The sequence below is a fragment of the Paenibacillus taihuensis genome (assembly GCF_003386535.1).
Taxonomy (GTDB): domain Bacteria; phylum Bacillota; class Bacilli; order Paenibacillales; family Paenibacillaceae; genus Paenibacillus_Z; species Paenibacillus_Z taihuensis.
The window spans coordinates 1-57,671 of sequence record NZ_QTTN01000040.1; the positions used below are offsets into that span (position 1 = coordinate 1).

Here is a 57,671-nt window from a genome sequence, read left to right on the forward strand (position 1 = left end):
TACTCTTTTTCACGCAAAAAAGGAGCAGGCTATCTTTCGATAACCTGCTCCTTTGCATAGATATTTGGTTCAACACCTTAACTTAATGACATTGAGGCAAAGCCCCGCCTTTTCCTCACCTGTGCCCGCCGCCGCATTATCACACAACCCCGCTCCGGTAATCCGCCAGCACCTCATCAATGATCCGCTTCGCCACGCCTGCGAACAATGGATTGCTCTCCTTGTAGTACGGGTAGGCGATGAGCCCCATCGACAGCGCGAAGCCTTTGCCCCGCTCCCATTCCTGTTCATCCGGCTGCAGCTCTGCCCGGAAAGTCTCCCGCGTGTCCGAAGTAAGCATGCTCCATGCGAACAGCGTGTCATAGGCCGGGTCGCCAACGCCCATACAGCCAAAATCAATTACAGCCGAGAGCCGTCCCTGATCAAGCAGCAGGTTGCCCGCGTGAAGATCACCGTGAATCCATACCGGCTCCCCCTGCCACTCGGGCAGCTTCATCGCTGCATCCCAAGCGCCAGCAGCTGCTTCTTGGTCGATCCCCCCAGGCAGCTCTGCAATGATCTTGCGAACAAGCTCATCCCGCTTCGCGAGCGTATCCCGCCGCGATCCCACCGGAAGCGGCCCGCCCGCCGGATCGATTCGCCGCAGCGCTGCGACGAACTGCGCCATCGCCTTCGCCGCTTCATCTAAGTCGCCAATTCGGCCGACGATCCCATCTACACCTTCGAACCACCGATACACAGCCCACCGCCACGGGTACTCTTCGGCAGGCTCGCCAATCGCAATCGGAGCCGGAATCGCCAGCGGCAAATGCGAAGCTAGCTTCGGCAGCCAGTAGAGCTCCTTCTCCGCCTGACCTGTTGCCCAGTCGATTCGAGGCAGCCGCACGGCCAGCTCATCGCCAAGCCGGTAGATCGCATTATCCGTTCCGGTGGACTCGACCCGCTTCAGCGGCAGCTCCGCCCACTGCGGAAACTGCCCCATGAGCAAACGCCGCACCAGCGCATCGTCTACGAAAACCTCATTCTCGTGCATCCCGTTGCCCTCCTGCATGTATTTGGTTCATCTGCTATATACTTCGGCTTTGCCAGCCAGACACACGCGATTTCGTCCTGCACGCTTCGCATCATACAGCGCATGGTCCGCCTGCTTGAGCAGCTGCTTCACTTCGAACGCCGCATGGCTTTCTCCCGCGGCAGCACCGAAGCTGGCTGTGATCGTAATCGCTTGCTGCGAAGCACCAGCCGAACCAGAACCCGATCCTGATGTCGCCACCGGCATCGGATGCGCCTCGATCTCTGTGCGGATGCGTTCCGCGAACCGCCCCGCTTCCTTCAGCGTCATGCCGGGCAGCGCGATAACAAATTCCTCGCCGCCATAACGAGCGAAAACATCCACGTCTCGCAGCAAGCGGCGGCATAGGGATACGACGTGCTGAAGCGCTTGGTCGCCGACATCATGACCGTACGAATCGTTAATCTTTTTGAAATAATCAATATCAAACAGTACAACCGAGAAGTTTCCTCCGCTCGCAACGTGCTGCGCAATCAGCTCTTCGCTCAAGTGCAGGAAGTGATTCCGATTGTAAATCCCCGTCAGCCCATCGTAGAACGCAAGCGCATGAAGCTTCTTCTGCAGCTCCACCTGCTCCGAAATATCAATGAGAATGAGCAGCTTGCCGACTTCCTGTCCCCCGTTCTTGCGGACGACCGAGGAACGAACGCTGTAATGATAGGACTGATCGCCAATCGTCCAGATCACTTCCCGTTCAGCTTGAGGGTCGTTCACCAGATTCGTGAGCGGTTCATCGGTGTATTGCTGCCACAGCTCGTCAATGCGTCGACCGACATTTTGCGTGGACAGCTCCGGCATCATTTGCGCCGCAGCCGGATTGAAATCGACGAGCCGATTCTCCAGATCGAGCACAAGGACGCTGTCGCTCATGCTCTCGAACAGATTTTCGCGGGCAATCGGCACGACGTTCAGCATCCCTCGGCCAGCCAGCGCCCACATATACAGCGAGGAAGTGACGGCCATTATCGCTGGAATCGGGTCGATCCCCTCTGGCGTCAGGTTGCCGAGATATAAGAAATCGCCAGCGAGCGGCATCACGAGTGCCACCAGCATGACGATATGCTGAAGCCGGTACGACGACTTCATCCGATTCCAATAGAGCAATAGGAGCACGACACCGCCGATCATACACCCGAATGTATAACCGCCTGCAAAAATGTACCACGGCCCGGCAACCAGATCTGTTTTGAGGAAAGAAGCCCCTTGCTTCAGCTCTATCGCACGGTAATACAGCTTATGCTTATCATTGGTCAGGACAAGCAAAGTCGTGATCGCAGGAACGATGAACATGATGATACGCAAAGGACGCTTCAAGACTCGATCCATCCCGAGGAAGTACATCACAAGCAGCAGATTGAGCGGCGGCAAATAAGGCATGCCGAGATACTCGAGCTTAATCCACAGCTTGATCTCTGTTAGTGAATTGGCTGAAAGCTCCAGCGTAGAACCGAATACGTACACCGCAGATAAGAGCGTGAAAGCAATGAAGGTTTTGGACATCGACTGCTTGGATCGGTAGAAGAAAACGTAAATGCCCATGATGACGTTAATGACGCCGGCCGTCACCATAAGCGTTAATATCGCCGAATAAGGCGTTCCCACAATAGATACAACTCCACTTATCGGTTGAGACCAGGCTGCCCGTTCACAAACGATTCAAATTGTGCGATCGACTCAAACTGATTCAGATGGACGCCTTCTTGTTGTAAATGCCGTTCAATTTGGTCAATCAGATTCAGGACCGCTATTCGAAGCGGCTAGAAGTCGGCCGGATTCAAGAGCGCGATCAGCTCGGGGATTGCCATACCGATTATAATATTCATGGTATTCGCCCCCATCGAAATCGCTGGGCCAGCGGCCTTTCTCCGCAGTATAAATCATTTTGGCCAAACTGTCCTGTACATTTGCCGTGGCAAAATAAGCCGTTTCATAATGTCCGCGCCATCATACGTCAGTCACCTTCCTCGCTTGGCACAACCGCGTCGCGGATTTGCTCGAACGTAATCGGCGTGTAATCCCAGTGCTCCACGCTGACGTTGATGTAGTTGATGCCCGCATATTTTTGCGAGTGGATATGTCCATGCACGTTCACGTACGGCATGTGTTTGTTCATGTACATCGGCTCGTGCGAGAGGAAGAAGAAATCCTTGTAGATAATCGGATGCTCGCTCACTTCGTCGAAGCCGACGTCCAGCCACCACTTGCGGGAGCGTCCCCGGTCGTGATTTCCCAGGATCAGCACCTTGTAACCATTCAATCTCGACACGATCTCCTTCGTCTTCTCCTGGTTCAGAAACGAGAAATCGCCCAGATGGAACACTTTATCCTGCTTGCCGACGACCGCATTCCAGCACTCGATCATCCGCTCGTTCATTTCATCGACGTTCTCGAAAGGTCTCGATTCGAAATCAATAATTTGCTTATGTCCAAAATGATGATCGGAGATGAAAAATACGTTTTGCATGGTCGGCAGCTCCTTTGGTGGATGGTGATGGTGATCGTAATAGTGGTGATGGTGTGTCGATTCGTAACTATTTTACCGATTTTTGGAATGGAAAAGAAGCTCCATCTTCCGGGAGCCGGCGATGAAGCTTCTATATATTGTTCTTGATATCGTTCTTGATATTGTTCTTGCATGCTTATATGTCACCGTTAATGATTTTATCAAAATCAGGATGGATCCAAATCGATATGAGATCGTTCTCGTTCATATCGGCCGTATCAGGATCATAGGGAACGATTCGATTGAGAAAATCCGTGAAGGAGTCCGTGATATACTGCAATTCGTGCAGCTCCGCCCTATGCTCAGGAGCACGTTCGTGATTCCAAAGGTAAATCTCGCAATAATTCTCAATCGAGAGCGACATGAGGATGACATTGCCGTCTGAATCGCAGCAGATCGGAATCGACTCCTTCGGGATAAACTTCCTGTAGAAGCCGTAATTCTCCGCAAGCTCGTCGCCATTCTCGAGACCAAAGCCGAAGAAGGACCTGATGCACGACGATTCAACCTCCCTGCGGCTCGTTACTTTCATGTGGATGATGCAGGGCTCGGGGTAGCCGCCGTTATAGCGCTCCAGAAACGCGATATAGTCGTTTGGCAGCTTCAGCCTGACTTTATTTTGAAATTGCGTTATCGTTTCTTTATCGGTCGGAATTGAATTCTCTATTTTAATCATGTGAATCCTCGATTCTGATTTGAAATCTTTTCTATTACTAATATAATCGCAAAAACCGGGCTCATTCTTTAGTGGAAAATATAGCCCTCAAGTTTGGCCGCCGCCGACCGAGCTCCTCCTAACGAATCCTATGATGGCGATTCGTCCGAAATCACCCTTTTTCAAATTCTAACGAATCCAATAGACGATCTTGTGGGGAAAATGGTTGCAGGTTGCAGAGACACTCGAATGTGGAAAATAGTGCCGGTGGAGTTTGTCAGCAGATTTGTCAGCCTCCCCGTTGCGCGCTGCCGCTTGCTGCAAACAAAAAAAGCAGTGACCGATGACGGTCACTGCTAGTGTGTATGCGTGGCGGTGGCGGTGTTCGCCGAGCGGGGTCTGCCTGCGGGGCTGCCGGTGGGGGCTGCCGGTGGGGTCCGCCGAACGGGGCCGCTGGCCTGCTTCTCTATAATGGATTTATCCAACATAGAAGGGCTCATCTAGCCGAATTTGCATTCTATAGTGGAAAAATCCATTCATTTCTGCCCGAAATCGGCCATTTCAACCTTTCCGGCCGAAAATGAGTGGAAAAATCCATTATAGCTTCCGAAAAGTCCCCTTTTTGATCAAAATGAGTGGATTAATCCAACATAGCGTTCGTTGTTGTATACGTGCTCAGCCAAACTCAACATGCCCCACTATACCTTTCTCCACAATCCACCTTGGCAAGGTTGAAATCCACTCTCCGTATAAAACGACGTATGTTCGGGTGCGAAAGTGACCGTTACGATCTCTAATCCGAAGCGTTCTGCCTCGAGTAACAGCTCCCTGACCAGGGCTTGCCCGACTCCTCTCCGCTGGAACTTCGGGTGCACGATTACATCTTCCATGTATCCATGCTGCAATCCCGTCCCTGCCACATAACCGAAGGCGATCAGCTCATTGCTTGCTGCATCTCGAACCCCCGCCCAAAAGTTACAACGTTCAAACAGAGCAGGGTAGTCGGCATGCCTGCCTTCCCAGCCGACCAGCTCTCTTAAAGCCGGAACCTCATAGGGTTCAATCGAACAATTAATCTCGATATTCCAACTCATTACAGTAACCTACTTCTTCCCTGACCCGAACCCAATCACATATCCATCCAGGTCACGCACGGAAAAATCCTTCCACGCGCCCCAGTCATGCTCCGTCACAACCGGCTCGGACGCGATAATAGCGCCGTTGGCCTTGAACTCCCCATACAGCGCGTCAAGCTCCTCGTGCGTTTGCACGTAGGCGTAGGTATTCCACGTTCCTTTGTTCGGCCGTACGTCTTCAGGATTCTGTGCTTGAATGAGCTTGAATCCGAGCCCGAAGTTATCTCGAATGGCCCAGTGCTCGTTCGCCTCGCAACCGAGCGCCTCTTCATAGTACTTCATGGATTTCTGGAGATCCGAGACCAGCAATACAGTAAGCGAATTTTCGACTCTTGCTTTCAGCTTCTCAGTCATGCCTACACCCTCCTCTTATTCAAACCGAATCCGATATGTCCGAATCGCCCACGCCGGCACCTCAACCTTGAGCATGCTGCTTCCATCCGTCGGCAACGCGCACACATCTTCCTCGTTCAAATTCACTTCGGAAGCGGAAGCGATCGCCCGCTCGAAGCGCAGTGCTGCCGCGTCCCCCGCGTCAGAGAAGTTCGACAGCCGCACAATGACCGTGTTCGGCTCTTCCGATTCCGGACGCTTCATAATGCTCAAGCAGCAATGCGCGCTGTCCAGCTCGAGGAAGCTCCCCTGCATTTCAGCCACATACTCCGCCGCGACCGGCACGGACGAAGCTTGGAAGCCCGCCTGCAGCCGATCCTGCAGCCGCACGAGGTCCGCGTTCGTGACCGCATCATCAAGCAGCGCCAAGCGGTAAGCAAACTGGTGCTCGCCGAGAATTTGGCCGCCCGCCTCGCCGTTCGTCATGACCGTCTTGGCGAAGCTGCGGAAGAGCGTCACCGCAAGCGTGCCTTCCTCGTCGTCATGCGCGGCGCACTCGTGCAGGCCGTACGCGGACACGAACGCGAGACCGCTGCCATCGGCGCGGCGCTTGCCCGCGATGCCGCCCATCTGCTTCTCGGGCACGTCGCATTCCTTCCAATCCTGCGTATCCACACGCAAGCCGACTGGACGCTCCACGAACGCAAACGGCTGATTCACGAAATACGAATCCGCCGCAACGCCTGTCGGCACTAACACCCTCAGACGGTGATCGCGCGCCGAATTGTCCACCGTCGTCTCCACATCGACATACGCGTTGCCCGTGGACAAGCCCACCAAACTGACCACCCGCAGCGCCCGATACCGATCCGAGCGGCGAATGTTGCGCTTCGTCTCGTCGAGGGATTCCGGCACGCTCAGCGTATGCGTAATCCGGAACACGGTACGCGACGGTCCGTCTTCCACCTTCTCGATCGTGCAAGGCGCACCCGTACTCGAGACGACGCGATCCTCCGCCGGATTCACATGGAACCAGCCGTCGCCGATCTCGCCGTCGTCCAGATAGCTGAGCAGCCGATCATACGAAGCGCCGGTCTTCTTATCATAAATACTCACCGTACCATCGCCATTCACAACGAGGCGCAGCCGTTCATTCTCCGCGCGGCGATCTCCCGTGGACAGCTTCGCCAAGTACCGCGAAGGCGTCGCGCTCGGCACCACCCGATACACGGCCGCCCCCATCGGAGGCATCTCCACAGCGAGCGTAATCGTATGGCGATCCACCCGCTCCGTCACTTGATTGAAGATGCGGACGACCTTATGCTTTTGCATCGAGACGAGCCCAAAAGGAACTTCACGCCCATCTCCATCGTAGACGCGGAAGCTGTTCTTCTCCTCATACCCGAACGGCTCCTGATAGCGTGCAGGGTACGCCGTAGGGAAATCGATATCGACCGTAATGACCTCCGCCCGTGCAAAAGGCAGCGGGTTCCACACCGTAAGCAGCCGATCCGCACCGTCCTTCGCCGTCTCGAACCGCGAGCGCTCGTGGTTCATAATATCCGCGATCAGCTGGCCGCCGATCATCTCGGTCTGGCTGAACCGGTACTCCATGTCCTTATGCACCTGATCGATCGAGCAGCCGCAGATCGAATCATGCGGATGGTTCTGGATCAAATACTGATAAGCCAGATCGACATACGACTTCTGCAGCGAGTAGCCGCGCACCGCTGCGACCGCAACGAGCGGATCGACCCATTTCTCCAGCAGCGTCTGGTTCTGATCGTTTGCCTTCTTCAGCGGATATCGGCTCGATAACGTATGCGTGATAACGTAGACGTACGGTCCGTTCTCCTTGGCAGGCTCGTAGATTTCGCCTGTCCGAACAGGCAGTTCTGCTCTGTGACCTTCAAGCTGCTTCGCCATCTCCAGCAGGTCGACATGCTTCACATCCGCCTCCGGATACAGCTCCTTCAGCAGCCCCACCAGCTCCGGCGTACTCTTTCGAATCGGCTCATGATCGACGCCGTCCATCACGACCGCAACGGGAAGCTCCGTGCGAGCAAACTCGGAATCGACAAAGGCTTTCAGCCGCTCCGCCTTCTCCTCCCTGCTCCACTCCCGCTCATAATATTGGTTGTCAAAAATATGCGGCAGCGCGCCATAACCGCCGTAATCCGGCAGCTTATACGTGATGCACTGCGTGCCGTCCGGCGACTGCCAGAGCAGATGCGCCGGCGTCGTATGCTCGTTCGTTCCTCTGCCGAGCACGGCATGACGAATATCGAAGCCGGCGAAGATTTGCGGCATCTGCGCGATATGCCCGAAGATGTCGCAGATGTAGCCGTTCTTCCAAACCGGCACATTCCACTTCGCGACCGTCTTATGGCCGATCATCAAGTTGCGGATTAGGCTTTCGCCAGAGAGCAGAAATTCATCCGGCATAACGTACCACGGACCGATCAGAATGCGCCCGTCCGCGATCAGCTTCGCGAGCCGCTCTCTCTTGCCAGGCTCAATCTCCAAGAAATCGTCCAGCACAATCGTCTGTCCGTCGAGATGGAACACGCTGAATTCTGGATTTTGCTCCAGCACCTCGATCATTTCGTTCATCATCGCCACGAGGCGATAGCGGAAGCCTTGAAAGGTCTGGTACCATTCGCGGTCCCAATGCGTCGCGGAGAAATAGTAAATCGTCTGCTTGGACTGATCCAACGTCTGCTTCTTCGTATCCATGTGCTTCGTAACCCCTTCGCGGAAAAGTTTATGGCATTGCCAGCGGAACGATCAGCTGCACAACCGTCCCTTTTAACCTCTTGCTACGAATCGTCATGCTTGCTTCGCCCCGGTAATAGGTTTGGAGGCGATGATACACATTGTGAAGCCCTGATCCACCGCTGCTAAATTCTTCTTTCCCTCCCCGTTTCGCATTCTCAATGACCGGCTGCAAAATAAACTTCAGCACCTGCGCGTCCATCACTTCCGGCTGCACCTTCCACTCCACCTCGAACGTGAAGCCGAACCGGATCTCCTGAATGACGATATAGTTCTGCAAATGTTTGATTTCCGTAGCCATGCAGGCGTCCTTGGAGGCGTATATTTTACAGTTGAAAATGCGCCTTAATCTGACCTGCGACTTCCTCCGGCGTGAGAAACGTGTTGTTAATCTTCAAGTAGCGCTCATGCACGAGCTCGCCATCATTGGAGTTCAACCGATGCTGCTGCACAGCTGTGAGCATTCTCGCCTCCGATTGCTCGACATCCCGCTTCGAAGGCTTATTCGCCAGCCGATTCTCGCCCCGGTTCCGCTCGATCCTCGTATCCAGCTCCGCTTCAAGCTCGACCCAGTACACCTCGCCGCCATGCTTCTCGAAGATGTCCCCGACCTGCTTCACATAATCCCAGTCCGCCTGCACATCAAACGCCCAGACGAAGGTGAAAATCATCCCGTAACCCTCGCCTTTCGCATACGTCTCGAATATGCTCATGCGGAACTGATGGGCGAGCTCCCACATCTCCGGGCTGAACCCGAAATACGGGCACAGCAGCTCGATCGTCATATGATTATGGAACAGCTTCAGCTCCGTCATCTTCGCAAGCTCCTGCCCTACTGTCATTTTGCCGACCGCCATCGGGCCGAATAAGAGTACCAGCTTCATCCGCGATCACCATCCAATTATTGGTATCCGACTCTTATTCGTTGCTCCGGCTTCTCTCTCCTGCCAAGCGGGAAACAAAAAAACCGCCCTCCACGTAGAGGGCGGCATTGTAGGATAGGAACACAGCAGCAATTGCAGCGTTAACGAGTTAGCATGCACAAGTCTGCACAAGCCGATAGGCCTAGCAAAAGCGTCCAGATCGAACTAGGCCTGGCCGACTCCTATGCACTCAGCGAAGTAAGCAGCGTCTGCAAGCTTTGCTGCAAGGACAGAATCTGCTGCTTCGCTTGAATGATCTGCTCCTTCAGCGAAATGATCTGCGTAAGCTCCGCAACGCCTGAAGCGGTGTCATCGCTCTTCTTCGCACTCTTCACTTGCGCCCACAGCGCTTGCTTCTGCGTACGAATCGCTTTGATGGAAGCTTGCTGAGCAGCGATCTGCTCCCTCACGTTCTTCAAGCTCGCTTTAAGCGATGCTTTCTGCTCCTTCGTGAGCGACTTCGCCGTTGCCTTGTTCGTTTCACGCAGCGACTTGATTTGCGCCGCCAAGCCCTTCTGCTGCGCGCGCAGCGTGACGAGCTGGCTCTTCAGCGCGGCCGTTTGCGCCTTCCATTCTTCGTGATGCGACTTCGTGGTGGAAGTCGTGCTTGCGTCCGCGCTCGATGCGAATGCGGCCTGCGCCGAACCTGCCACCAAAGCCAGTCCAAGCACCGCGACTGTCAAACTTTTCTTCAACATGATCATTATCCCTCCGCTTCAATATGTCCTGCATCCCCTACTCTATCGAAAAAATGTATCAAAAGTTTGTCATCGGCAGCTCCACTTGAAACGCCGTTCCCTTCCCTTGCTCGGAACGGACGGCAATCGTTCCCCCATGGGCTTGCACAATGTATCGTACAATCGTTAGCCCAAGTCCCGAGCCGCGGGAGGTACGGCTGGACTCCGCTTTATACAGGCGTTCGAACAGATGCGGCAGATGCTCGGCGGCGATGCCCTGCCCGTTATCGCTCACGGTAATGACCGCTTTTCGCTCCTTCCGCTCTACACGAACGCACACTTCCGTACCCGACGCATTATGTTCCAGCGCGTTGCCGATTAAATTCAGCAGCACCTGCCGAAGCCTCATCGGATCGCCGCGCAGCACGATCCTCTCGTCCGCTTGCGCATGAAGCCGCATGCCTGCCGATTCCGCCTTCGTCCGAAGCTGCTGCGCCGACTGCTCGGTCAGCTCCGTCAAATCGACCTGCTCCCAATCAAACTTGATTTGATGCTCTTCGAAAGCCGACAGTTCATGAATCGAATCGATAAGCCGTCCCAGTCTAACCGACTCCCCAAGCGATAACTCCACGAACTCCTCCTGCTCCTTCCCGGACAGAAGGCCGTCCCTCAGCGCTTGCAGTGTCCCGCGAATGCTTGTAAGCGGGGTTCGCAATTCATGCGAAATCTCCATTATGAGCCGTCTTCGCTGATCCTCAATTCGCTCCATCCTCCCCGCCATCGCGTTGAAGGAGTCGCCAAGTCTAGCGAGCTCATCTTGCCCGGTTACATGAACCCTGCTGGAGAAATCGCCGCCCGCAATCGATGCGGCCGCCTCGCTAATCTGCCGAATCGGCCTAACGAACCGGCGAGTGGCCAGCCAAAGCAGCAGAATGAGCGGTCCAGCGCAAGCAAGCGCAATAAGCCAGATACTCCGCCGAATCGGCTCAGCGAGCGCACGCACATCAGCCGATGGGGAATAAATGAATGCAGCTGCGGTAACTTGATCGTTCTTCATAAGCGGGAAGCCGACAACGAGCATCGTCCCGTTATCCTCTTTGCGGAACTTGGAGATATGCTCGATGCGCTCGCCTCCCGATACCGTATCAATCCAGCTTTTTACATCGGGACGCACGCCGACCTCATATAGATCCTGTTTCAGAAACTTCACTTTCTTGCCGACCAGGCTGATGTTCACTTTGTTCTCCCGCTCAAGCTGCTTCAGCTCCTTGCGGAAATCCGCTGCCGTCAGCTCGCCGGAGAGATGCTGCTGGTACGCTTCCTCCACATATACGGACTGCTCGTTCAATCGCTCCATGCCCTGTTTATAATAATTGCGCTGGACCAACCAGCTGACGGCAGCGGTCATCAGGAGCAGCACGACGAGAGTGATGCATGCTGAGGCCCAAAGCCATTTGCGAAAAATCGAATTCAGCACGATGCGCTCACCTCGAATTTGTAGCCGACGCCCCAAACCGTAGTCAGGCTCCAGCCCCTTCCTCGCCCAAGCTTCCGGCGGATGCGCTGGATGTACAAGTCGACCACCCTATCCTCGCCATCGAAGTCCCAGCCCCACACCTGCGCAATCAAATCCTCGCGCGAAAATACTTTCTCCGGACGCCCCGCAAGCCATGCCAGCAGATCAAATTCACGCCTCGTCAGCGCGACAGACTTCCCATCCACGCTTACCGTGCAAGCATCCAGCTGCAGCTGCAAATTCCCCACCGCTAGCTCGGCCCGTTCTGAGACAGGTTGGCTGGAAACAGGACGGCTCGTCCGCCGAAGCACCGCATCAATACGCACCAAGAGCTCGTTCGGGTCAAAAGGCTTCACCAAATAATCGTCGGCTCCCATACGAATGCCTTCGATTCGTTCATGCACTTCGCCCCGCGCCGTCAGCATGATGATGGGCGTGTTATCCCCGCTTTGTCGCAGCTCTCTGCAGACCGCCCAACCGTCAACTCGAGGCAGCATCAGATCGAGCACGATTAGCGCGTAGTTCCCACCACTGCCGCCGCTTCGGATTTTGTCCAGCGCCGACTGCCCGTCGAACGCCTCGTCGACCTCGTAACCGTTCTTTGATAGATATAGATTCGTAATTTTGACGATTGAAGGATCGTCATCCACGACCAATATACGTCCCGGCATAATCTCCACCCGCTTTCCGGAGCTTCCAAACAGAAACTTTCGAATACACGACTACTATACAACAAAGCCGCCTTCCTTGTGGAGAACGGTTTTTGCAGGATCGGAACGCAGCATGTGCTGACAATTTTCCACAAAAAAACGTTGACTTTCCTATTAGGGGAAGGTTTATCGTAGGGTTAAGTAATTCCGGCCGGAGTGCTTGCCGAGGAGGTCACTGCGCTTGAAAATTAGCGAATTCGCTGCACTGAATAACGTCACTGCCAAAATGCTTCGCCATTACGACGAAATCGGTCTGCTGAAACCGACCGCAATTGATGCGGAGACCGGCTACCGTTCCTACGAACAGGACCAAGCCCACGTGCTCAACTGGATTGTCATACTTAAAAGTCTTGATTTTACGTTAGCCGAAATCAGAGAACTGTTAAGCGGTCCTATCGACAGCCCAGAGATCGTTCACCAGCTAATCCGCAAACGCATCGAGATTAGCTCGGCGTTAAATGTGCAAATTCAGAAGAAAATCGCAATTGACCGCCTCATCCATCTAATTGAGAAGGAAGGGTTCAAAATGGATAAAAAAGTCGATTTGATGCTCCTTGAGCAGACAGACGTCCATGAGATCAAGAAGAATATTCCGAATTTCGAAGCCTTTCTGGATGCGGCCGCAGACATAGTCGGCTCATGCTCCTTGCAGGATCGGATCAGCGTGTTCCGCTTGGATATCAGCCACTTTAAATCGGTTAACGATGATTATGGCTTTGAGGCAGGGGATAGAGTCATAGTCGCTTGCTATCAAATCATTGAATCCAGCGTCCGGCGCCACTTGCCTGAAGCAGCCATCGGGCGTGCGGCGGGAGACGAGTTCGTCGTCATTGCCAAAGCCGAGAAGGAATTATGCGCTCAAGCCGCGCAGTCGATTATCGAGGAGATGAGGAGCTTTGACTTCTCCAGCATCGGGTGCAACAAGCAGATGGGCTGTTATATCGGGGGACTCGTCGGGCAAATTCAGAAGCCCGCTATCCGCCAGATGGTCGAGTATTCGATCGAGCTGCTTGACCGCGCTCGAAGCAACGGAACGAATTCGATCGCGATTGAACAATATCGCTCTTAACAAAGACAAGGCTTTCACGGTTGTGAAGGCCTTGTTTTAACTGGCTCTATTGATTTGTTGGGCTTTGGGCTTTTGGGCTGAGAGACCCGTATTGGGTCTCTCCGTTTCTCTTTCGCGCGGTTTCGGCGCTGAGAGTCGGATTATCCTACTCTCAGCACACAATCTCCGCCTTTTCACTCTTGAGAGTCGGCTTTTCCGTCTCTCAGAGCCCAAATCGGCGGGAATTCCCTCTCCCTTCATGCTGAGAGTCGGTTTTTCCGTCTCTCAGCTCCGCAACCTACCACTTTTGCGCTCGAGAGTCGCTTTTTCCGACTCTCGTTAAAATTACTGAGAGAACGTATGTGTTCTCTCGCCCCCGCTTTTCCCACCGTTGAAAGCGAGCAAAGAAAGAACTGCCCCACCCGGGCAGTTCCCTCTCTTCTCATCCTCATCCACACCCGGCAGCATCATGGTGGAGAGCACAATCTGAACAGCGCGCCTGGTGCTTGGATGCGGGCGAAGGCGTATCCGTTGGGCTTTTGGTCTTTGGACTGTACTGGAGAAATCCGCTATAGCCCGCTTGTTCTGATCCACACCGTCATTTCCCCGGTCTTCCGATTGCCCCAAAGATAATACGGAACCGCCCTCAGCGTTACAGAACTCGCCTCCTGCACTTGCTGCTGTGCAAGTGGACGATAAGGGAGATCCGGCTGCCATGACGCCATATTATCGACGCAGCCTTCGGCTTCGATGACGACTGCTCCGCCCATCAGTCCAGGATCGTAGGAGGAATGCAGCTTCGTATCCGCTTGGATAGTCAGCGAAGATAACAGGTCGCCATTATCCGCTTCCTCCAAGCAATACACGAGCGGACCGCGTTCGATAGCCGCTTTGCCCGCATTTGCCCGGATCGCCGGATTAGCCGCAATGAGCTGCGCCTCCAGACGCGGCTTCCATTCCGCCACGTCTCCTTCGGACCATGCTCGGGTGACTATCGCATATCCGTCTACCACTTCGTACTTCGCCGCCTGGCCGCCAATGATCATCTCCGCTTCGCCATAGCTCCAAGATGGAATGCGGAACGCGAGCGCAAGCTCAGCCTTTGGCGACTCCGTGACTTCCATCCGAACATAGCCTTCCCAAGGCAGATGCGATTCCTGCTTTAACCCCACTCGTCCTGCCGCAAGCTCGAAGCTCGCCTCGCTGCCGATAAATAAATTTGTATATATCGTATTGCGCTCGGCCGACGCCGTATAGATGTACTCGTTCAAGGAGCTGAGCAGTCGTGCCACGTTTGGCGGACAGCAGGAGCAGCCGAACCACTTCTGGCGCACTGCCTTCACATGATGGCGGGCCGGATTCAGCTTCGAAGCCTTCGGCCACACTTCCAGCGGATTGACGTAGAAGTAATGCTTCCCGTCCTGCGACATGCTGCCAATGACATTGTTATACAGCGCCCGCTCCATCACATCCGCATAGTCGCTCTTCGCCTCCAGCTGAAGCATGCGCTGCGCAAAGAAGATGAGCCCGATCGAAGCGCATGTCTCCGCATAGACCGTATCGTTCGGCAGATCATAATCGAACGTGAACGCTTCTCCGTGATGCGTCGAACCGATGCCTCCCGTAATGTACATCTGCTTCTTCGTCGTATTCGCCCATAGCCGGCGGCAAGCTTCAAGCAAGCTCGCATCGCCTGTTAACCTTGCGAGATCGGCCATCGCCGTATACATATAAACGGCCCGAACCGAATGACCGGTTGCCGTATCCTGCTCCCGCACCGGCTTATCCGCCTGATTGTACGCCATTTGCGCGACTGTCGGGATCGCAATTTTCTTGTTCGCCCAATGGCTGAAGCCGTCTCTCTGCTTGCATTCTTCCACGAGGAAGTTCGGCTCAGCTCCCCGCTCGTCAATGAAGAACTGTGCCAGCGCGAGGTAGCGCTCCTCTCCGGTTGCTTTGTACAGCTTGACCAGCGCAAGCTCAATCTCCTGGTGACCGTCGTACCCCCGCAGCTTTCCGGGTTCCGTGCCAAACACCTGGTCGATATAGTCCGCGAACTTGCATACGACATCGAGCAGCCTCCGCTTGCCCGTCGCTTCATAATAAGCGACCGCCGCCTCCATCATATGGCCTGCGCAGTACAGCTCATGCGCTTCGTGCAGGTTCGTCCAGCGATTGCCCGGCTCCTTGATCGAAAAATACGTATTCAGGTAGCCGTCTTCCTTTTGAGCAGCAGCAATCAGTTCAATCACTTCGTCCGCCGTCCGCTCCAGCTCGGAGTCGGGATGCTGAGCAAGCGAGTAGCCTACCGCTTCCAGCCATTTGGCAACGTCGCTGTCCTGGAACACCATGCCGCCATATTCCCCTTGCTCCATCCCCGCCGTAATCCGGAAATTCCGAATCGCGTAGCTAGGCTCCGCATCCGGAATCCGATCGTTCAGCGCCTCCCACTGATAAGGAATAACCGTCTTCCGCACCAATTCACGATACGAATCCCAAAATCTATCGCTGATCCGAACCTGCGGATCCTGCTTCCCCGTCATACCGCTTGCAGCTGCTCCCATGTGCTTTTCCTCCTGGAATCGAAATGACTTTTATATGACTTTTGACTATTTACGAATTCCAGTTTATCGTTATGAATTATAGGAAACTACGAATAACTCCAACACATTTTTTATAAAATATAACACTTAGCAGAGAGGATCGCATACGTATGAACGAGCAGCAGAAATTCGTATTAATGGAGATCCCTCCGGTTCCTTATTACATCACAACCGGATTAACGACACTGCAGCCGGGGGAGCAGCATCCGAATCGGCGGAACATCGGACTATTCGACCTGCTATGGGTCATACAAGGAACGCTCTATATTGGCGAGGACGATCAGGAATGGACGCTGACCAAAGGACAGACGCTGCTGCTGCTGCCGGACCGTTATCATTATGCGGTGAAGCCGTGCGATACGGAGACGGTATTCTATTGGACGCATTTTGATTTCAAAGGCACCTATCATTTGTCGGATACGTCGCTAGGCTCGGTTCATCCCGTTCGAAGCGCGTGGAACAATCCTTATATGATACGGATTCGGCAGTACGCCTCGCCTCCGCAATTCGAGATGGCCGAGCGGCATCTGCATAAGCTGCTTGCATCCGCGGGGGCTTATCGCTCCGAAGCATTCTGGAATGAGCAGCAGCTGTTCATGGAACTGCTGCATGTGCTGGAGGAGAGCTACAGCGGGAAGAGCGACTCTCCTGCTTTGAAGCTCGCGGAGCGGACCGAGGCGTTTCTGCGGCAGCATTATCAGAGCGATTTGACGAACGAGGCCATTGCGGATGCGCTGCATTTTCACCCGAACTATATTGTGCGGTGCATGAAAGAGGTCTACCGCTGCACGCCGATGGAATACTTGCACGAGTACCGGCTGGAGCAAGCCAAGCTGCTGCTCATCAAGACGGAGTGGAAGGTCGCGCAAATCGCGGAGCATGTCGGTTTCCAGTACGCGCCTTACTTCTCCAGCTGCTTCAAGCAGTACACCGGCATCTCGCCGCTGCGGTTTCGGAAGCAGTTCTAGGGCGTAGCGGCGCTTACCAGCGGTATGGAAAGAACATGAAGAAGGAGCCCTCTCGCAAAGGCTCCTTGCTCGAGAGTCTACATAGTAGGCTCCCTTAAGCTATAATGGATAAATCCACTCATTTTCTCCAAATTCGGCGATTTTGCTCGGCTATATTGGATTTATCCATTCATTTCCGGCAAAACAGGCCGATTTCAGCTGTTTTCGGTAGAAATGAGTGGATTTTTCCAACATAGACCTTAATTCTCCTCTCAAGAGTCCTTCCATAATGGATATTTCCATTTTAGGGTTTGAGAGGCACTTTATGCCGGCAGAAACTGCTGGAATAGCTGCTCTGCCCAGCGCTCGTTCGACTGAATGGTGCGGCCCGCATTATGAGGCGTATGCACGACATTGTGCCTGCCGAGCAGCTCGTCGGCGAGCGGCAAAGGCTCGATATCGAACACATCGGCAGCGAGGCTGATCTCGTCTTTCAGTACGCGCTCGCGAATCGCTTTCATATCGCAGACGTCTGCGCGCGTCACCAGCACGACCAAGCAGCCCTTAGGCAGCGCATAAATAAGCTCCGCTGTAATGAGGCCTTGCGTCTGCGGTGTCAACGGCACCATCGGCGCGAAGATCTCCGCATCTTGAACGAGCCGATCCAGATGCCATTCCTTGCGCGCACCCGTGCGGTGGAACGATGGCTCCGCAGCGAACGGATCCCATGCCGCAACGTCGGCGCCGAGCATATGAACGAAGCTCGCATACCGGGAAGCGATATTGCCTGCGCCAACGATTCGAATACGCTTGCCTTCGACTGTTCCGCTTGTGAAGTCGGGATTATCCCCGAACTGATGCCCTCTTCGCTTCGGATTATCGCCCGCCGGCTCATAATCCCACTCTTGCAAGCTTGTAATAATCTCGTGATGAGTTTGCGGAATACGCCGCAAGCCGCAAAGCGTCAAGGCAAGACCGAATTCGGACACGGACTGTCCCCAATAGCCCTCGCTCTTATGGCGGTACAGCTTCACGCCCGCTTCCGTGAGCACCTGCTGCAGATCTTCCGGAATTGTATGGTCATACGGCTGCGTGATAATGACCGCTTCCTTCAGGCTGCTGAACTCGCGCATCCCATCGGCAGTAACCGGCGCCATTAAGGACACCAATCTCGTCACGCTGCCCGGCTCCTCGATGAGCTGTTCCAGCGTGCGCGATTCCCCTCGTTCCAGACGCGTAAACTCCACCGCACCTTGCGCCGCAAACAAGCTATGGAAGCGGTCCGCTGTCCATGGCCACACGATTTCGAACGCAGGATTTACGACAATTACAGTTCTCATCTTCTCGATTTCCCTCCTTATAGGCTGGCGAACGATTGCCAGCTCGCATTCACAACATCGGAATCCGTGCTTCCGCAGAAGACGAGAACCCGGTACTTGGACGTGCTCACTTCTCCTTCAGCCAGCTGCCAAGCTCCGGCGATGCAGCGGCTTGGCGAGATGCCGAGCTGGCCGTCGACGCGCCAAGGGACGGGATGCTCCGCATTGCCAGGGTGATCCAGGAAGGCGATGCCGGCTTGATCTGCCCTGCCTTCAATCGGCATGCAGCAAGCGACCCAACGGGCACGCTGCCCTTCCGCTTCGCCGCCGATCCGGCCCTCGCTATTGATCGCCTGACCGCCGAACTCATCGCGGTATGGCATTCTTAGGAACAGGCCGCCATAGGCGTATTGTCCGAACGCGAGTGCTGTTACCGCCCGCAAAGACCAGACAAGATCCAGCTCGTAACGATCTCCATGATCATGGAGGCCCCAAGCCTGCGTTTCAACCAGCATCGGCTGTCCGTTCGGATCGAGCCATTCCGTCTCTACTTCCCAAGCGGCATAATGCGGTCCGACAATAATCGCTTGCAGACGCAGCGGATTGAAGCTGCCGTCCGTCGGCTTATTCCGAAGCCCTTCTTCCCAAAATCCGACCCCGTTCACATCGTTCAGCCCCACGTAAATGCCGTGCTGCCAAGGATGATGGGGAGGCGCATTCTCTGTCAGTACGCCGCCGCCATCCGGTGCAACGACCGGGTGAATGTACGGTCTCTCGCCAGGTTCCGCGCGCTGCTCGACGATCGGCTCAGACGTGCCGCCGCGAAAGATTCGGATGCATGTCTCCGTACTTTCCACGCTTAAAAAGGTTGGCTGCATCTTGGACTCCCCCTTACCTATTTGCGTTCTCCTTGCGGAATTCCGGCAGCTTCACAAGCTCGCCGCCCTTCATGGCGGACTCATGCGCGCAGATGCCCGCGCACGTCCAGTTCGCCGAAGCGTACACATCCGGGAACGCAGGACGCGCTTCCACGATGCTCATAATAAATTCATGCGCCATATGCGGATGGGAGCCGCCGTGGCCGCTGCCTTGCTTAAAGGATAAGTGCACATTCTCCGTCGCGTCGTAAACGCCCTCTGTCGTATACTTGCGAATGCCTTCCGGGAGCAGATGCGCGTAATCCGGCACATTCACACGCTCCGGCTGCTCGCCCTTGAATACGATCGGGGATTCTCCCTCCAGCTGCTGCCATTCAAAGCTCATTTTCTCCGCATAAACATCGAAGCTTTCCACATATTCACGCGACGTTTCGAACAAGGAACGGCTCACTTCCATCGCCAGCTCCGAATCGCGCAGACGGAACAGCGCCGACTCAACGGCGAACGGGGAACCGTACTTCTCAGTTAGATTATCGGCAATCCGGCCCGATCCTTGACAGGACACGTAGTCGGCATCCTTGCCAGCGAGCGCCAGAAGCGGACTTACAGCATGCGTTGCATAATGCATCGGCGGCAGCCCTTCCCAGTAGCCCGGCCATCCCGCCATCTCCTGATGATGCGCCCCGCGCAGAAACTGAATGCGGCCCAGCTTGCCCGAATCGCGCAGCTCCTTCACATAGAGGAATTCACGTGTGTACACGCAAGTTTCCATCATCATGTAGTTCTTCCCGGACGCCTCTTGCGCTTCTACAATCCGGCGGCATTCCTCCACCGTCGTCGCCATCGGGACCGTGCAAGCGACATGTTTGCCCGCTTTCAGTGCGGCAATGCTCAGCTCAGCATGGTTCGGAATCGGCGTGTTGATATGCACTGCGTCGATATTATCATCCTTTAGCAGTTCTTCAAAGCTTGTATATCTGACGTTAATGCCGAAGTGATCGCCGATCTGGTTCAAGCTGTCTTCCGATCGTTGGCAGATGGCATACATCTCAGCATGCGGATGATTGAGATAAATGGGGATAAATTCTGCTCCAAACCCTAGTCCGATAATAGCTACACGTACCTTCTGCTGCATGTGAGCATCCTCCTAATAGATACTTGCTTGCTAAATCGCTAACAAAACTAATTTTAAACCGGGCGGCAGAGGAAGTCGATGCAATTATTTCTTATAAAAATGAGATTTTTCACCACTACATAGTATAATAGATACTAATAAATATGATTTATTAGGGATTTCGTTAAAAATGGAGGGTTGCGAATGAGTTTATTTACATCTCCTAAACGCAAGCAGGTCGCACTGCTAATCGAAACCTCTAACGAGTATGCGCGCGGGCTGCTTGGCGGCATTAAGAACTACCTTCGGGAGCATGCTTCCTCGTGGTCAGTCACTTTAGGGGAGTACAGCAGGGGCAGCAACAATTTCGCGTGGCTGGATCATTGGAACGGGGACGGCATTATTGCGCGGATCGAAAATGAACAGACGGCGAGGTTCATCCGTGAGAAAGGGCTCCCTGCTATCGACGTGAGTGCTTCCAGAAGAATTCCTTCTCTGCCCTGCGTAGAGACGAACGACCAGTCCATTGCGGCAATGGCGGCGGAACATTTTCTGGAGCGCGGCTTCAAGCACTTTGCCTTTTACGGGGATTCACGGTTCAAATGGTCGGACCTGCGGGGAGAGGCTTATCAAGCGTATTTGCAGGCCCAAGGCTACGAGTGCCTCTGCTTCGAGATGCCTGCAGATGCGGCGCATGAAGAGTCTTGGCATTCCAGCAGTGAAGAGCTGATCCGCTGGCTGAAGGAGCTGCCGAAGCCAGTTGGGATTATGGCCTGCTACGACATCCGTGGACAACAGCTACTGGAAGCATGCCGTTATGCCGGTGTTGCCGTGCCGGATGAAGCAGCCGTTATTGGGGTCGATAATGACGAGCTGCTGTGCGAGCTGTCTACTCCTCCGCTGTCGAGTATTCAGACGAACGCCTTGAAGACCGGCTATCTTGCCGCGCAGCTGCTCGAACGGATGATGGCGGGCGAGACGATCGAAGAGCCGATTAACTTGATCGAGCCGATCAACATTCAAGTCCGGCTATCCTCCCACGTGCTTGCCGTCGAGGACAAAATGGTGTCCGACGTCATCCGCTTCATCCGCGATCACGCGCATGAAGAGATTCAAGTGCAGCATATCCTCGACCAATTCTCCGTATCCCGCCGCGTGCTGGACAGCCGATTTCAGAAGGCGCTCGGGCGTACGCCGCATGATGAGATTTTGGCGGTGAAGCTGAATCACGTGAAGAAGCTGCTCGTCGATACGAAGCTCAACCTGGCGACGATTGCCGAGCGTACGGGCTTTAAGCATACCGAGTATATGAGCGTCGCGTTCATGCGCGCTACCGGAATCCGGCCAGGGGAATACCGGAAGAACAAAGGCGTCGTGCGGTAGTCGATGGCGCTTGCTCTGCGAGTGTGATTGCGAATGCGACTGCGCTTGAGTGATAAACACTTGTGCTTATGCGATCCGATGTATTTCCGTTCGGAAAGGTCCTTCTTTATGTGAAATAGTCACTACTCCGAAGCGAGGCTATCCTGCTATTGTTGCCCTAAAGCACCTAATTTGCTGGGAAGCGACGAGGTTGGGAGAGAGACTAATGAAGAATGTGAAAATCGTCTTTGCTGAGCCGAATGAAGTTGTTGCTAGGGCGCAGGAATGGCGCTACCCGACGTTTGCAACGCCGAACGCCAAGCATTCCATCCAGCGGAACGTGGACATTATTTTCGGACTCATCCGCGACAATAAGCTGTCGATCGATCCACTGCTCAGCCACATCGTCTCGCCGGACGAAGCGCCGGTCGTTTACGACGGGCTGCGCAACCGCAAGGACGAGTACTTGGACGTCGTGTTTGATTGGCGGGACGTATAAAATTGTGCAACCCAGTTCAATTGATGTGAGCTGGGTTTGTTTTATGCGGAGCCTTCGTCACGAGGAGTACCAACTGTCTCTCGCCTCCGCGCGCCATGCTATTCGGGATATTGCTCACTGAGAGAGAGGATAAAGCCTCTGTCGGGGGGCGATTTCAATTGTATTGAGGTTGCGGGGTTGCGGGGTTGCGGGGTTGCGGGGTTGCGGGGTTGCGGGGTTGCGGGGTTGCGGGGTTGCGGGGTTACTCGGGTTACTGGGGCTGGTCCGTTTAGTTGGTGGGGTTGGCAGAGAGTAGCTTAGTTTGATAGCCGCCAAAGCAATACTGAGAGTCGGATTTCCCGACTCTCAGAGTGAATTCGAGTTAGTTTTGATGCTGAGAGTCGCGTATTCCGATTCTCAAGCTGCATTCGAGGGTTGTTCCTGGTCTGTGACGTACTGAGAGTCGGATTTCCCGACTCTTAGCCCACCCCCGCGCCGCGCCCAGGCCGCGTCTGCCCCTTAATGCACCTGCCCAACCAAATGGCTCAGCACATTAAGTGGCGTGCATCCAACAATAAGCCGAGAGCCGTCCGAATAGCCTTCCTCTCGGCCTTTTAGCTCGCTGATCAACCGACCTCGCCACAGCTCCAGCTGCTGCCGTCTCTGCTCCTGCTCCGCTAGATTGCACAGCTCCTGCGGATCATTTTCCAAGTCGAATAGCTGCTCTTTGCCCGTTTGCGAGAACCAGATGTACTTGCGCTTCCCATCCGTCAGATAGTGGTAAGACCGCTCGCCGAAGCTATGTTCCCCATGAATATACGCTCGCCACGCCGCCGGGTCCGCCTCCTCTGGCTGAGCAAGCGGAATGACGCTCATTCCGTCGACAGTACGCGGAATCGGAACACCTGCCGCATGGAGCAGCGTCGGCATAATATCCTGCAGCTCGATGACCTCTTCGACCAGCTTCCCCTTCTTCAAACCAAGCGTACCGGTCGGATCGTTCAATATAAAAGGAACCTTCGCGCTTCCTTCATACGGCAGCCTCTTCTGGTATAGCATGTGATCGCCCATCAGGTCGCCATGATCCGATGTGAACAGAATAATCGTATTATTCCGTACTCCATATTCGAATAACGCATTCAGAAGTCGCCCGATTTGATGATCGATATGGGTAATCAACGCATAATAGGCAGCTAGCGACTTATGCCGCATTCGCTCATGCACGATGCCGCGGCCGGTCGTCGGATTCAATCCTTCGCGGCTGCTGTCGGACCGATCCACCCAATCGCCTATCGGCGGCTGAGGAAGCTCGATTCCATCGTATAGATCCAGATAAGCTTGCGGCGGATCGAGCGGAGCGTGAGGACGGACAAAAGACGTCCACAAGAAGAACGGCTTGCCCGGATCGCGCCTGCGCAAGAAGTCGATCGATTGCGATACAGCCCAGTTCGTTGGATGCAGCGACTCATCCAAATGCCAAGGCCGCGCAACCGTTGAGGCGTTGCAATCGAGTCCGTTATCCATAATATCTACGCCACTGCCTGCTCGTTCACGAAGCCAGTTCAAATAATCGTCGCACTGATCCCACCATCCCAGCGGAGTCGTCGCAGAACGATCGCGATTGTAATGCATATAACCGTCATGCAGCACGACGTTATGGAAGCCGCATAGATTGCGGGTCGGATACACATGCATTTTGCCAACGCATTGCGTATGGTAGCCGGCAGCGGCGAATTCTCCGGCAATGGTATGCTCGTAGTCCCAAGACACTTTATCCTGATAACCGACTCTGCCATGATGCTCCTGCTTCATGCCGGTCATGATTGCTGCTCTTGCCGGGACGCAAGAGGGCGTTGCCGTATAAGCACTCGTATAGGCCGCGCCATTCCTCGCCAAATTGTCCAGGTTCGGGGTTTCAATAACGGGGTGCCCCAAATAATGCAAGAGGTCCCCTCTCATTTGATCAACTGTAATTAACAAAATATTCGGCTGCATCCAGACATCCTCCCACTTTGCTCGTAATCTAGCTTTATATTACCTGTTTATCTCTAAAACTACGATAATGCCGTAGTAATACATGTATAATGGCTTCAAACGCTGCTAGCGAAAAAGGAGCCTATCGAAAATGGACCTCACATCCAGCACGATCCAAAACGAGAGTCAGCAATCATCCGATCCAATTCAACCTTGCTGCGCAGCTAAGCGGAGCGAAGCAAATTTGCAAACTCCCCAAGATGCGCAAACGCAAGCTTCAATAAAACTCGAGCCCCGATTTAAAGCTGCCCGACCATCTGACGCCGAGCGCGATGGTATTCAGACGATGCTCTATATGGCAGGCGGCTCGTTCCTGATGGGAACGGACGATCAAGAAGGATTTCCCGGCGACGGCGAAGGCCCGATCCGGGAAGTGACGCTGGACCCATTCTATATCGACCCTTGCGCGGTCAGCAATGCCGAGTTCGCCCGTTTCGTCGATAAGACAGGCTATGTAACGGAGACGGAACAATTCGGCTGGTCGTTCGTCTTTCACGCCCTCGTCTCTCCCGAGACAGCGAAGAAGGTCGTCAGCGCCGTTCAGAGCACGCCGTGGTGGTGGGTTGTACAAGGCGCGGATTGGCGGCATCCGGAAGGACCCGATTCCGATATTGCAAGCCGGCTAAACCATCCCGTCGTTCATGTCACATGGAAAGATGCCGAGGCATACTGCCGATGGGCCGGCAAACGGCTCCCGACCGAAGCGGAATGGGAATACGCCGCGCGCGGTGGACTCGTGCAGAAGCGGTACCCATGGGGCGACGAATTAAAGCCGGACGGCGAGCACCGCTGCAACATCTGGCAAGGGAAATTCCCGACGAAGGACCATGCGAGCGACGGCTACGCAGGAACCGCGCCGGTAGACGCTTACCTCCCCAATGCTTACGGGCTTTACAGTGTATCCGGCAATGTGTGGGAGATGTGTTCGGACTGGTTCCATCCGAGCTTTCACGTCACAGGAGCTCGTCATAATCCGAAAGGTCCGGCCAAGGGAACGTCGAGATCGATGCGCGGCGGCTCCTTCCTCTGCCACAAATCCTATTGCAATCGCTACCGTGTGGCAGCCCGCAGCTCCAATACGCCCGACAGCTCCAGCAGCAACATCGGGTTCCGGTGCGCGCGCAACGCCTAACGAAATAAGGTTGTCGGACGAAGGAACGGGACACACGCTTTGCCCGCCTTGATCTGACAACCTTTTTTAAGTGTAAATAACGATGCCTGCCACTCCTGCAGCTGCAATGACAGCAAGAGGATGCAGTTTATACCGTGTAAGCAGCACCAAGCAGCCGGCACAAATCACTAATGTAGAAACCGTCGTCCATGTAAATCCTTCTTTGCCGCTCAGGAATCCGAAATGCAGCGCCGCATAAGCGATCATCCCCGTAATGATCGGCCTTAATCCGTACAGCGACGACTTGATCCACTTGCTCCCCTGGAACCGGAAAAATAATGCCGACAGCAGCACAATGATCGCCAGCGATGGCAGTACCATGCCAAGCGTTGCGGCAATGCCGCCTGGAATGCCGGCTGCATCATAGCCGACAAGCGTTGCCGTGTTCGTCGAGATCGGCCCTGGCGACATGCCCGCCATCGCGACCGCTTGCTGGAACCGCTCGGGCTCGAGCCAGCCATGCGCCTCGACCTCATATTGAATCATGGGAATAACCGCATAGCCGCCGCCGAACGATACACATCCGATTTTGAGAAAAGTAAAAAATAATTGCCATATCATATTCGCTCACCCCGCTCTGCTCTGTTCTGCTTAGATGTAATACTCAGGAGCGAAGAGCTCCTGCGTGCTAGGATGCGAAGGTATTTTATCCATATTCGTGCGTTGTCCGAGCAGTTCCTTGCCCTTGATAATGGCGATGCCGGCGAATAGACCGATCAAGATGATATAGATCGGATTGAGCTTGAATACCACCTGCAAGAGGACGGTCGCAATTGCCACGCCGGCCGTTGTCTTGTCAATAACAGCCGCTTTCGCCATTCGGTAAGCAGCCATCAGAATGAGCGCGATAACTGCGCCGTGAATGCCTTTCAATGCCGCGACCAGCTTCGGATTCGTTCCGAAGAACACATACGCCAGACTCAGCGCAATTACGATTAGGAGTGCCGGAAGCGTAACGCCAACGATGGATGCGATCGCTCCGGCAATGCCGGCTTTGCGGTACCCGACGAACACCGCCGAGTTGACGCCTACGCCACCGGGCGCGCTGCCTGCGAGCGACATCATGTCAGCAAGCTCCGCCTCATCGAGCCATTGGCGCTTGTCTACGACCTCTCGCTCGATGATCGGGATCATCGCGTATCCGCCTCCGAATGTCGATGGCCCTATCTTCGTAAATACAGCGAACAGCTCGCCGCATACTTTCAATTGTTGTCTCCAATCTCGCTGCATGACCGATCAACTCCTTATAGCTCTATCATATCACCTTTATTCCATTTTGGATTTAAGTATTTCGTGGAATTACGTATCAAATCATTTTATGCCCATTATATAGGGACTTAATGAATAGTATTCCGATAAATAAAATCTATTTTGGATTTAAGTCCGATGCGATATAATGAATCCAGATGCAATCAACCTTCGAACTTAAACGGATAGGCAGGGATAGCCCTTGAACCTTATAGATAGCCGAGTTCCCACACCTAAAGAACGGATCTATTCCCGGATCGCAGACAGCGGCGGTACGGTTTCCAAGGCCGAGCTGCTTGCAGCAGACCAGCTGACGAACAGTACGCTGACAAGGCTGCTCGACGACCTCGTATCCGAGGGACTGATCGTCGAAACCGGCTTCGGTCCCTCGAACGGCGGACGCAAACCGATCCTTTACCGCATCAATCCCGATTACCGGTATATCATCGGCTTGGAAATATCCCGCTTCTCCTCGACGCTCGGGTTGTTCGACATGGCGCTCAATCCGAAGTCGCTCGTCCGCTGGTGGATGGATGAGAGCATGAGGCCTGATGCGCTCGTCGCCCATGCCTCCGGCATGATCAAGAGCTTGATGCGAGATCACGGCATCGGCGCCGAGCAAATTTTGGGCCTCGGGATCGGCGCCGTTGGTCCGCTCGATCGGGATCGGGGCATCATTCTGCGCCCCCTCTATTTCGCTGCAGAAGGATGGACGAACGTTCCGATATGCAGCATGTTCGAACAAGCAACAGGCCACCGCGCGATATTGGAAAATGGGGCGAATGCCGCGCTTATGGGTGAGATCGGCGCAGCGCCTGAGCCAAGAGCCGAGCATGCGCTCTACGTGCACGCCGGCGTCAGCTTGCGGGCCGCCATGATGACGAACGGCCGCATCGTCCATGGCAAGTACGACACCGAAGGCTCGATCGGTCAAATGATCGTTCATTCGGATGGTCCGCGGCTGCATGAGAACGGCAATTACGGCGCACTCGAGGCATTCTGTTCCGTGCCGGCATTGGAGCGCCAGGCGCGTACGAATGCGAAGCGAGGTGGATCGTCGCTGTGCGAACGATACGGCGTGGTGCCTGAGCGCATAAATTATGAGATCTTGGTAAAAGCTTTGAACGATGGCGAACCGTCGGTGCAGCAAGCTTTTCACCAGGCGGCTGCATATCTCGGCATTGGACTTGCCAATCTGATCAACCTGTATCATCCGGAGCTCGTCCTGCTTGGAGGCGCCCTGATGAATTCGAGCCCGGACTTCTATCGCATCGCGACCGAGACTGCGCTCAAGAATACCTTTTACGCTCCTGACTACACGCCCCGCTTCTCCAAGGGAAGTCTTGCGGAAGACGCCGTGGTGACGGGTGCAGCATTGAATGTGAGGAAACGATTGGAAATCGACTGATAGATATAGCTTGTTTGTTTGTGATAAAGCGATTGCTCATTCGGGGCAATCGCTTTTTTTGTGTTCCGATGCGACGTGACGCGAAATGCTGTCCCTCTATCCGCCAACACCTTCAAATTTTTTTGTTGTCCACCGTTGCACATTAACTGTTTATTATATATACTGTTTACATAAATAACTGTTTATAACATAATCAGTTGTAAAATGGAGGTTGGTTAAATGAACCGCAATGCGATCGAAATTCGCGGCTTGCGCAAAAGCTACGGTCAGCAAACGGTACTGGGCGGCATTGACCTGACCGTGCAAGAAGGCACAATCTATGCATTGCTTGGTCCGAACGGCGCGGGTAAAACGACGCTCATTCACATTCTAACGACACTGACGGACGCCGATGCCGGCACCGCCAAAGTAGCCGGCTACGATGTAGCGACGGAACGGAATGGCGTCAAACGCTCGATCAGCCTGACCGGGCAATTCGCAGCGGTCGACGAGATGCTGACCAGCCGGGAGAATCTGACGATGATCGGCAGGTTATCCGGCCTGACCGCCACTGAGACGCGTGCCAGAACCGCCGAGCTGTTGGAAATCTTCGACCTGACTGCTGCGGCCGACAAACGGGTGAAGACCTATTCCGGCGGCATGCGCCGCAGGCTGGATCTGGCGATCAGCCTCGTCACCGAGTGCCCCGTCCTCTTCCTCGATGAACCGACTACCGGGCTCGACACAACAAGCCGCCGCGCCTTATGGGACATTATCATGCAGCTGAAATCCCGCGGGATTACGGTGTTTCTGACGACACAATACTTGGAGGAAGCCGATCAGCTTGCGGATATGATCTCTGTTATTTCAGGTGGGAAGGTCGTCGCGACCGGCACGGCGGAGCAGTTGAAGTCCCGCGTTGGCGGCGAAGTGATCGAGTTGCTCGACGAGCACGACAATGTCGTCATGTCCATTCCGACTAGCGGAAGCCTGCATGATGTTCGGCAAACACTGAATGGACTCGGTGAGAAAGCTGCACCTGGTACGCGCGTAACGATCCGCAAACCGAGCATGGACGATGTGTTCGTTACGCTCACAACGACGTCGACGGCGGCGTCGGCGATTCAAACCACGAATGAGGAGGCAGCGATATGACAACCGCACGCGCGATGGAAAGGAAAACTTCATTCTTCACGACGAACGCCGTATTTATTGGACGGAGCATCCGGCTAAGCTTACGTAATACCGAAGCACTGTTAATGGCCATCATTTTACCCGTCATGCTTATGCTGCTGTTCACTTACGTATTTGGCGGCGCCATCGACGCTACCGGTGACTATGTCGTGTATGTCGTTCCCGGCATCATTCTGCTGTGCGCCGGATTCGGCTCCTCCTCTACAGCCGTGAGCGTGGCGGAAGATATGACGAACGGCATCATCGACCGCTTCCGCACGATGCCGATCCAGAGCGTATCCGTCATCACGGGGCATATCGTGGCAAGCCTTGCGCGCAACCTCGTCGCGACCGCGATCGTCATCGGCGCCGGCCATCTTGTCGGCTATCGCTCCTCCGCTTCCGCTGGCGAATGGCTCGCTGCGATCGGGGTCATCGCGCTGTTCATTCTCGCTTTCACTTGGCTGTTCGCAGCCATCGGACTCTCGTCCGGCAACCCTAGCGCCGCGAGCGGATACGGCTTCGCCCTGCTGTTCCTGCCCTATCTCTCCAGCGCTTTCGTTCCGACGAGCACGATGCCGTCATGGCTGCGCGGCGTGGCGGATCACCAGCCGATCACGCCGGTCATCGAGACGATCCGCGGCTTGCTGAACGGAACGCCGATCCATGACAACGGATGGCTGTCGCTCGCTTGGTGCCTCGGCTTGCTGGCAGTCGCATTCATATGGTGCCTGCTTGTTTTTAAGCGGAAGGCTGGACGCAGGTAACATATCGGGATTACAAAAAAGCGCTCTGGCCAAGATGGCCGAGGCGCTTTTTCTACCTTATTGCTGTTTCCGATCCAGAAAAGCTTGGATCCCGTCAAGTATTCGCTCAAGACCGAAGTCGAAGTCGTTACCTACCGTATTCTCGCTTTCGTTCTCTCCCGTATAGGCGCCGGAAGCGACGATGGGATGCAAGTAAGGATATTGTTCCGCCGAGACGAGCTGCTTCAATGCGGCTGTGTAGCTGAGACCGCTAAACGCTTCCGGCGAAGAGCCCGCCTGAACGGCGCGAATCATATCCCGCTGAATGAGGCCGACGGATCTGGCATAGCTGCTGACCAGAAGGACAAACGACATTTTCTCAAAATCGTTCAAGGGCATATCCCGAAGCGCTCGCAGCGCCCAGTCGACGATCCGCAGATGATTAGGCGTCATGGGCACACCGGAGAGGGGGATATCACCGAACCAAGGATGCTCGCAGAACACAGCTACCGTTACCCGAACGTACTCCCTTATGTCGTCGCGCCAGTTATTAATCTCGCTTATCTCCGGAATCTCGTAGAAGCATACCGCTTCCTGCATGAGCAGAAGAAGATCCTCTTTGCTCTCGATGTACCGGTATAACGACATCGCGGAATAACCGAGCGATTGCGCGACCCGATTCATGGACACAGCCGCTAACCCGTCCTTATCGGCGATTGCGACAGCGGCGTCGACGATCATTTTGATGCTGAGCTCGCCTTTCGGTCCCCGCTTCTGCTGCTTGACGTAACCCCAGCTGATTCCTAAAGCGCTCGGCAAGCTTTGGCGCACATCCGTGTTGTCTGTGTTGTCTGTATTTGGAATCACTTCTGTTTCTTTGTCCTTCTCCATCTTTCAGATCCTCCGCTATCTTGCTCATCCACAGCCGAAATTGTGTACTATGTAAACAGTATATCACAACAGAGAAACCCGCCGCCATGACCATGACGACGGGCTTCCTTATGTTTTGCGGATATCCTCAAGCATTGTAATCGCATCTACGAGGTGATTGTCAAAGATCTGTTTCGCCACTGCCAGCAGGTCCTTGATCAGCGGATCCCTCAGTGAATACACGACGGTAGTGCCTTCTTTTATCCCGTAGACAACGTTCTTGTTGCGCAATACAGCGAGCTGCTGCGAAACCGCGGAGCCTTCGGAACTTAATATTTGCTGAAGCTCATTCACGTTCTTATTCCCCTCGCTAAGCAGCTCCAAAATACGGATCCGCATCGGATGGGCAAGCGCTTTGAAAAAATCGGATTTGAACTGCTGCATATTATGAAATTGGTTCATAAGTGCTTTCTCCCTTATCGTGTGGGCTTCGTATCTATAAATTATACCACATGAGCGATGCTGCTCCTTATATTCCTTCACGAAGGGGATCCCGCTTCGCGATTCGATAATGAGGTGCATTCTCGGAAGGCGAAGTGCGTACAGCCCAGACATTTTTTCCGATCCAATAGGTCGATTGCATATGTGATTGCCTCGCCCGTATGTCTGAAGAAGTAGGGTTTACCGATATGATCGTACAGCCCGGATCGTACCAGCATTCTGTGCGGCTGCCGCTGAAGGCCGGTCACCAGTACCATCACGCCCGATCGCTCCAGCTGTTTCACGATTCTCGCCAGATTCGCCTCTCCCGTTGTATCCATGAACGTAACGCTTCCCAGGCGAAGGATGACGATTCTCGGCTGCTGCTGCAGCAGCTCCAGAAACAACTTTTCGAATAGGCTTGCCGATCCGAAGAAGAGCGTGCCGCCTACGGAAATCACGCTGATTTGAGGACAATCATGGTCTTTGGATACCACGTACGGCCTGACTTTCTCATGCTTCTCCTGCCTGTCCGGGAGCACTTTGGCCACTGCCAGATCGTCGCTCATGCGTTTCACGAAGATCAACACGGCCAGCGCTAATCCAACTCCAACAGCTATCGTTAAATCGGTTAAGACGGTGAGCATGAATGTGGCGACCAGCACGATGGAATCGCTTGTTCTCGACTTCAGAATATGCATAAAATGTTTGCGTTCACTCATATTCCAAGCCACGAGCATGAGAATCGGAGCAATGCTTGCAAGCGGAATATCAGAGGCAAACGGCGCAAACAGCACGAGAACGACCAAAACGACAACCCCATGTATGATGCCGGATATCGGAGAAACCGCACCGTTCTTGATATTCGTCGCCGTTCTGGCAATCGCCCCGGTTGCGGGGATGCCTCCAAAGAGGGGAGCAATCATGTTCGCAATCCCTTGAGCGACTAATTCCCGGTTGCTGTTATGGCGGCTGCCTGTCATCCCGTCCGCAACGACGGCAGACAACAACGACTCAATTGCTCCAAGCATGGCGATGATTAGGGCCGGTTGGATCAGATGCGTAATGACGCCCCAGGATAGATTCGGAATATGTAAATGGGGTAAGCCGGCTGGAATAGCCCCGAATGAGGAACCGATCGTTGCGACATGCCCTTGGAACAGCAGGGAAGCGACGATGGTGGAAACGATGATACCGACCAAGGAGCCGGGAAATTTCGGCAGCACCATCGGGGTAATCAGAAGAGACATGAGACAGACCGATGCTGTAGCGATGCTATACAGATTCGCAGTAGCCAGATGGAGCATAATCTCGTTCATGTTCGGCAGGAAATACTCATGCTTGACGATACCTCGAAGGCCGATGAAATTGGAAATTTGTCCGCTAAAGATAATGACGGCAATCCCCGCCGTAAATCCGATGGTTACTGGACGCGGAATGAATTTAATCAACTCGCCAAGCCTGCATAACCCCATAATGACAAGAATAATGCCGGACATAAAACCGGCAATCAGTAAATTTTCATATCCATATTGGAGCACAATCGCGAAGAGGATCGGAATGAATGCTCCCGTCGGACCTCCGATCAAATATTTGGACCCGCCGAATAAGGAAATTAAAATCCCGGCAACGATGGTTGTGTAGATTCCATACTCAGGCTTGACGCCGGAAGCAATGGCAAATCCCATCCCTAATGGAATCGCGATAATGCCGACAATTAAGCCGGCTATCAAATCCTTGCGCAGCGATGCCAACCGGTAGCCCTCAAATCTTCCCGATCCTTTCACCGTACACACCTTCTTTATATTTGAATATCTGATTATTTGAATATATAATAAATGTACGTCCAGACTCGATCAAAGTCAATCGTCGGTAACCAACGGAATGCAATTGTGTTCAAATATCTTATTATTTGATTATTTAATTATATGGTTTGGAGTGTGTGAGAATGCCGGAAAACTTACGCGTGAGCAGGGAATCCATTATTGCAATGGGGATGGAAGCGCTGCATGAGATCGGATCCGATTACATTTGCAGCATTTGCATCATTAATGGAGGATCCTGCTGCCAGGGGTGTAAACAGCTTGCGCCCGGTGTCGGATGTCAGCTGAGGAATACGGGATGTACGGCATGGTTATGCGGATTTTTGAAGTTCTTTCTGTATGAGCTTGGCTTGCTGCAGGAGTGGATCGACTTCTGGGACGAAGTCCCCGGTCAAGGTTACAGAGAAGATTACACGCCGGAAACGTTTGTTGTAACAAAGGAACTGCGGCACCCGGACATACGGAAATTGGGCGAATCGTTTGCGGCCGATCTTCGCGAGCTTACGAAATCTCATCTTATTCCCGGATTCATCCTGAACCTCAGGGAGAAGTTCGATCGGTATATTGATCTATTAATGGAGCCCGGTTACGATCCTCAAAAGAGGGGCGGAATCAAGCAAAGAATTAAAATATGGTCAGGCATTTTCCAGCAATTCCAACAGGAGCTGCGCGAGTATAAACATATGCTAAACGTTTAGCCATAGATATAGCCATTATTCCTTGGCGAATCCGTTGCTCATCCCAAGCAGATTTTGGTGCATTTGGCGATCAGCTCTTTGCAAGGCTCCCCCATAACCGGATCGACGAATTCGACCGCGCACATCGCCCCAAGCCCACGCACGTCGCCTATATGAGGAGATTTCGGGCATGACAAAAAAACCTCTTACCCTGAGGGTAAGAGGTATCTCTTGCAGCTGCTTAGACAGCTTACTTATACGAACGCATTGCTTTGCCAATCTCGCGCAGCGTCGGCTTCTTGCCATACATGAGCACGCCTGCGCGGTAAATCTTCGCCGACAGCCAGCCTGCGGCTAGAATCGACGCGAGCAATATAGCAATCGACAGCCATACTTGCCATAGCGGCGGATCGGATAATCCGAGCCGGACGACCATCGCATAAGGCGAGAAGAACGGGATGAACGACGACACTTTCACAAGCGTCGAGCCTGGGTTCTGAATGCCTCCGAGGATACAGATGTAGAAACCGGCAAGCGAAATCATTGTGATTGGCAGGACCGCTTGACCGAGGTCTTCGGTACGGCTGACAATCGATCCGACTGCCGCGAACAGTGTCGCGAACAGGTAGTAGCCTGTTAAGAAGAACAGGAGCGCGTAGATAACGAGAACCGGATCGATATTGCTGAGCGAGATACCCATGTCGCCAAGCTTCTCTTTATTATGCGGCAGCGTCATGTTGATGACGATAACCACAATGTAGATCGCCAGCTGAACCAGCACAACAAGGAACATGCCGAATATTTTGCCGAACATCGCCCTTAGAGGGGCCACACTCGTAATGAGAATCTCCATAACCCGGGAGCTCTTCTCTGCCGTAATTTCACTGGCAATCATTTGACCGCTGATCATAATGGCCATGAAGAGCAAGATAATGATGACGTATACCGTCAGCATATCCATCCCCTGCTCCTCTTCCGTCTTGCCTTGGCCGATCGAGCCTGCGCCGCCGTTCGTTGAGATTTGCACCGTGTCGAGCTGGACCGGCGAACGCAGAAGCGTCATCAGCTCATCGCTTAGACCGCCGCCGCGTAGAATCGCCTCCTGCTTGACACCTTGAAGCGCGCCTTTCAGCGACTGCGATACCTTGCCTTCCATAAGGCTCTCCGACTTGTACGTCACGATCGGGAAATCGCCTTTGTTCTTGCTCGGCGTGAAGGTGATATATCCGTCGATCGTGCCATCGGCTACTGCTTTCTTGAGCGCTTCTTCATTGTCTTTATCCGAGTCGTTTGCCGGCTTAATGGTGACAATGTTCAGATCTGGCTTCGGCTGCTGGCTCTTGTAATATTCCGTAAGCAGCGTGCCGATCTGGCTGGCCGTAAACATCTGCGAGCTGGTCTGATCTACCGTTGTTACCAGGTAACCGACCGGCGTCGGCTTGCTTTCACCGCTAAACTGGGAAATGATATAGGGCAGGTTGATACCAATGCTCATAATGACTGCAATGATAAGTGTTGTAATCATAAAAGATTTTGCTCTCAGCTTGTTGCGCGCCGTAAATCCGACAACCGTCCAAAAGCCGCTATTCATGGTTCTCACCTACTGTCTTAATGAAGATTTCGTTAAGCGTCGGCTCCATAATTTCGAAGCGTGTTACATTCGTCTGACGGAGCGCTTGTTCCAGCACGGGCCGTCCCGCTTCTTCGCTGCTGATGAGCAGCTCGTAGCCATACTCATGGCGAGTGACGTTCATAACCCCATGAATATCGGCCAATCCGGACACGTCGCCCTCTGTAGCGAGGATGATGCGTTCCCGCGGAAACTGTTTCTTGATTGCTTTGAGATTGCCCTGCAGTACAGGATTGGACCTATGTAAAATCGTAATATTGCGGCATAGCTCCTCCACATGCTCCATCCGATGCGTCGAGAACAGGATGCTCGTGCCGCCGTCGCGAAGCTCTTTCACCGTTGACTTCAGCAGCTCTACGTTGACCGGGTCAAGTCCGCTGAATGCTTCGTCCATAATGACGATGCTCGGCTTATGGATGACCGACGCGATGAATTGGATCTTCTGCTGGTTGCCCTTCGACAGCTCTTCAACCTTCTTGCCGTAATACTCCGGCACTGCAAAACGATCCAGCCAGCGCTTCAAGTTCTGATCCGCATCCCGCCGCGACATGCCGCGCAGCTGCGCCAAATATATGATTTGGTCACTTACCATTACCTTCGGATATAGCCCCCGCTCCTCCGGCAAATAGCCGAGTCCGCGCAGCTGTTCTTTACTGTAGGCTTTGCCGTTGTACCGGATTTTGCCGGAATCCGGATAGATTAATCCGAGCACCATCCGCATCGTTGTCGTCTTCCCCGCCCCGTTCGCGCCAAGCAGACCGTAAATCTCCCCCTGCTCTACCTCGAAGCTGATGCCATTCACCGCTGTCTTCTCGCCGTACTGCTTGAAAACTTGTTCAAGTGATAATGCGTTCATTTCCTGGATAACTCCTCTCACAGACGTGATATGTACAGTATAAGCAAGAGGGGGAATGAAAGTAAACCATTGGTAAAAAAGGATAGTGGAGAAGCAGGAGGAGGAATAGGTGGGGGAAGCGTGCCCTCCGGGCACTCCTCCACCTACTCCTCCACTGAGGGAGGAGCAGAAAGAAGACCGCCGGATTTATACTTCCGGCGGCCTTCTGGTTCTCTTAGCCGACTTTCGGTGCGGTTTGGCTGCTGAGCGCATGTATGTGTTTTCTCTGCTGCAGAACGTTTGTTGGATTGTTCGGCTGCGAAGCTGAGAGATCCCAATACGCTCTCTCATTACCTGAATCGTGCCGTTTGTCCGCTGAGAGTGCCGATTCGGATCTCTCAGCGGTATAAAACAACCAACTCCCCCCCTCATCTGGAGCTGAGAGATCCCAATACGATCTCTCAGCGCTTGAATCGAGCCATTTGTTCGCCGAGAATGCCGATTCGGATCTCTCAGCCGAGTTTCGGCGCGGTTTCTCGATCAAGCCCCGTGCGCTTTCCCACTTTCACGGCTCGTATTCACGGAACAAGCCACGCACCGGCAGTTGACCGAATGCCGCCTAGTATCTTCCGCATCCTTATTCAATAGATCCAACAAGCACTCCTGCTCCCGCAGTCCCTTTGCAATATCGTAGTAAATATCGCTCAGCGGCGGCGGCGAAGCATCGTTGTCATATACGCCAGGAAACTGGCCAAGCTCCTGTACAACTGTAGATCGCCCGCTTCGGCGCGCTGGTCGAAATTGCCTCGATTCCCACTTCAAAATAACCAGCATCAGCAGCGCGGACCCTAGCATCCACAGCCCCGACCGCCATGACGAAGTAAAGCCGATGACAAGGCAAGCGAACCCAATCGCCGGATATATAAACACCACCGTAACCGTTGCAATGAGCAGCCTGATCAGCCAAGAACCGAGCGAACTCCCCATGGGCTGCACCTCTTTCACCTGTTGTTACTCATAGTTATGCAGCGACGGGTTATCCCTATTTTGACGATATAAAAAGACGACCGAACGCTCTCCCAAGCGCACAGCCGCCTCCAACCTCCAACCTACTATTCCTTGCAAATCCGCTCATGCAGAAAATCAACCAAATGCAGTGCCTCCATCTTCCCGCTCATGCCGTGCTTCTCGATGCCAAGCTTCATCTGCAGCAAGCAGCCTGGATTGCTCGTCAGCAAGTAGTGCGCGTCGGTCTGTCTCACATGGTCCATCTTATGATCGAGAATTTGACCCGCCATCTCCGGCTGGGTCAAGTTGTAGATGCCCGCCGACCCGCAGCAGCGGTCCGACTCGAAGAGCTCGACGAACTCCGCGTTCGCGACGCTCTTCATCAGCTTGCGCGGCGCCTCGGAGGAGCGCATGACGTTGCGCAGATGGCATGAATCCTGGTACGTGATGCGCACCGGATCAGCAGCCGAGAAGCTGACGCCGCTGCAGCTGCCACCGCAGCCAACGGCTGGAGCGCTCGCCTGCTCCTTGCCCGCTGCTACCGCGGTCGCAGCGGCCGTCTGCAGGCGGCCGTGCTCCACGAGCAGCTTGCTCACGTCAAGCGTCCTCTTCGCGAACCACTTGGCGTCGGTCGCATACTCCGGATCATCGTGCAGCAGATGATCGTACTCGACGAGCAGCGCGCCGCAGCCGCCCGCGTTCGAGGCGATCCAATCGACGCCCGCCGCTTTGAACGCGGTAATGTTGCGTTTCGCGAGCTCGCGCGCGCCGGCTTGCTCGCCGCTATGCGCATGCAGAGCACCGCAGCAGTTCTGCGACTTGGGAATGACGACGTCGAAGCCCGCCGCATTGAGCAGCTCGACCGTATGCTTGTTCGTCTCCGTGAACAGCACATCCATAATGCAGCCGCGGAACAAGCCGACGGTGCCGACACGCTCTCCCAGGGCGGGATGAACGGAACCGATCTGTTCCACAACGCCGCGATACGACGCATCGGGCAGGATGCGTTCCATCTGTTCCATATGCTTCGGGAACAGCTTCATAATGCCCGCGCCGCGCACGAGCTTCCGAAGCCCTGACTTCTGGTACACCTGCAGTGCGCCGCCTAGCAAGCGCATGCGTTCCTGATGCGGAAACATCCCCTCGAAAGCGGTCTTCCGCGCCAGCTTCACCCACCAGCGATGGCTCTCCGTATGCTGCTCCACCGAATCCCGCGCCTGCTCGAGCAGCTGCCCGTACTTCACGTCTGCGGGACATGCAGGCTCACACGCACGGCAACCGAGACAATGATTCATTTGCGTCTCGAATGCATAATCCGGGTCCATCAAGCCGTCCGCAACAGCTTTCATCAGTGCAATTCGGCCTCGCGGCGATTCCGCTTCGATTCCCGTCTCGCGGAACGTCGGACAAGCCGGTAAGCAGAACCCACAGCGCATGCAGTTCGTCAGTTGATCGTAGTTCAACGTACTCTTCAGCGTCGTTGCCAGCTCCCTGCACGAGCCACCATCTTTGCTCTCCTTCGCTTCCAGCATAGACACGAGCAGGTTAGGCATGGCCAAGCACCACCCTTTTGCGAGAAGCTTTGGCGAACATTTTGCCCGGGTTCAGAATGTTGTTCGGGTCAAAAGCCGTCTTGATCGCCCGCATTACTTCAATCCCCGCAGGACCTACCTTCCACTCCAGGTAAGGCGCCTTCACAAGCCCTACGCCATGCTCCCCGGTAATCGTGCCTCCGAGCCGAATCGCAGCTTCGAAAATCTCTTCAAAAGCCGCCTCAACCCGATGGATTTCATCCTTATCGCGCGCGTCCGTCGTCGCCGTCGGATGCAAATTGCCGTCGCCGGCATGCCCGAACGTACAGATCGTCACATTGTGCCGCTCCGCAATTTCATTGATCGCGAGCACCATCTCGGCGATCTTCGAACGAGGCACCGTCGCATCCTCGAGAATCGTCGTCGGCCGCAATCGCGCCAGCGCCGTGAATGCGCTCCGCCGCGCAGTAAGCAGCTTCAGCGCTTCGGCTTCATCGGCTGCAATGCTGACCCGCTCGGCATTTTCGCTTCGGCAAATGTCCGCGATGCGCGCAATGTCCCGCTCCACCATCTCGGGATCGCCGTCCTGCTCGATGAGCAGAATCGCATCCATCTCGAGCGGCAGCCCCAGCTTCGCAAAATCATCCACGACCCGGATCGTCGGATTATCCAGAAACTCGAGCGTTGCCGGAATGATGCGGTTCTCGATGATTTTGGACACCGTCCGGGCAGCGCCGTAGAGGTCCTTGTACATCGCAAGCATCGTCTTCTTCGTCTTCGGCGGCGGAATCAGCTTCAGCGTCGCTTCCGTCACAACGGCGAGCGTACCTTCCGAACCGACGAGCAGCTTCGTAAGATCATAGCCGGCCACATCCTTCATCAGCTTGCCGCCTGTCCGGATGATTTCGCCGCTGGCGAGCACGGCTTCAAGGCCGATGACGTAATCTTTTGTCGTGCCGTACTTAAGCCCCCGCAACCCGCCGGAGCATTCCGCGATGTTGCCGCCAATCGTCGATATCGCCATGCTGCTCGGGTCAGGCGGATAGAACAGCCCCAGTCCCTCGACATGCGTAATGAACTGCTTCGTGTTAAGGCCGGGCTGAACGGTTGCAGTCAGATTTTCAAGATCAACCTCCAGAATGCGGTTCATCCGGTGCATGACCATGACGACGCCGCCTTCGACCGGAACCGTCCCTCCGCACAGATTCGTGCCCGATCCCCGGCTCACCACAGGAACTCGCTCTTCATTAAGCAGCTTCAAGATCGTCGACACCTGCGCCGTATTTTCGGGATAAATGACCCCGTCCGGCAGCGATTGCAGCATTGGCGTACCGTCGTAGGAATGCGTAATCAATGATTCCTTGTCATCCTTAAACCACTGGCTGCCGACAATTTCGCGCAGCTTCTGTTTCACTGAGTCACCTAGCATAATAGAACGATTCCCCCCTAGCCTTATATGAATAATAGATCAGGTCATCTGATGACTTTGTTTTGAAAGTAGTATATCATAAGATGGAGAAACGGGATATCGAAAAATCGCGCTGACCACCGTCAATCGCACCGTTATCCGAAGGAGGACCTTCATGCAAGCAAAGCCGCTCAAGAGCTACGAATGGGTATCCCGCGAGCTGGGTGATCGCATCGCCGCAGGCGACCTGAAGCCGGGGGACAAGCTTCCCTCCGTTGTCGACCTCGCTGCTCAATATAACGTCGGGCGCTCCACGATCCGCGAAGCGTTAAGTGCGCTCAAGGCACGGGGGCTGCTCGACATCCGCCAAGGCGGCGGCACTTTTGTGCTTGCTCCTCCGGAGCCTCAGGAAGAATCGACCGCTGCTGTTCGAGAAGATTGGCTGGACCGCGCCGATTCGCTGCTCCAGCTGCTCGAAGTGCGCAAAGTGCTCGAGACCGGCTGCGCTTCGCTTGCCGCTAAGCATCGCAGCGCGGATGATCTTGCCGCCATGGAAGCCACGCTTGCGCAGATGGAGCAGCGGCTCGACGATGAAGCGTTCGGCGAGCAAGCCGATGTGCAGCTGCACGAGCAAATCGCACGCGCGTCGCGCAATCCGATGCTGGTCGAGCTGATGAAGTCGCTCTCGCAGCGCCTTCACGAGAGCATGCGCGATACGCGCTCGCTCTGGTTTTACGGCGAGCAGCAGTCAGCGCGCCGGCTGCTCGAGGAGCACAGCGGCATCGTCGACGCGATCCGGCTGCAGGATGCCGGCCAGGCCGCATCACGAATGGACGCGCATCTCTCCAAGGTGGAGCAGGTGCTGCGTGAAAAAACCGGCAGTCTCTCTTAGGAGATTGCCGGTTTTTTCTGCTGTAGAGCTCTACCGGGAGGAGCGGTCCCGCTTTGAGGCCGAATTGCTCTACTTCGCGCCCCGAGAGCGGCTTTTTCCTCTCTCATGCACCATTCTCGGCCAATGTAGCTACCTGGAGCACTCTCTTTCACTCATTTGGCCAATTTTTAGTTAATGTAGCTACCTGGAGGACACTCTTTTGCTCATTTGGCCGATTTTCGGCCAATGTAGCTACCTGGAGGACTCATCTTTCGCTCAATTGGCCGTTCTTCAGTTAATCTTACACATGTAACCGGTCTGCTGGAATTCTTTAGCTAAATCTCGCCGAATCTCACACATGTAGCTGGTCTGCTAGACTTCTTCGGCCAAAACTCGCCAAATCTCACACATGTAGCTGGTTGGCTGGACTTCTTTAGCTAAATCTCGCCGAATCGCGCACATGTAGCTGGTTCGCTGGACTTCTTTAGCTAAATCTCGCCGAATCGCGCACATGTAGCCGGTCTGCTGAAGTCGCAGTTTGATAAGAGAAAAACGCCTTAGTTTGTGTCCACTTTCTTGACAGAGGTCCAATTGCTCTACTTCGCGCCCCGAGAGCGGCTTTTTCCTCTCTCACGCACCATATCTGCTGTTGCCGCTCGCAGAGAGCGAGTTTCCCCTCTCTCAGTCCCAATCCCCAATGGCCAGCTGCCCTTCGCGCACTACAATCTACAGGTCTTCCTCAATCACCGGAATCCGCAACACATTCGGATCTGTAAAAATATCAAATTCATCGCGGCTCGTGCTTGAGAACTCCGACACGACCGCCCCTTTCTCGCCAGCCTGGAACCAGTGCTTCGTACCGGGAGGAATGGTGTATTGCTGCCCTTGAGTCAGTTCAACCTCGTGGAAAACCGTGTAATATTCTTCACTTCCGCGCGGCAATCGCGCTTGAATGGTGCCGTTGCTCTCGCCTTCGACATAGAGCCACACTTTGCCGTATCGGCAGCGAAATGTCTCCATCTTGCCCGGGTCGTCGCCAACCGGCGGATGAAGATGCTCTGGGCAAGTCTGGCCTGGGAACAAGACGAGCTCCTTCGCACAGTAGCGGTCCGTATTGATGTACGTCACAAGCTCGAGTCCCTGCAGCTCGAGGTTGCCAAGCCCAAATTCCGCAACTTCGATATTGCTGCGCTCCTCCGGTGTCAGCGTGATGCCAACCTGGTCAAACATCGCCGCCGTCCGCTTCTGCGCCGCGCGCACTTCGCTTCTTCTCATCTTAAGCGCCTCCTTACTTCTCCGCCGAAATTAAAGATCCACCTGCACCTGCAAAAGTTATCCCCTTAACCTTAACCTTAACCTTAACCTTAACCTTGCCCTTGCCCGCGACCACCCTGCTCCTGCTCCTGCTCCTACTCTTGCTCCTCGGGTCCATACCACACACCATCACTCGTTCCGCCGCTCCGCCAGCCCGGCAGCGCGAGCTTCACCTCGCGGCGGCGCCAGCCTGCCGCCATCCGCGATTGCACCGCGTCCCACGCGGGCACGCCGCTCGTCGCGTCCGCATGCTCCACGTTGCAGGCGCCGACTGCAACGGCGCCATCCAGCACCGCTTCAGGCGCAAGCCCCTTCAGCAAGCCCGCGAGGAAACCCGCGATCGTGCAATCGCCCGCTCCTGTCGTGCCGGCAACGACGACTTCGAAGCATGGCACCAGCAGCTCGCGGCCTACCCATGCGCCGAACTGCTCCGGCGCCGCGGCTCCAATCGCGGCAAGTTTCGCCGCATCGTCTGTCGTCCGCAGGTACAGACCGTGCTCGCCTAGCTTGAGCACCACGATGCTAACGCCCAGCTCAAGCAGCTCCTGCGAAAGCTCGCGCAGCAGCGGGCCTTCCGCGAACGGCAGCAGATCGTTCGTCCCATGCTGCGCGACTAACGCTTCGTACTGCTCTCGTCGCAGCATATACAGAATCTCTTCGAAGCTCGGCAGGAACACATCCACCTGCGGGAGCGCTTTCAAGAATATGCCGCGCCAGTCCGCGCGACCTGCAGGCGACTCCGGGTCCGGCTTCGCCAGATCAAGCGACACCGTAAGCCCGGCGCGCTTCGCCTTCGCGAGCAGCGCGGCGAGCTCGTCGCCGCCATCTTCATACATCTTCCGCATGAGCGGCGGATAGCCAAAATGAAACAATTTCGCGCCGGCGAGCGCCTCCTCCTGAATATCCGCAGCCGTGAACGTGTCATTGGCTCCGGTACAGTGCAGGAAGACCCGGTCAATATTCGGCGGATTAATGACGAGCGTATACGAGCTGCTCTCGCCAGCGGCGACTATCATGCCACTGGCTAATTCATCACCGCCGTAGCTGCGCAGCACATCCACAATCGCTCCGCCGAACATATCATCGCCGATCTTGCCCATCAGCTTCGTGCGCAGCCCGAGCCGGTGCAGCGCAAGTCCCGTGTTGGACACTGCGCCGCCTGTGGCAATGACCGCCGGGCCGATATCGACAAGCTTGCCCGGGACGAGGATCGCCCCCATCCCGTCCTTCATCTCATGCATTGCCGGGATGACATCGAGGCAAATATGCCCGGCAACGACCACTTCCGCACCTGCACGAGCAGCAGTGCTCACCGCTAATCCCTCCAGTCCAGCGCGATCGTTTGCCCTGTTCGTTCCGATGCAAGCGCCGCCGTAAAGACCCGATGGCTCCCTTGCGCCTCTTCCGGCGTCGCGCAGTAGAACGGCTGCTGCATCCCATCTCTGCCGTTTACGAGCTCATCGCAGAACGCCGCCCACATTTGCAGAATCGAATCCGAGAAGCCGAACTCGAAGATGCCGCCTGTAATCGTGCCATAAGCCGATTTATACGGGACATCAGCGACATGCCATGCTTGCTGCTTGCCAGGCGAATACGGCAGTATCGCGATTTGCTTCGGATTCTTCGTGCTGAATTCCGCCGACAGCTCCGTTCCTTGAATGCGGACAAACCAACTATTCGCATGCCCCGGTGCGATACGCTTCGTTGAGAGCACCATCGGGAATCCGCCATCCGCCGTTGCCACGTCGCAGGCAAGAATCGCGTTATCCCATGTCTCGCATGGTGCCATGCCGCCTTTGCCGTCTGGACGCTCGCTTACGATTTTGCTCAGCAGCGCACGAACGCTATTCGGTTTCCAGCCGAACCGCATCGGCAGATGCAGCACATGCATGCCGAGATCGCCCATGCAGCCGTACTCCCCGTTCGTGGCGATACGCCGCTTCCAGTTTATCGGCTTCGTAGGGTCCAGGTCGCTGGAATGCCAGAAGCCTGCCTCCACCTCGATAATTCGGCCGAACTTGCCCTCTTCCACCAACTTAATCAAGCTCTGCGCCCCTGGGAAAAAAGGAAACTCCGACGAGCAGCGAACAATCACTTCGGGATGTGCAGCAAGCGCAGCCGAAATCCGTGTATTCGCTTCCATATCAACGCCGAATGGCTTCTCGCCCAACAAATGCTTGCCGGCTGCAATAATATCGGAATAGATTTGCGCATGCAGGTTATGCGGCACTGCGCAATACACCGCTTCTACCTCGGGATCTGCCAGCAAATCACGATAATCGGTATAAGTGCGTTCCACGCTCGGGACTTGCTTCTTGAACCAATTCGTCGCTTCCATGTTCGCATCGCACACCGCTACGATCCGCGGCTCGAACTCCACGCGCTCCAGATGCAGCCATCTTGCCGCCGCGCTCGCGAATTCCTTGCCCATCAAGCCGCAGCCAATGACGCCGAACCGAATGATTCTTGTGCTCATTCTACTCCACGCCCTTTCCGCTGCCAAGAATGGCAAGTGCTTCCGAAGCCGACGCACCGTGATGAACGATCGCCATCAGCGCATTCGTCATGCCCGCCGGACTCGGATGCTGAATAACGTTGCGGCCATACACGATGCCCGAAGCGCCTTGATTCATCAGCTCGACCGTACGGTTCACAATCTCTTCATCGCTTGCCCGGCCGCCGCCGCGCACGAGCACCGGAATGCCGGAAGCCACTTCAATGACGCGGTGATATTCCGTCACGTCGTCGCAAGGGTCTGCTTTAATAACATCCGCGCCAAGCTCGACGCCTTGACGAACGAGCGGCATGATTTTGTTAATATCGCCATCCACCATGTAACCGCCCTTCGCCTCATTCGGCAGCATCACAAGCGGCTCAACCATAAGCGGCATCCCGTACTTCTCGCACTCGCTCTTCAGCAGCGAAATATTGCGAACGCACTGGTGGTGCAGCTCCGGCTGGCCAGGAAGGAGCAGCAGGTTCACGCATACCGCAACCGCATCGAGCGCAACCGCCTTCTCAATCGCCCGGTCGATAAGCTCGCTGAACAGAAAGCGAGGCAGCTCTGTACCATAAATATTCGCCGCATCTGTACGCAGAACAAGTCCCGGCTTCTTCTTGCCTGGAATGTTTTGCAGCCATTTGGCTTGACCGATGCTGAGCTGGATGCAATCCGGATTCGCCTCTACGATCGTCTCGATCGCTTGCTTCATATTCTCGATTCCGGACAAGAAAGAATACTCATTGAAGAAACCATGATCGACAGCTACATCAAAACATTTCCCTTGCTCGCTGAACATCCGATTTAAACGCGGTGCTATTGCTGACATGTGAACCATCCCCTCTGTTCCGTTAGAACAATAAATGTTCGTTTATAACATTATTCTAACTAAACCTCATTCTCCTGTCTACAATAATGTTTTAAACAAACATGTGCATACTCAATCTCTAGCAGCTAAAAGCTCCACATTACTTTCCCTGCACGCCTCCAGCAACGACTGCTCCGGCTCTTGATCGCAGACGATGCGGTGCACCGTATCAAGCGCTGCGAAAGAGAACAGCTCCTTCGCGCCAAACTTCGAATGATCGACGACGACATTTACCTCGGCCGCCTGTGCAATCGCCATCCTCTTAATCTCCGCCTCGTACATGTTCGAGTTGCTAAAGCCGTGTTTGGCACTAACACCTGTCGCTCCTAGAAAAATGCGGTTGAACGCCATTCGGCCAATCGACTCCGCTGCCCCGGGTCCAACAAGCGTCGATGTCGTTTCTAGCGCCATTCCGCCCGTCACGACTGTCGTGATCCGCTTCTCGAGCAGTTCCAGCGCAATGTTCAGCGCATTCGTCACTACCGTAATGTTCATGCCCGGCTTCAAATGACGCGCCACATACAGGGTCGTCGTCCCGCCATCGATGAAGATCGAGTCGTTCTCCTGCACGAGCGCAGCTGCCGCCCGGCCGATCCGGCTCTTCTCATCTGTCATCACGACAGAACGATCCTCCAGCGTCGCATCCTTCGATGCCAAGATTGCCCCGCCGAATGTACGCTTCACATAGCCAGCTAGCTCAAGCTTCTCCAAGTCGCGCCGAATTGTCATTTCTGTCACGCCGAACGTTTCTTTCAGCACCGCAACCTTCACTTCGCCAGTACTCTCCAGCATCGTCATCAGCTGCTGCTGCCGATCATTCAAGCTCATACTCATTGCTTCCCACTCCTACGTAATCGTCAAATCCACTTCATATTCCAGCGCTTCTCCCGGCTGCAGCATAACGAGTGTCCCTCTCTGTCTCTCGATCTCCATGCCCTCTACGCCGCAGTTGGCCGGCTCAATTCCAAGTGCATGCAGGCCTGCTCCCGGCATCTTCCACTGCACCAGCCTCGGAAGCGTATCCGATTTCCAACTGAGCGTTACTGCAAGCGGCGCCCGCAGCCCCGCTGCAATTGGAAACTCCGGCTGGCGGATTGTCACTTCGCGCCTTCCGTCAACCTCTTGCTCCGGCTCGTGATAATAGCAGCGTTCATGATATGGTGCTGCAGGCGCCGTCCATTTGTCATAGCCTTCAACAGGTATCCCGTCGACAATCGCTCTCACACTCCCTTTCGGGAATATAAGCTCCGACTGCTCCGTCAACAACGGATAGCCGAAGTTAAAATGATACAGCATCATATGCGGGCATGGCTCAAAGCCAGCATTCTCCACCACATCGCGAATCGAAATTCGGTTCTCGCCAAGCCTCGTCCGGATTTCCCGTCTTAGCCGCAGATGTCCGCCGAACATCGCATGCTCTTCGATAATACCAGCGATCCGAATCTCATACTCGTCGTCGACCCAATAGCCTTCAGCAGCAACCTGCCTGGCAGGCGTATGATGCGCTCTGCCATGCATACCGAAGTTTTGTCCCCCGCTCTCGACTGGAGCACCTACGTTAATTAAACCGCAAGTCATCAACAATCCGCCGGAAGCCGTTCGGAGCCAGCCGTTTTTCTTATCGTCATAGTACGAGGGATGCACATCGCCGCTAGCCGACTGCCAACAGAGTGAACCACCTGAGAAGGAAGCTGCCGAGATGTCGAGTCCCTTGTCCGGCGTTACGTCAAAAGCAAGTCCAGCCCCTGTACGCACCGAGATGACGGATGATCCATTCTCATTGCCATCAGCCAAAGTCAGCTTGCGGATACCGCCAACCTGTTCAATCCGTCCAACCCGGGCCTCAATCTCCCTGCGTGAATACGTTCTCCCATGAAGCTTCAACGAGGTTCGCCTCCTGATTGAAACAAACATATTTTGTTTCTTCCTAACATGTATTTTACTGGTTCCTGGCCTAGCTGTAAATGTGCCTCTCGCGCAAAAAAGAGCGGCAAACCTCTTTGCAGAGATTTACCGCTCTAATGCTCTTTCTATTTCTCATACCTAACTGCTTAGCCGCCGAACAGCACGTCAAGCACGGGCTTCGTGTGACCGCCCGGATACATCAAGTACAGCAGCACGTACACCGTAATACCTGTAATCGCCGTAAAGAACCACACGACAGATGTGATACGGCCCCACTTACGGTGCTTCGCGAAGCGGCTCTTGAATCCAAGCGTCAACGTCGTAATACCGAACACCGCACCTACAGTTGCAAGTACGATGTGGAAGAATAGAAACGTCAGATAGTACGGCTTCATCTCATCCGAGCCGCCCCAATCTGTATTGCCGACGAATACCGTCCGGCTCATGTAAATAATGAAGAACAGCAATGCCGCAGCAGCGCCGGCAAGCATCACTTTCTTATGCGCTTCAAGCTTACGCTTGATCGCGAGACTCCAGCCAATCGCTACGAGAATGGCACTAAGGGCAATGAAGGAGGTGCTGATCGCAGGCAATACATCATACAGTGACAAACATCATCCCGTCCAATCGTCTATAAATATAATCGCTTCTTCAGACTAATTCAGCGCGCCATGCTCTGGCAACGGATCGTCAGAATCAGCATGTTCTCTCTTATACCAGTGGAAGAAGACGTAGGCGAGAATAACGCCGTACATCACTTCTTGAACAAGCTTCATAATAATACCGCCAAGCTGCTGATCCTCGGCCGGGGACATCAGATTGAAGAATGTCGGCCCTCCTTTGAAGGAAGCTAGCAGTGAAGCAGGATCGCCGGATACACAGTAGCCCATGGCCTTCGCCCATACTTCAGGGTCGTTATAGGTGGCATACATCGGCGTGCTGTTGAAAATAATAAGCGCACAAGCAGGCGTGAGCAGCATGCCGCTTGCGAAGATATAAGCCATTTTGCGAACATCGGTCAGTCGGCTCCACTCCTGTACCGGGCAAGCAATCTGCCACCACATTAAGAATGCGGTAACTAGCAGAACCAGATAGTAGATCCGATGTACAGTAAAGTGAATCATGACATAGTCATGCACACTTGGCAAATGATAGAGCGAGAACAGCACGTTAAATGCAACGAGCGAGAATATCGGATGCGTCGCTCCTCTGAATCGCTTCCAGAACGGAGCCGAGAACATCGCCTTCCAGAGGTAGGCCGGAATACTAAACATGATGATTGGCGGCACAACAAGATACGCAACCGACATATCGACCATATGAAACGCAAACATCAGGTGTCCAAGCAATTCAAAAGGCCCGCCCTGCACCAAATAGTAGAGCACCATCCCCGTAACAAACAACGACTTCTGCGTCACCGTCACAGGCGGCGCTTCCGGCGCATGCTTTTCCTTCCAAGGTCCAGCCAAGTAGAAATAGAGAATGACTAATGCTGTCATAAAGAAGAAAAACCACGGGCTCCATAGCGCTTCAAAGCTGAAATATTGCAAACCAAGCATAATGGTACCCCTTTCCATAAACCCATACATTTACAGCAAAAGAGGGGGCCAGCAAGGACCTCCCTCTCTTCAATTTAGAACTTTATTACCACCAAGCCCAGTACTCGGCCATGATGACAATTGTGAATACGACGAATACGCCACCTAGAATACCTACGATCGGGAATACGTGTCCACGATCCTTCATGTGCATCCAGAAGCCCATTTGAACGAAGACTTGGATAAGCGCCATGACAACGAGCATCACATAGATGAACGTTGTATTAATTTCGCCTGCAGCAACCATTGCGAATGCAATGATTGTCAGCAAGATCGAGAAAATAAACGCGATAATATGCTTCTTAGGACCTTCGTGCTTATGGCGTTTGTTCTCTTCGGCAGCAGAATGTTGTGTTCCAGCCATTCGTTAGCCCACCTTTCCCATCAAGTACACGACGGTGAAGATGAATACCCACACGACGTCGATAAAGTGCCAGTACATACCGGCCACATATATCTTAGGAGCAGTAACGACATTCAAGCCTTTCTTTAACACTTGAGCAATTAGAATCGAGATCCAGAGTACCCCGAACAATACGTGGGCACCGTGGAAGCCGACCAGTGTATAGAACGACGAGCTGAATGCGCTTGTTGAGAATTTATGTCCTTCATGGACATAGTTGTTGAACTCGTAAATCTCCAGACCAAGGAACGCAAGACCGAAGATTACCGTAATGACAAGCCACCAAAGCATCGATTTCACTTTGTTCGTATGCATCGATTGAATCGCGAATACGCTTGTCAGCGAGGAAGTCAACAAGATGAATGTTGCAAGAGCTACAGTCGGCAGCTCGAACAGCTCATTCGCTGTCGGGTTGCCGTCGCCGACTTGATGGCGGAGTGCCAGGAACGCTGAGAACAGCGTTCCGAACAATACCGTTTCACCGCCAAGGAACAGCCAGAAACCAAGTACTTTATTGCGACCCTCGAGTGTTGCCTTTTCCGGTTCGTGAGGGAGTTTACCGTCTACGTGTGCGTGCCCGCTCATGCTTTAACCCCCTTATCTCGAAGAATTTCATCCGTTTCGATATGGAAGCCATGATCGTCAAATACGGAACGCAGGAACATACAAGTAAGCGTAATGGCAAGGCCGAAGATTGCGACAATGTGATGGTGCAGGATCCAAGCCCATGCGCCTGTACCATAGTCACCTTTCGCATACATGAAGCCTAGACCTGCGATGAACAGACCGATCGACATGAAGAGCGGCAGGCTCGATGGCGAAGGCATATGAATCGGACCAAGCGGCTCAGCTGGAACCATCTCTGTCTTACCTTCCATCTTCTCTTTCCAGAATGCATCATATCCGCGAACGAGCGGAGTTTGAGCAAAGTTATACTCAGGTGCAGGAGAAGGAATTGTCCACTCCAGCGTACGGCCATCTTCCCATGGATCGTTGGAAGCATTGCGCGGTTTCGCCGATGTTACTACGATGTTGATCAAGAAAACGATCGTACCAAGACCCATCGTCATCGCACCGATTGTCGAGATCAAGTTCAGGTTGTTGAAGCCCAAACCGTCGAGGTAGGTCCATACACGACGCGGCATACCCATCAAACCTAAGAAATGCTGCACGAAGAACGTCAGGTGGAAGCCGATAAAGAATAACCAGAAGAAAATTTTGCCGAGTGTTTCATTCAGCATGCGACCGAACATTTTTGGCCACCAGTAGAACAAGCCAGAGAACAAGCCCAAGATCAAACCACCAACGATAACGTAGTGGAAGTGAGCTACGACGAAGTAGGAATCGTGATACTGGAAGTCAGCAGGAGCTGCCGCAAGCATAACGCCTGTTACACCGCCCATTACGAACGTTGGAACGAAGCCGACTGCAAACAGATTCGCTGTTGTGAAACGGATCGAACCGCCCCACATGGTGAACAGCCAGTTAAAGATCTTAATACCTGTCGGTACAGCGATCAACATGGTTGCAATCGAGAACAATGCGTTCGCAACCGGTCCAAGACCTGTCGTGAACATGTGATGCGCCCAAACCATGAAGCCAAGGAAGCCGATGAGCACTGTTGCGAATACCATCGAGCTGTAACCGAACAAACGCTTACGCGAGAACGTACTGATAACTTCGGAGATAACACCGAATGCCGGCAAGATGAGGATATAAACCTCAGGATGTCCGAAAATCCAGAAGATATGCTCCCATAGTACTGCGTTACCGCCGTTAGTCGGTTCGAAGAAGTTCGCGCTGAATACGCGGTCGAACATCATCGCAACCAACCCTACAGTAAGCGCCGGGAAAGCGAACAAGATCAGAGCGGACGTGATGAAAGCCGTCCATGTGAACATCGGCATACGCATGAAGCTCATACCAGGAGCGCGCATGTTGATGATTGTTGCCAAGAAGTTGATACCGCCGACCAGCGTACCGATACCGGCGATTTGAAGACCGATGACATAGTAGTCAAGACCATGTGTCGAGCTGTATGTCGCTGTCGAGAGCGGAGCGTATGCTGTCCAGCCCGCATCCGGCGCACCGCCGGCAAACCAGCTGACATTCAGCAGAACGCCGCCCGCGAAGAATGTCCAGAAACCAATCGCATTAACGAACGGGAACGCAACGTCGCGTGCACCGATCTGCAATGGGACGATCGCATTCATTAACGCGAAGATCATCGGCATCGCCGCAAGGAAGATCATTGTCGTTCCGTGCATCGTCAACAATTCGTTGAACGTATGTGCCGCAACGAAATCGTTGAGCGGCTTCCACAGCTGAATCCGAATCAGGAGGGCTTCCAAACCGCCGACCAGGAAGAAGAATCCGCCCGACAGCAAGTACAGAATGCCGATTTTTTTATGGTCTACGGTAGTTAGCCAGTCCTTCAGACCGCTATACCGCTTCACCTTGTGTCCGTGAGCCAAAGTAGGTACCTCCTTCATTCCATAAGTATTAATATTCTAGCTTCAAGCCTGCTAAGTATTTGGCAATGGCATCAATTTGATCGTCTGTCAGGTCAACCTTCGGCATTTGCGTACCTGGTTTAACTGCTTGCGGATCTTTGATCCATCTCTTCAGGTTGTCCTCAACGGAGCCTTCGTTCTTGTATTTCGGATCGTCTGTATTCACAAGGATACCTGCAACAGCTTGGCGGCTGCCGATACCTGTCAGGTTCGGATACAGTTGAACGCCTTTGTCGCCAATTGCGTGGCAAGACAAGCATTGCTTATTGAGAAGGTCAGCAACCTGTTGGTCGTCCGGAAGCTGAACCGGGTTCTTCATTGCAGCGACCCAGCGGTCGAAGGAAGCACGGTCAACGACTTTAACTTTGAAATCCATCAAGGAGTGAGATGGTCCGCAAAGCTCAGCGCATTTACCGAGGTATACGCCTGTCTTAGGCGCTTCGAAGTACATTGTATTTACGTTGCCGCCTGGATTTGTATCTGTCTTACCAGCGAGCGAAGGAATCCAGAACGAGTGAAGCACGTCTGCTGTCTTCGCTTCAACGGAAATAACTGCATCATTCGGAATGATCAGCTCTTGAGCTGTCTTCACGCCCAGATTCGGGTATTCGAACTCCCACCAATATTGGTGAGCAGTTACGTGAACTTGAATAGCTTTCGGATCATGCGTGTAGTCCTTCGCAAGTCCGAATACAGACTTAACTGTCGGCACACCAAGAATGATTAGAAGGACAATCGGGATGACGGTCCAAATAATCTCGAGCTTGTGGTTACCTTCCACTTGTACAGGGATCGATTTATCGCCTGGACGACGGCGGTAACGAACAATAACGTAAACTGCAATTGCAAACACGATGAGAACGACCACAACCATGATCGTAATCGTTAATTTCATTAGTCCAAACTGTTCTTCGGCAACCGGCCCTTGCGGTCTAAGTGTCGATAAGTCTGCTCGTCCGCATCCAGACAGCAGCAACACCATTCCGACAAGAAGCGGCATAACCCGTTTTAGAACGTGCCACCGATTCATCATCAATCAACCCCACTTTTTACGTTTTCGCAGCAGCCTCAGATGGCAAGAAAATAGGCGTTACTGCGTGCAATCCTAGTTGTTTAGACAACTTCCGCAATCTAATCACTTTATTTAATATAAAGTTGGAGGTGCTTTTTGTCAATCTTCCCAGCTGTGTTCACAAATTGTTCTCATACCAGTAAAATCGCCGCTTTTTTTGATTTTTCCACTTGCCAATTCCTAGTTTAAAGCCTCCATGTCTATCCTTCATTGTGTGCTAAAACCATGGTTCTTTATGTATTGAAACAGGATGCATATTTGCTCCTTTCGGGCCCATTCTAAAGATAGGTTTATGAAAGGAGCTACCCTTAATGAAAAAGCGTGCAGCTTATCGTTCTTTTCTCATCCTGATTGCAGCCGTTACTGTGCTCGGCCTCACTTTAAGCGGCTGTAATTATGAACGCCACGTTCAGAACAGTACCTATGATTATGGCACCAAGCAGAAAGGCGATCCGAAAATGCTCGGAAGCCGCATGTACGGCACGATGAGCGGACTCCCCGGACAGCATGATAATCACTGGTTCGAGTACAGCTCGCTCCTGTCGAGCGATGTGTCGAGCATTAACGGCGTAGCCGGCGCTCTTGTTTTCCTTACAGATAAGAATGCCTATGTCGCCATTACAACGGATTGGACTGCTACAGGCACTAAGAAGTCCGGCGGAACGAGAGAGCAGAATAATTCAGGAACAACTCAAGGCGTATATAATGTAGAGAACGGAAGTCCATATTGGAATAACCAGCGTATGGTGACGCCTTACAACTCTGCGTTATCCATTAATGATCACAATCAAATCTCCGGCGAGCTGAAGCAGACGATCGCCGTTCATGTCCGCCGTCTGGCGCCAGCCGTGCAGGAAGTGCATATCTCGGCGAACAAGGAATTCAATAACCATCTCATTCAATATGCGCAGGAAGCTTGGGCGGGCCACTCCCTCGCACCATGGCTTTCTTCCTTCAATAAGCTTGTGAAGCATCAATTCGCTGGCGGCGACTCGGTGCCGGAGCCGCTGAACGTGCAGCAGAAACGTGCAAAGTTACACTCCTAATGGTTCGACAGACTGGCTGGAGCGCGTAGTTGCGTCGCTTCAGCCTTTTTTATTATTCGATGCTTGACAATTGCTTCGAAATGATTTATCTTTAAATTAAGATATTTGATATTGAGATTATCAGAAGCGAGGTGACGACAGATGAGCGAACAGAATCATACACAAGCAGGCAATGAACTTCAGTTATTCGTCGTGCTGTCTCGAGCAAGCCAGTGGGTTACTGCCCATGTCCATCAAGACATTCGCAAATACGGCTTGAATCCGACGGAGTTCGCCGTCCTGGAGCTTCTTTATCATAAAGGCGAGCAGCCGCTTCAACAAATCGGCGAGAAGATCTTAATGACAAGCGGCAACATCACTTATGTCATCGATAAGCTGGCAGGCAAAGGATTGGCTCAGCGCAAGGCATGCCCGACGGATCGCAGAGTGATTTTCGCAGAGATTACACCGCAAGGCACTGAGCTTCTCGATTCGATCTTCCCGCTTCATAAGGAAGCGATCGGCAAAGCGGTCAGCGGCCTAACCGAGGAGGAGCGTACGCAAGCCATCCATCTGCTTAAGAAGCTTGGCATTGCAGCACAGAGCAGTTTCACCTAGATCGTCATGAGGCCGCTGAGCTGGCTTCGCTTTATCAAATATCTTAATTTAAAGAAACTTAAAATATAAATTATATGTGAAGGAGAAATTATATTATGAGTATTGCACTTGGATTGTTGATTATTCGCGTTATTGTCGGTTTGACGTTTGCAGGTCACGGAGCACAGAAGCTGTTTGGCTGGTTTGGCGGGTATGGTCTTAAAGGAACCGGAGGTTGGATGGATTCCATCGGTTTGAAACCTGGCGTGTTGGTTGCATTGTTAGCTGGACTTGCGGAGCTGGTCGGCGGCCTCCTCTTCGTTCTTGGATTCTGGATGGTACCGGCAGCCGTATTGATCGTATTGACGATGCTTGGCGCAATTATGTCGGTGCACCGCAAGAACGGATACTGGGTTACACAGAACGGCATGGAATACAACATCATCCTTATCGCTGTCGCAATTGGTCTTGCTCTGATCGGCGCAGGCGAATATTCGATCGGCTAATGCGAAATTAAGAAATCCCGAAAAACACTACATTATATAGGAGGGATTTACGATGATCCAAACTCTCGTATACGGACCGACCATGCAAGCTACCGGCGCTTTTGACGGCGGTAAAATTACAGAACAGAAGCCTATCGGCTTCCCGGGCGAAGGCTCGGTCGTGAAACGTGTAAGCACCTTGTTCTACTGGGCATGGGCACACGCGAACCAAGATGGTCATATCCCGCTACACCCGCATCAAGCGTTCGAGATTATGACTTATATTGTGGCAGGCAAAGGCGAACATGGCGATACCCTCGGCACGAAAAGCATCGTAGGTGCAGGCGGCGTACAGCTCATGCAGACCGGCTCCGGCGTCAGCCATGAAGAACGGTTCTTCGCCAATATGGAAGGCTTCCAAATCTGGTTCGAGCCTTCCGTCCAAGAGGCGGTAAAAACAAAGCCGACGTATAACCAGTATGAGCACGAAGAGTTCCCAATCGCGAAGGGTGAAGGCTTCACGAAGAAAACCGTGATGGGATACGGCTCGCCGATCTCCATCGTAGCCGATGCGCAAATGTGGGATGTGGAGATTGAAGCTGGCGCAACCTACACGCAAGCAATCGAAGCAGGCCGTACGCTTACCGCGCTCGCAATCCGCGGCGACGGATCCTGGACTTATGTATCACAACCTGGAAAAGATACAGCTTTCAAGCACAAGGACTTCATCGTGTCGAGAGCCGATCAAGCCGAAGAAGCGATCATTACCGCTGCCGGCGATGCACCGCTTCGCCTCGTCTTGATCGATGTCCCTTCCCACGTCGACTACCCGCTCTATCCGAAACGTTAATCATAAACAAGGGGATTGCCCCCGCAAGGCATCAGTTGCCTGCGGTGAGCAATCCCCTTCTTGCATTAATGCGCTGCTTTCGCTTTGTCCGCTTCGCCCGCATTGCGGGTTGCCGCTTCGCGATCCTGCAGCATCTCTTCGACCGATTTGGTCTTCAGACGCGCAGCTCCGCGGTAATCGTCGCGAGTCGGGATGAGGTTGCCGGCAGCGAGCCGCTGCTTCGCCTCTTCAATCGCAGCGCCGTATTGCGGCAGCCACTTCTCCCCGGCGACGAGCATTTCGTCGACCATTTGCCAGATTTCCTTCGGATTGCACACCGCGCCGACGAGCGGATCCATCATCATCGCTTGGCGGAGCAGCTTGTCGTCGCCGCGAACCGCAGCTTCCACAGCCAGCCGCTGCACGGAGATGCTTACATTACATACCGCTGCCGGGCCGAGCGGCAAGTCGCCGACAACCGGCATATTAATGCCGTTCGCGTCAACATAGCCCGGCGCTTCAATGATCGCGTCATTCGGCAGGTTCGTAATGACGCCGTTATTCACCACGTTGAAATGCCCGCGATATAGTCGGCCTGTTTCTAAGCCTTCTATTATGTAAGAACCGTGTTCCTCGGAACGCTTCTCGGCCGAGTACACGTACGGATCGCCCTTCATCCAGTTCGGGAAGTCCGTCTCGAACCAGTTGCGGCCTTCCGTACACACGCGCAGGTACCCGCCAGTCTCGCCATTGATCCAAACGCCGAGATCAATCCAGTCCTGGATTTCATCCGCGCGCTTCCGATACCAAGGTACATATTCGCTCAGATGGCCGTTCGACTCTGTCGAGTAGTAGCCGAATCTGCGCAGCATATCGATGCGCACCTTCTCGGTTTGGCTATATTCCGGATGCTTCTCGAATGCTTCGAGCAGCTCGCCCGTCTTGTCTATGCCGTTATGCTTAATCGACACGTACCATGTCTGATGGTTGATGCCCGCACAGATAATGTCGACTTCTTTCTTCTGCAAGCCGAATGCATTCGCGATTTGGTGATGTCCGCCCTGCACCCCATGGCAAAGTCCGATCGTGCGCACGCCGCCGTACTTGTTGCACGCCCAAGTAAGCATCGCCATCGGATTCGCATAGTTGAGCAGCAGCACATTCGGATCTGCTGCCTCGCGGATGTCTTTGCAAATGTCGAGCATGGCCGCGATGCCGCGCTGGCCGTACATAATGCCGCCTGCGCAGAGCGTGTCGCCGACGCACTGGTCGACGCCATATTTGAGCGGAATGTCTACATCATGCTGGAATGCTTCGAGTCCGCCGATCCGGACAACGCACAGCACATATTTCGCGCCGCGAAGCGCTTCCCGCCGGTCAGTCGTCGATTGAATGGAGATGTTCAGCCCATTCTCATCGATATCCCGCTGGCACAGCTGCGTGACCATCTCCAGGTTATGTGCATTGATGTCTGTAAACGCAAGCTCAATATCGCGAAACTCCGGCACAGCCAGCAAGTCCCTCAGTAAACCGCGTGTAAATCCGATACTGCCTGCTCCAATAAAGGTCACTTTAAACGACAATCGAAACCCCTCCTGCATCCTTTTGATATGGGGAACC

Annotated in this window: 54 protein-coding genes; 14 read left to right on the forward strand and 40 right to left on the reverse strand. The window is 53.9% G+C overall.

What is annotated here, in order from left to right:
- Positions 1-139: 139 nt before the first annotated feature.
- From A8990_RS24875 to A8990_RS24930, 12 genes are all read right to left on the reverse strand, one after another.
- A complete protein-coding gene (locus A8990_RS24875; RefSeq protein ID WP_220376842.1) occupies positions 140-1,033 on the reverse strand; it encodes an aminoglycoside phosphotransferase family protein in 894 nt (297 codons plus the stop codon).
- Positions 1,034-1,060: 27 nt separating this feature from the next.
- Positions 1,061-2,674: a histidine kinase N-terminal 7TM domain-containing diguanylate cyclase gene (locus A8990_RS24880; RefSeq protein ID WP_116191742.1), complete on the reverse strand. Its 1,614-nt coding sequence runs from the start codon at positions 2,672-2,674 to the stop codon at positions 1,061-1,063.
- A gap of 349 nt (positions 2,675-3,023) precedes the next feature.
- Positions 3,024-3,536, reverse strand: coding sequence for a phosphoesterase (locus A8990_RS24885; protein WP_116191743.1), 513 nt, complete (start codon positions 3,534-3,536; stop codon positions 3,024-3,026).
- A 175-nt stretch (positions 3,537-3,711) separates the two neighbouring features.
- Complete coding sequence (locus tag A8990_RS24890) at positions 3,712-4,251, reverse strand: SMI1/KNR4 family protein (protein ID WP_116191744.1); 540 nt, start codon at positions 4,249-4,251, stop codon at positions 3,712-3,714.
- A 677-nt stretch (positions 4,252-4,928) separates the two neighbouring features.
- Positions 4,929-5,324, reverse strand: coding sequence for a GNAT family N-acetyltransferase (locus A8990_RS24895; protein WP_116191745.1), 396 nt, complete (start codon positions 5,322-5,324; stop codon positions 4,929-4,931).
- A gap of 9 nt (positions 5,325-5,333) precedes the next feature.
- Positions 5,334-5,720, reverse strand: coding sequence for a VOC family protein (locus A8990_RS24900; protein ID WP_116191746.1), 387 nt, complete (start codon positions 5,718-5,720; stop codon positions 5,334-5,336).
- A 15-nt stretch (positions 5,721-5,735) separates the two neighbouring features.
- The gene (locus A8990_RS24905) at positions 5,736-8,435 is read right to left on the reverse strand and encodes an alpha-mannosidase (RefSeq protein WP_116191747.1); all 2,700 of its coding nucleotides are present in this window, start codon (positions 8,433-8,435) and stop codon (positions 5,736-5,738) included.
- A 28-nt stretch (positions 8,436-8,463) separates the two neighbouring features.
- On the reverse strand, positions 8,464-8,775 hold the full coding sequence (locus A8990_RS24910; RefSeq protein WP_116191748.1) for a sensor histidine kinase: 312 nt from the start codon (positions 8,773-8,775) through the stop codon (positions 8,464-8,466).
- A 25-nt stretch (positions 8,776-8,800) separates the two neighbouring features.
- Positions 8,801-9,358 carry an AAA family ATPase gene (locus A8990_RS24915; protein WP_116191749.1) on the reverse strand — a complete coding sequence of 186 codons (558 nt, stop codon included), beginning with the start codon at positions 9,356-9,358 and terminating at the stop codon, positions 8,801-8,803.
- Between the two features lie 221 nt (positions 9,359-9,579).
- On the reverse strand, positions 9,580-10,095 hold the full coding sequence (locus A8990_RS24920) for a hypothetical protein (protein ID WP_116191750.1): 516 nt from the start codon (positions 10,093-10,095) through the stop codon (positions 9,580-9,582).
- A 58-nt stretch (positions 10,096-10,153) separates the two neighbouring features.
- On the reverse strand, positions 10,154-11,551 hold the full coding sequence (locus A8990_RS24925) for a sensor histidine kinase (RefSeq protein ID WP_116191751.1): 1,398 nt from the start codon (positions 11,549-11,551) through the stop codon (positions 10,154-10,156).
- On the reverse strand, positions 11,545-12,261 hold the full coding sequence (locus A8990_RS24930) for a response regulator transcription factor (protein ID WP_116191752.1): 717 nt from the start codon (positions 12,259-12,261) through the stop codon (positions 11,545-11,547). The genes A8990_RS24925 and A8990_RS24930 overlap by 7 nt, the downstream gene beginning before the upstream one ends.
- Positions 12,262-12,481: 220 nt before the next feature.
- Here A8990_RS24930 and A8990_RS24935 point away from each other — a divergent pair, with 220 nt between their 5' ends.
- Positions 12,482-13,369, forward strand: a complete 888-nt coding sequence (locus A8990_RS24935) for a diguanylate cyclase domain-containing protein (RefSeq protein WP_116191753.1) — start codon at positions 12,482-12,484, stop codon at positions 13,367-13,369.
- 548 nt (positions 13,370-13,917) lie between these two features.
- Here A8990_RS24935 and A8990_RS24940 read toward each other — a convergent pair.
- On the reverse strand, positions 13,918-15,912 hold the full coding sequence (locus A8990_RS24940; protein ID WP_245996198.1) for a glycoside hydrolase family 127 protein: 1,995 nt from the start codon (positions 15,910-15,912) through the stop codon (positions 13,918-13,920).
- Positions 15,913-16,061: 149 nt separating this feature from the next.
- On the opposite strand from A8990_RS24940, the gene A8990_RS24945 reads away from it, so the two are divergent.
- Positions 16,062-16,919: a helix-turn-helix domain-containing protein gene (locus A8990_RS24945; RefSeq protein ID WP_181909770.1), complete on the forward strand. Its 858-nt coding sequence runs from the start codon at positions 16,062-16,064 to the stop codon at positions 16,917-16,919.
- A gap of 302 nt (positions 16,920-17,221) precedes the next feature.
- Here the strand turns inward: A8990_RS24945 and A8990_RS24950 are convergent, their stop codons facing one another.
- The 3 genes from A8990_RS24950 to A8990_RS24960 are packed head-to-tail and all read right to left on the reverse strand — an operon-like array spanning position 17,222 to position 20,230.
- Positions 17,222-18,238, reverse strand: a complete 1,017-nt coding sequence (locus A8990_RS24950) for an NAD(P)-dependent oxidoreductase (RefSeq protein ID WP_116191754.1) — start codon at positions 18,236-18,238, stop codon at positions 17,222-17,224.
- Positions 18,239-18,255: 17 nt separating this feature from the next.
- Positions 18,256-19,095 carry a DUF6807 domain-containing protein gene (locus tag A8990_RS24955; RefSeq protein WP_116191755.1) on the reverse strand — a complete coding sequence of 280 codons (840 nt, stop codon included), beginning with the start codon at positions 19,093-19,095 and terminating at the stop codon, positions 18,256-18,258.
- Between the two features lie 13 nt (positions 19,096-19,108).
- The gene (locus A8990_RS24960) at positions 19,109-20,230 is read right to left on the reverse strand and encodes a Gfo/Idh/MocA family protein (RefSeq protein WP_116191756.1); all 1,122 of its coding nucleotides are present in this window, start codon (positions 20,228-20,230) and stop codon (positions 19,109-19,111) included.
- Positions 20,231-20,413: 183 nt separating this feature from the next.
- Here A8990_RS24960 and A8990_RS24965 point away from each other — a divergent pair, with 183 nt between their 5' ends.
- On the forward strand, positions 20,414-21,592 hold the full coding sequence (locus tag A8990_RS24965; protein ID WP_116191757.1) for an AraC family transcriptional regulator: 1,179 nt from the start codon (positions 20,414-20,416) through the stop codon (positions 21,590-21,592).
- Between the two features lie 205 nt (positions 21,593-21,797).
- Positions 21,798-22,070, forward strand: coding sequence for a hypothetical protein (locus tag A8990_RS24970; RefSeq protein WP_116191758.1), 273 nt, complete (start codon positions 21,798-21,800; stop codon positions 22,068-22,070).
- Positions 22,071-22,568: 498 nt separating this feature from the next.
- On the opposite strand, the gene A8990_RS24975 is transcribed toward A8990_RS24970, so the two are convergent.
- Complete coding sequence (locus A8990_RS24975) at positions 22,569-24,044, reverse strand: arylsulfatase (protein WP_116191759.1); 1,476 nt, start codon at positions 24,042-24,044, stop codon at positions 22,569-22,571.
- A gap of 130 nt (positions 24,045-24,174) precedes the next feature.
- Between A8990_RS24975 and A8990_RS24980 the strand changes: the two genes are divergently transcribed.
- Complete coding sequence (locus tag A8990_RS24980) at positions 24,175-25,215, forward strand: formylglycine-generating enzyme family protein (protein ID WP_116191760.1); 1,041 nt, start codon at positions 24,175-24,177, stop codon at positions 25,213-25,215.
- Positions 25,216-25,281: 66 nt separating this feature from the next.
- Here the strand turns inward: A8990_RS24980 and A8990_RS24985 are convergent, their stop codons facing one another.
- Together A8990_RS24985 and A8990_RS24990 are read right to left on the reverse strand one after the other, a co-directional pair.
- The gene (locus A8990_RS24985) at positions 25,282-25,815 is read right to left on the reverse strand and encodes a chromate transporter (RefSeq protein WP_116191761.1); all 534 of its coding nucleotides are present in this window, start codon (positions 25,813-25,815) and stop codon (positions 25,282-25,284) included.
- Positions 25,816-25,845: 30 nt separating this feature from the next.
- Complete coding sequence (locus A8990_RS24990) at positions 25,846-26,484, reverse strand: chromate transporter (RefSeq protein WP_116191762.1); 639 nt, start codon at positions 26,482-26,484, stop codon at positions 25,846-25,848.
- Between the two features lie 220 nt (positions 26,485-26,704).
- On the opposite strand from A8990_RS24990, the gene A8990_RS24995 reads away from it, so the two are divergent.
- The 3 genes from A8990_RS24995 to A8990_RS25005 all read left to right on the forward strand — a co-directional run bounded on the left by A8990_RS24995 (position 26,705) and on the right by A8990_RS25005 (position 29,829).
- Positions 26,705-27,910 (forward strand): ROK family transcriptional regulator, encoded by a 1,206-nt coding sequence (locus tag A8990_RS24995; RefSeq protein WP_245996200.1) that lies wholly within the window; start codon positions 26,705-26,707, stop codon positions 27,908-27,910.
- Positions 27,911-28,129: 219 nt separating this feature from the next.
- Positions 28,130-29,044: an ATP-binding cassette domain-containing protein gene (locus tag A8990_RS25000; RefSeq protein WP_116191763.1), complete on the forward strand. Its 915-nt coding sequence runs from the start codon at positions 28,130-28,132 to the stop codon at positions 29,042-29,044.
- Positions 29,041-29,829 carry an ABC transporter permease gene (locus A8990_RS25005; protein WP_116191764.1) on the forward strand — a complete coding sequence of 263 codons (789 nt, stop codon included), beginning with the start codon at positions 29,041-29,043 and terminating at the stop codon, positions 29,827-29,829. The genes A8990_RS25000 and A8990_RS25005 overlap by 4 nt, the downstream gene beginning before the upstream one ends.
- Positions 29,830-29,886: 57 nt before the next feature.
- On the opposite strand, the gene A8990_RS25010 is transcribed toward A8990_RS25005, so the two are convergent.
- The 3 genes from A8990_RS25010 to A8990_RS25020 form a co-directional block, all read right to left on the reverse strand.
- Positions 29,887-30,699 carry a TetR/AcrR family transcriptional regulator gene (locus A8990_RS25010; protein ID WP_116191765.1) on the reverse strand — a complete coding sequence of 271 codons (813 nt, stop codon included), beginning with the start codon at positions 30,697-30,699 and terminating at the stop codon, positions 29,887-29,889.
- Positions 30,700-30,807: 108 nt separating this feature from the next.
- Positions 30,808-31,140, reverse strand: a complete 333-nt coding sequence (locus A8990_RS25015; RefSeq protein ID WP_116191766.1) for an ArsR/SmtB family transcription factor — start codon at positions 31,138-31,140, stop codon at positions 30,808-30,810.
- 77 nt (positions 31,141-31,217) lie between these two features.
- Positions 31,218-32,945 carry a SulP family inorganic anion transporter gene (locus A8990_RS25020; protein ID WP_116191767.1) on the reverse strand — a complete coding sequence of 576 codons (1,728 nt, stop codon included), beginning with the start codon at positions 32,943-32,945 and terminating at the stop codon, positions 31,218-31,220.
- Between the two features lie 161 nt (positions 32,946-33,106).
- On the opposite strand from A8990_RS25020, the gene A8990_RS25025 reads away from it, so the two are divergent.
- Positions 33,107-33,679 (forward strand): DNA mismatch repair protein, encoded by a 573-nt coding sequence (locus A8990_RS25025; RefSeq protein WP_116191768.1) that lies wholly within the window; start codon positions 33,107-33,109, stop codon positions 33,677-33,679.
- 229 nt (positions 33,680-33,908) lie between these two features.
- Here the strand turns inward: A8990_RS25025 and A8990_RS25030 are convergent, their stop codons facing one another.
- The 5 genes from A8990_RS25030 to glcD all read right to left on the reverse strand — a co-directional run bounded on the left by A8990_RS25030 (position 33,909) and on the right by glcD (position 40,092).
- Positions 33,909-35,249 (reverse strand): ABC transporter permease, encoded by a 1,341-nt coding sequence (locus A8990_RS25030; protein WP_116191769.1) that lies wholly within the window; start codon positions 35,247-35,249, stop codon positions 33,909-33,911.
- Entirely contained in the window at positions 35,242-36,144 is a 903-nt protein-coding gene (locus A8990_RS25035) for an ABC transporter ATP-binding protein (RefSeq protein ID WP_116191770.1), read from the reverse strand. Before A8990_RS25035 ends, A8990_RS25030 begins: the two co-directional genes overlap by 8 nt.
- A gap of 519 nt (positions 36,145-36,663) precedes the next feature.
- Positions 36,664-37,110: a hypothetical protein gene (locus A8990_RS25040; protein WP_116191771.1), complete on the reverse strand. Its 447-nt coding sequence runs from the start codon at positions 37,108-37,110 to the stop codon at positions 36,664-36,666.
- A gap of 125 nt (positions 37,111-37,235) precedes the next feature.
- Positions 37,236-38,663: a (Fe-S)-binding protein gene (locus A8990_RS25045; RefSeq protein WP_181909771.1), complete on the reverse strand. Its 1,428-nt coding sequence runs from the start codon at positions 38,661-38,663 to the stop codon at positions 37,236-37,238.
- 13 nt (positions 38,664-38,676) lie between these two features.
- Complete coding sequence (gene glcD / locus A8990_RS25050; RefSeq protein WP_116191773.1) at positions 38,677-40,092, reverse strand: glycolate oxidase subunit GlcD; 1,416 nt, start codon at positions 40,090-40,092, stop codon at positions 38,677-38,679.
- A 154-nt stretch (positions 40,093-40,246) separates the two neighbouring features.
- On the opposite strand from glcD, the gene A8990_RS25055 reads away from it, so the two are divergent.
- Entirely contained in the window at positions 40,247-40,963 is a 717-nt protein-coding gene (locus A8990_RS25055) for a FadR/GntR family transcriptional regulator (protein ID WP_116191774.1), read from the forward strand.
- A 705-nt stretch (positions 40,964-41,668) separates the two neighbouring features.
- On the opposite strand, the gene A8990_RS25060 is transcribed toward A8990_RS25055, so the two are convergent.
- The 12 genes from A8990_RS25060 to coxB all read right to left on the reverse strand — a co-directional run bounded on the left by A8990_RS25060 (position 41,669) and on the right by coxB (position 53,076).
- The gene (locus tag A8990_RS25060) at positions 41,669-42,217 is read right to left on the reverse strand and encodes a D-lyxose/D-mannose family sugar isomerase (RefSeq protein ID WP_116191775.1); all 549 of its coding nucleotides are present in this window, start codon (positions 42,215-42,217) and stop codon (positions 41,669-41,671) included.
- A 134-nt stretch (positions 42,218-42,351) separates the two neighbouring features.
- Entirely contained in the window at positions 42,352-43,569 is a 1,218-nt protein-coding gene (locus A8990_RS25065; RefSeq protein ID WP_245996202.1) for a carbohydrate kinase family protein, read from the reverse strand.
- Positions 43,570-43,571: 2 nt separating this feature from the next.
- Positions 43,572-44,732 carry a Gfo/Idh/MocA family protein gene (locus A8990_RS25070; RefSeq protein WP_116191776.1) on the reverse strand — a complete coding sequence of 387 codons (1,161 nt, stop codon included), beginning with the start codon at positions 44,730-44,732 and terminating at the stop codon, positions 43,572-43,574.
- 1 nt (position 44,733) lies between these two features.
- On the reverse strand, positions 44,734-45,585 hold the full coding sequence (locus tag A8990_RS25075; RefSeq protein ID WP_116191777.1) for a class I fructose-bisphosphate aldolase: 852 nt from the start codon (positions 45,583-45,585) through the stop codon (positions 44,734-44,736).
- 111 nt (positions 45,586-45,696) lie between these two features.
- A complete protein-coding gene (locus tag A8990_RS25080; protein ID WP_116191778.1) occupies positions 45,697-46,458 on the reverse strand; it encodes a DeoR/GlpR family DNA-binding transcription regulator in 762 nt (253 codons plus the stop codon).
- Between the two features lie 12 nt (positions 46,459-46,470).
- Complete coding sequence (locus A8990_RS25085; protein WP_116191779.1) at positions 46,471-47,508, reverse strand: aldose 1-epimerase family protein; 1,038 nt, start codon at positions 47,506-47,508, stop codon at positions 46,471-46,473.
- Positions 47,509-47,675: 167 nt separating this feature from the next.
- Positions 47,676-48,140, reverse strand: a complete 465-nt coding sequence (locus A8990_RS25090; protein WP_116191780.1) for a DUF420 domain-containing protein — start codon at positions 48,138-48,140, stop codon at positions 47,676-47,678.
- Positions 48,141-48,185: 45 nt separating this feature from the next.
- A complete protein-coding gene (gene ctaG, locus A8990_RS25095; RefSeq protein WP_116191781.1) occupies positions 48,186-49,088 on the reverse strand; it encodes a cytochrome c oxidase assembly factor CtaG in 903 nt (300 codons plus the stop codon).
- A gap of 85 nt (positions 49,089-49,173) precedes the next feature.
- The gene (locus A8990_RS25100; protein WP_116191782.1) at positions 49,174-49,491 is read right to left on the reverse strand and encodes a cytochrome C oxidase subunit IV family protein; all 318 of its coding nucleotides are present in this window, start codon (positions 49,489-49,491) and stop codon (positions 49,174-49,176) included.
- A gap of 3 nt (positions 49,492-49,494) precedes the next feature.
- Complete coding sequence (locus tag A8990_RS25105; RefSeq protein ID WP_116191783.1) at positions 49,495-50,115, reverse strand: cytochrome c oxidase subunit 3; 621 nt, start codon at positions 50,113-50,115, stop codon at positions 49,495-49,497.
- Positions 50,112-52,004, reverse strand: coding sequence for a cytochrome c oxidase subunit I (ctaD, locus tag A8990_RS25110; RefSeq protein WP_245996203.1), 1,893 nt, complete (start codon positions 52,002-52,004; stop codon positions 50,112-50,114). The genes A8990_RS25105 and ctaD overlap by 4 nt, the downstream gene beginning before the upstream one ends.
- A 28-nt stretch (positions 52,005-52,032) precedes the next feature.
- Positions 52,033-53,076, reverse strand: coding sequence for a cytochrome c oxidase subunit II (gene coxB / locus A8990_RS25115; protein WP_116191785.1), 1,044 nt, complete (start codon positions 53,074-53,076; stop codon positions 52,033-52,035).
- A gap of 350 nt (positions 53,077-53,426) precedes the next feature.
- Here coxB and A8990_RS25120 point away from each other — a divergent pair, with 350 nt between their 5' ends.
- From A8990_RS25120 to A8990_RS25135, 4 genes are all read left to right on the forward strand, one after another.
- Positions 53,427-54,161, forward strand: coding sequence for a hypothetical protein (locus tag A8990_RS25120; protein ID WP_116191786.1), 735 nt, complete (start codon positions 53,427-53,429; stop codon positions 54,159-54,161).
- Between the two features lie 141 nt (positions 54,162-54,302).
- Complete coding sequence (locus tag A8990_RS25125; protein ID WP_116191787.1) at positions 54,303-54,758, forward strand: MarR family winged helix-turn-helix transcriptional regulator; 456 nt, start codon at positions 54,303-54,305, stop codon at positions 54,756-54,758.
- A gap of 95 nt (positions 54,759-54,853) precedes the next feature.
- Complete coding sequence (locus A8990_RS25130; RefSeq protein WP_116191788.1) at positions 54,854-55,243, forward strand: DoxX family protein; 390 nt, start codon at positions 54,854-54,856, stop codon at positions 55,241-55,243.
- A 55-nt stretch (positions 55,244-55,298) separates the two neighbouring features.
- Positions 55,299-56,072 (forward strand): pirin family protein, encoded by a 774-nt coding sequence (locus A8990_RS25135; protein WP_116191798.1) that lies wholly within the window; start codon positions 55,299-55,301, stop codon positions 56,070-56,072.
- A 65-nt stretch (positions 56,073-56,137) separates the two neighbouring features.
- Here the strand turns inward: A8990_RS25135 and melA are convergent, their stop codons facing one another.
- Entirely contained in the window at positions 56,138-57,634 is a 1,497-nt protein-coding gene (gene melA / locus A8990_RS25140) for an alpha-glucosidase/alpha-galactosidase (protein WP_116191789.1), read from the reverse strand.
- Positions 57,635-57,671: the final 37 nt, after the last annotated feature.

Coding starts and splice junctions, on each gene's coding strand:
- A8990_RS24905 (WP_116191747.1), bottom strand. CDS start 8,435: ATGGATACGAAGAAGCAGACGTTGGATCAGTCCAAGCAGACGATTTAC.
- A8990_RS25100 (WP_116191782.1), bottom strand. CDS start 49,491: ATGGCTGGAACACAACATTCTGCTGCCGAAGAGAACAAACGCCATAAG.
- A8990_RS24910 (WP_116191748.1), bottom strand. CDS start 8,775: ATGGCTACGGAAATCAAACATTTGCAGAACTATATCGTCATTCAGGAG.
- A8990_RS24920 (WP_116191750.1), bottom strand. CDS start 10,095: ATGTTGAAGAAAAGTTTGACAGTCGCGGTGCTTGGACTGGCTTTGGTG.
- A8990_RS25005 (WP_116191764.1), top strand. CDS start 29,041: ATGACAACCGCACGCGCGATGGAAAGGAAAACTTCATTCTTCACGACG.
- A8990_RS25120 (WP_116191786.1), top strand. CDS start 53,427: ATGAAAAAGCGTGCAGCTTATCGTTCTTTTCTCATCCTGATTGCAGCC.
- A8990_RS25125 (WP_116191787.1), top strand. CDS start 54,303: ATGAGCGAACAGAATCATACACAAGCAGGCAATGAACTTCAGTTATTC.
- A8990_RS24900 (WP_116191746.1), bottom strand. CDS start 5,720: ATGACTGAGAAGCTGAAAGCAAGAGTCGAAAATTCGCTTACTGTATTG.
- A8990_RS25130 (WP_116191788.1), top strand. CDS start 54,854: ATGAGTATTGCACTTGGATTGTTGATTATTCGCGTTATTGTCGGTTTG.
- A8990_RS24990 (WP_116191762.1), bottom strand. CDS start 26,484: ATGCAGCGAGATTGGAGACAACAATTGAAAGTATGCGGCGAGCTGTTC.
- A8990_RS25010 (WP_116191765.1), bottom strand. CDS start 30,699: ATGGAGAAGGACAAAGAAACAGAAGTGATTCCAAATACAGACAACACA.
- A8990_RS25105 (WP_116191783.1), bottom strand. CDS start 50,115: ATGAGCGGGCACGCACACGTAGACGGTAAACTCCCTCACGAACCGGAA.
- coxB (WP_116191785.1), bottom strand. CDS start 53,076: ATGATGAATCGGTGGCACGTTCTAAAACGGGTTATGCCGCTTCTTGTC.
- A8990_RS25030 (WP_116191769.1), bottom strand. CDS start 35,249: ATGAATAGCGGCTTTTGGACGGTTGTCGGATTTACGGCGCGCAACAAG.
- A8990_RS25070 (WP_116191776.1), bottom strand. CDS start 44,732: ATGAGCACAAGAATCATTCGGTTCGGCGTCATTGGCTGCGGCTTGATG.
- A8990_RS24895 (WP_116191745.1), bottom strand. CDS start 5,324: ATGAGTTGGAATATCGAGATTAATTGTTCGATTGAACCCTATGAGGTT.
- A8990_RS24940 (WP_245996198.1), bottom strand. CDS start 15,912: ATGGGAGCAGCTGCAAGCGGTATGACGGGGAAGCAGGATCCGCAGGTT.
- A8990_RS24980 (WP_116191760.1), top strand. CDS start 24,175: ATGGACCTCACATCCAGCACGATCCAAAACGAGAGTCAGCAATCATCC.
- A8990_RS24985 (WP_116191761.1), bottom strand. CDS start 25,815: ATGATATGGCAATTATTTTTTACTTTTCTCAAAATCGGATGTGTATCG.
- ctaG (WP_116191781.1), bottom strand. CDS start 49,088: ATGCTTGGTTTGCAATATTTCAGCTTTGAAGCGCTATGGAGCCCGTGG.
- A8990_RS24885 (WP_116191743.1), bottom strand. CDS start 3,536: ATGCAAAACGTATTTTTCATCTCCGATCATCATTTTGGACATAAGCAA.
- A8990_RS24930 (WP_116191752.1), bottom strand. CDS start 12,261: ATGCCGGGACGTATATTGGTCGTGGATGACGATCCTTCAATCGTCAAA.
- A8990_RS25060 (WP_116191775.1), bottom strand. CDS start 42,217: ATGAGAAGAAGCGAAGTGCGCGCGGCGCAGAAGCGGACGGCGGCGATG.
- A8990_RS24955 (WP_116191755.1), bottom strand. CDS start 19,095: ATGCAGCCAACCTTTTTAAGCGTGGAAAGTACGGAGACATGCATCCGA.
- A8990_RS24975 (WP_116191759.1), bottom strand. CDS start 24,044: ATGCAGCCGAATATTTTGTTAATTACAGTTGATCAAATGAGAGGGGAC.
- A8990_RS24890 (WP_116191744.1), bottom strand. CDS start 4,251: ATGATTAAAATAGAGAATTCAATTCCGACCGATAAAGAAACGATAACG.
- A8990_RS24965 (WP_116191757.1), top strand. CDS start 20,414: ATGAGTTTATTTACATCTCCTAAACGCAAGCAGGTCGCACTGCTAATC.
- A8990_RS24970 (WP_116191758.1), top strand. CDS start 21,798: ATGAAGAATGTGAAAATCGTCTTTGCTGAGCCGAATGAAGTTGTTGCT.
- A8990_RS24945 (WP_181909770.1), top strand. CDS start 16,062: ATGAACGAGCAGCAGAAATTCGTATTAATGGAGATCCCTCCGGTTCCT.
- A8990_RS25075 (WP_116191777.1), bottom strand. CDS start 45,585: ATGTCAGCAATAGCACCGCGTTTAAATCGGATGTTCAGCGAGCAAGGG.
- A8990_RS25055 (WP_116191774.1), top strand. CDS start 40,247: ATGCAAGCAAAGCCGCTCAAGAGCTACGAATGGGTATCCCGCGAGCTG.
- A8990_RS24915 (WP_116191749.1), bottom strand. CDS start 9,358: ATGAAGCTGGTACTCTTATTCGGCCCGATGGCGGTCGGCAAAATGACA.
- A8990_RS25080 (WP_116191778.1), bottom strand. CDS start 46,458: ATGAGTATGAGCTTGAATGATCGGCAGCAGCAGCTGATGACGATGCTG.
- A8990_RS25040 (WP_116191771.1), bottom strand. CDS start 37,110: ATGGGGAGTTCGCTCGGTTCTTGGCTGATCAGGCTGCTCATTGCAACG.
- A8990_RS25035 (WP_116191770.1), bottom strand. CDS start 36,144: ATGAACGCATTATCACTTGAACAAGTTTTCAAGCAGTACGGCGAGAAG.
- A8990_RS25045 (WP_181909771.1), bottom strand. CDS start 38,663: ATGCTGGAAGCGAAGGAGAGCAAAGATGGTGGCTCGTGCAGGGAGCTG.
- A8990_RS24875 (WP_220376842.1), bottom strand. CDS start 1,033: ATGCACGAGAATGAGGTTTTCGTAGACGATGCGCTGGTGCGGCGTTTG.
- A8990_RS25015 (WP_116191766.1), bottom strand. CDS start 31,140: ATGAACCAATTTCATAATATGCAGCAGTTCAAATCCGATTTTTTCAAA.
- A8990_RS25000 (WP_116191763.1), top strand. CDS start 28,130: ATGAACCGCAATGCGATCGAAATTCGCGGCTTGCGCAAAAGCTACGGT.
- A8990_RS24960 (WP_116191756.1), bottom strand. CDS start 20,230: ATGCAGCAGAAGGTACGTGTAGCTATTATCGGACTAGGGTTTGGAGCA.
- glcD (WP_116191773.1), bottom strand. CDS start 40,092: ATGCTAGGTGACTCAGTGAAACAGAAGCTGCGCGAAATTGTCGGCAGC.
- A8990_RS25025 (WP_116191768.1), top strand. CDS start 33,107: ATGCCGGAAAACTTACGCGTGAGCAGGGAATCCATTATTGCAATGGGG.
- A8990_RS24950 (WP_116191754.1), bottom strand. CDS start 18,238: ATGAGAACTGTAATTGTCGTAAATCCTGCGTTCGAAATCGTGTGGCCA.